This window comes from Pseudofrankia coriaricola, assembly GCF_032027725.1.
Lineage (GTDB): Bacteria > Actinomycetota > Actinomycetes > Frankiales > Frankiaceae > Pseudofrankia.
Genome location: NZ_JASNFO010000109.1, coordinates 1 through 45,622 on the forward strand (window position 1 = coordinate 1; position 45,622 = coordinate 45,622).

The window sequence follows — 45,622 nt, forward strand, 5'->3', positions numbered from 1 at the left end:
CGAGGTCGAGCATCTCGACGAACCGGGCGAGGTTCGCGCGGAACTGGCCGGACGGCACCCGGTAGAGATGGCGGACCAGCTCGAAGCTGTCACGCAGCGGCAGGTCCCACCACAGCGTCGAACGCTGCCCGAACACGACGCCGATCCGGCGGGCGAGCGCGATCCGCTGGCGGGCCGGGTCAAGCCCGGCGACCCGCAGCCGGCCCGCGCTCGGCGTCAGCACCCCGATCAGCATCTTGATCGTCGTGCTCTTCCCGGCGCCGTTCGGGCCCAGGTAACCGATGATCTCCCCGGCCCGCACGGTGAATGACACGTCGCGCACGGCATGGACGTCCACCCGCTCGCGCCGCAGCCGCCGCTCGCCGCGGCGACGCTGCACGAACGTCTTCGTCGCCCCGGCCACCTCGATCACCAAGTCGTCCTGGTCGGTCACCGTCAGCTCCCCGTGCTTCGATAGCGGTGGACGCCGGCGCGCCGGGCCAGCGTCGCGAGGGCGGCGGTGACGAGCGCGACCAGCGGCGAGGCGAACCGGAAGGCGAGCGGCAGACGGTCGCGGCGGGCCGCGCCCGGCTGGCGAAGAACACCGCCACCCGCCCCAGCTCGCGGGCCAGCCACCAGCGCAGGAAGCCGAACGGCCGGGCCAGGTCGACGACGATGTCGCCCCTCTCCACCCGCCACGGCACGTCGATCACTCCGCCGAACACGGCGAACGTCGTCACCAGGGCCTGCCCCAGGACGACGAACGGCCTCACCACTTCAGACCGGGACAGTGGGCGCCGGCGAGGGTGGCGAACTCCCGTGGCTCCTGCGGCCCGCCGTCGGCTCGGAGGGTGCCGGTGTAGCTGACCTGGCGAGCCGTTCCGGCACGCGGCACATGGCCGGCGTCCGCGATGTAGGTGGTCTCCGTGCCCCGGTAGACCGGCGCCTCATCGGGCGGCGTGGTCAGGTGGGCGCCCCACTGGGTGACCTGCGCGACGCCGCCGACGGTGCGGCAGGTGATCCCAGCAGATGAGATGATCGCTCCGTCCAGGGCGACCTCCCGCAAGTCGCCGACGGACGGGCGCATCGTTGCGTCCCGGAACTCGAACGGCGACGCCGTCTGGCTGTGGGCCCCTCCGCCCACCACGACGAACACCTCGACGCGGCCGTCCCCGTCGACGTCGCTCAGCCCGAGCCAGCGGACGTCGATGCTGACGGCGTCGGCCGTCACGTCGTGGCGCTGCCCGGTCGACGCGAGCACCGCGTGCACGCCGAGCGTGCTGTGCAGGTTGGAGGGGGGCGAACCGACGGTCGGCTCCCGGAACGTCAGCCCGACCTGGTCGGCGCGGCCGTCGCCGTCCACGTCGCCCGACCGGACGCCGAGACACTTCCCGGCCGCGGCGGGGCAGGGGTCCGCCGGCCGGGCCACCGTGATCGGGATGCTCACCCGGTCGGTGCCGGTCGCGGCGCGCACGGCGCCCTCCAGGCCGGCCGCGACGGTGGCGACGCCCGCGGTGGCGACCGTCATCGCAGCGGCGACGACGGGACTGGCCTCGACCAGCCTGCCGCAGGCGAGCATCGCGCGGCCGATCGCCGCTATTCCGTTCACCGACGGCGAGGTGCCCGTCCCGACGTCGCGGGCGGCCTCCTCCAGACATCCCACCGCGTCCGCGCGCTCCAGCAACCCCAGGTCGAGGCCGAACAGGTCGGCGACGAAGTCGGCGGCGAACGCGAAGTTCAGGGCCAGCTGAGTGCCGACGTCGGCCTGCAGCTCCAAGTGCCCGGGCAGCGCGACCGCGGGGAACCGGTAGGTCAGCGAACCGCCCGGGACGAGCAGGCCCTCGGCGTACGGCCTGTTCGTCACCAGGTTCTGGTAGCCGGCGAGGATAAGGGCCTTCGTGACGTCGAGCTCGGCGACGGGGTCGAGCGTCGCCTGGGGCTCGGCGCGCACCCGCCAGGGCAGCGGGCTGTTGCTGGCCAGGCGCACGCCAGTGTCGGTGACCGTCGCGGCGCGCGGCGTGCCGCCGTCGTCGCGGTGGTGCCTGCCGCCGCAGGCCGTCAGACCGCCGCCGACCGCCAGCAGGACCGCGGCCACGGCCACAGTCCGGGCCCTGCTCCCGGCCAGCCGGTTCTCGATCGCCACGCAGCGCCCCCGTGCCGCTCGCAACCTCCCCGTGCCGGCACGGCGCCGACCGGGTCTCCCGGCCGTGCCAGGGCATGCTCGGGAGCGCTCCCCGAGCGGGCGTCCGGCCGTGATCAGTCAGCATTGTCAGACGGACCGCCCGGATACCGGCGGTCCCGGGGCGAACACCCGCCCGCGTGTCGTACCGCGCCCGGGAGATCTACGGCCCGCACCCGGACAAACCAGCCGGCTTTGCCTCCGGGGCAGACGTGCGAACCTGGCCTGTGCGCCGTGGTCACCGACCCGTCGCGGGCCTCAAGACGGCGGTTCGCGGAGGTTGGCCGGTCCAGGGGGCGGTGGATGCGTCGCGACTACTCGCGGATGACGTCGTCGAGGGTGGTGGCGGTGACGGCGCGGCGGAGCCAGATGCCGAGCTGGTCGAGGTCGGTGCAGGCGCGGATGCGTTCGCGGGCGTCGTCGGGCACGTGCACACGGCGGATCTCCAGGATGGTCAGAAGGGCTTCAACCTTGCCCTCGGCCTTGCCTCTGGCCTGGAGGTCACGGAAGATCTTGCTGCGGTACTCGCGGTCGACCATTGTGGCCATATAGTCCTCCCAGAGTGACCTGAGCGCCTCGGGCAGCCCGGCCAGGACGATCTCATGATACTTCTCGCCCATCTCGGGGCTGAGCGTCTGCATGCCTTCAGCCAGCGCAGGGAAGGCCTGCCGCGCCTTCGTGCGGTGCCAGAGCATGGAGAGCAGGGCGACCGCGGGGTCGGTCCTGGCCTGGCCCGGATCGACGACGAGGGGCACGTCGTCGGGGGTGAAGATGAACGGGCGCAGCCGCAGGCTGACGCCCTCGGTCTCGAACAGCCGCCGGTAGCGCCGGGCGACCGCGGGACGCGGACAGTACACCACCAGCGCGGCGCTGACCCGTTTCTCCTTCTCCAGGTGGCAGATGTACTCCTTCCACCGCCACCGCTTCCGTGCGTCCCAGGTGCGCTGGACCTCCAGAACGGCGGCCAGCAGTGGACGGTTGGCCGCGTCGCAGTACAGCGCCATCGCGTCGGCGTGGTAGGTGGCTGGAACCAGCTGGCGGACCTCCGTGGGCAGTTGTACGGCGTGGTGGAACCCGCGCACCTTGACGCCGTAATGCCGCTCCAGCAGCCAGACCGGAAGTTCCGGAAACTGCTCGAAGGCCTCGATGGTCGACTCGTGTTCCCCGCTCGGCATGCCGCCCACCTTAGGCGAATGTGGACGGAAATGACAAAACCGGGGAACGCTCGCCATATTCGGACGTCGTAACTTTGCCTTCGCGGCCGTATGGAGTGACATTGGCATGATGGTTCGCCTAAAGCCTTGAGAGCAGAAGTTTCGCCGGAACTCCTGCCTTACAGATTTGCGTGCCGGCCTGGAAGGCGATGACGGCGGCGACGGGAGTACCGGCAGCTTCGGTGGCGCGGATGACGGTGTCGAGTTCGGTCACCCGGCCCGGACCGCAGTCACAGCGGCGGTCCGGGTGAGGGACGCGGGTCTGGGGCGGGCATGCACCCTTCAAGCAAGCGGGTGGATGTCCACCCGCTCGCGCGGCAGCCGCCGCCCGTCGATCCGCCGGCGCTGCACGAACGTCTTGCGCACCCGGTCGACCTCGATGACGACGTCCGGGCTCATCCACCGATTCTCCCGCGCCGCCGAGCTACGTCTACTTCAGGTGAGTCAGGATGTGGCGGCGCGTACGGCGGTGGCCGCCAGGGTGGTGTACTCCATCGTGAAGCGTCCGCCGAGCGAGTCGATGGCGCCTCCGACCGCGTCCAGTATCTCGGCCAGCTGGTCGGGTTGAAGTTGAGTGAGGCCGCCGGTGGTGGGGAGCAGGTCCAGCCACTGGTCACGCGTGTAGGACTGCTCCCAGTCGAAACGCCACTGTTCCGGGTCGTTGAACTGTTCGGTCTCGCGGATCTTGTCAGCGATCCTGGCGTACATTGCCTGGTACATGTCGAGCGGACGTCGAGCCGGTTGATTGCTGAACGGCGAGTCTGGCACCACCCTCCGGTAGGCGGCGGCGAACGGCTCGGCCACCTCGGGGGGCGGCTCGAACACGTGCCCGAAGATCGCCAGCCGCCCGTCCGGACGCAGCACCTGGGCCGCCTTGACCGCGCCGGCAACCGGATCCACCCAGTGCCACGACTGGGCGGCGATTACCGTGTCGAACCTCCGGCCGGCCGCCTGCCAGGCTTCGAAGGTCACCACCTCGACCTGAAGGCCGCGAGCGCGAGCGAAATCGGCCATCCGCGCATCCGGCTCGACGCCGAGCACGGCGCAGCCGGCGGCCTGGAACTGGCGGGCCGCGATGCCGGTGCCACAGCCCACGTCGAGCACGTCAGGCCCGGGGCCGCCGGCGACGATCCGCGCCACCAACGCGTCGGGGTAACTGGGCCGGGCCCGGTCGTAGCGTTGCGCGTCCGTACCGAACGACTCGGCCATCGCCCGGGCCTGATGCGACTCCGCTGGGGGTGGTTCCGGTCGCTCTCGCGGTAGAGTGGGCATGCGCCCACCTTAGTGGGCATGCGCCCATCTGACAATTGGTGCCGTCTGGTTGACATCTCGAGAGGATCTGTGGGTTGCCGACTGGAATGCATTTGCGCGACGCGCGGCAGCAGCTGTTCGACGCTGCCGAACGCGTGCTGTTGCGGGACGGGCCAGGCGGGCTGACCAGCCGGGCCGTCACTGACGAGGCGGGCTGCGCCAAAGGCGTCCTGCATCGGCACTTCACCGACTTCGACGCCTTCCTAACCGACCTGGTACTCGACCGGGCCGCGCAGCTTGAGGCGCAGGCGAGTGCGCTGTGCGAGTCCGCCGGCAGCGGCACGGTAGCCGACAACCTCACCGCCGCGCTGACCGCTCTGTTCGGACCAGTTCCGGTGGCGATCATCCCGCTCATCACCTTCCGGGACGAGCTGCGCGCGCGGCTGCGGCAAGCCAGGCCCGGAGGCGGCACCGCGATCCTCGCCCAGGCCACCACCGCGGTCTCCGCTTACCTGTCCGAGGAGCGCGCCCTGGGCCGCATCGCGGCTGACGCCGACATCGACTCACTCACCCTCTCCCTGGTCGGTGGTGGGCATCTCCTGTTCTCAGACCGCGACCTCGGCCCGCCGACCACAGCAACCGTCAACAAGTTTGTGACAACCGTGCTCGCCGACGTAGCGCAACGGCGGCCACGCTAACCGTCGAGCACGCAGGGCAGGCACCACGACCCCCGCCACATCACCGGCAGCGCGCTGAGCACCGTCTGTCTGGAGATCGGTCGCCTGCGGGCAGACGGTCCGCGTCCGTCCACTCGGCAAGGTCTTCGAGGACGATGCGCAGGACGTCCCAGGCGTCCTGGAACGCGGTGCGTGCCCGGCTCAGCTTCGGGTCCTCGTCGAGGGTGCCAGCTACGATCATGCTGCGCCACCGGCCACATCGTTCCGACCCTCGCTGACCGAACACGACGTCGATCCGGCGGGCGAGCGCGATCCGCTGGCGGGCCGGGTCAAGCCCGGCGACCCGCAGCCGGCCCGCGCTCGGCGTGAGCACCCCGATCAGCATCTTGATCGTCGTGCTCTTCCCGGCGCCGTTCGGGCCCAGGTAACCGATGATCTCCCCGGCGCACGGTGAACGACACGTCCCGCACCGCGTGGACGTCCACCCGCTCGCGTCGCAGCCGCTGCCCGGCGATCCGCCGGCGCTGGACGAAGGTCTTCGTCGCCCCGGACACCTCGATGACGACGGGCGGCCGCGCGTGGCCACCGCCGCCGGCCTCGCCACCGCCAGCCCCGCCGGGGCCGGCCACCAGGTCGGTCATGGGTCAGCTCCCCGTGCTCCGGTAGCGCCGCACCCCGGCCCGCCAGGCTAGCGCGGCCAGGCCGGCCGAGACGGCCGCGACCAGCGGCGAGGCGAAACGCAGCGCCGTCGGCAGGCCGAGCGGGTCGGCCCGGGACAGGACGTGCAGCGCCGGCAGCCAGCTCACGAACCCGATGGGCAGCACGACAGTGAGCAGCACCGCCAGGTGGTGGCCGTAGACCGTCATCGGGTAACGGGCGGCAAGCGCCGAGCCCTGGGTGCTCGCCGCGACGGCGACCGTCGCGTCCGGGGCGACGAACAGCACCGCGGCCGTCGCGACGAAGGCGCTCGCGGCGAGCACCGCGCCGCACAGGACCATCGCCGGCACCAGCAGGACCCGGTCCGGCGTCCAGCGGACGTGCAGAGCGAGGCAGCTCACGACGACGATCACCGCCGGCTGGGCCGCCCGGGCGACGCGCTGCGGGGAGAACGCCATCGTCGCCGTCTGGACCAGCACGCTGACCGGGCGGATCAGCACGACGTCGAACCGGCCGTCGCGGATGTGCCAGCCCAGCCGGTCGACCGGGCCGACGAACGCCTCGGCGAGCGCGAACGCGAGCGCCGACGTGCCGTAGAGGAACGCCACCTCGGCCAGCGAGAACCCCTCGAGAGCGGGCAGGTGGGCGAAGACGATCCCGATCGCGGCGAGGTCGAGCACGGTCGCCGCGGCCTCGGTGAGCGAGCGCAGCGCGAGCGACGTCCGGTACTGCGCCGCCTCCCGGAACGCGACCCGCACGAGCAGCACGTAGGCCCGCGCCTCCGCCCGCAGCAGCCCGCGGGTCCTCCGGACCCTGCCAGCTCCCCAGGACCCGCCGACCCCCCAGACACCGCGGACCCCCCGGGCTCGGCGGACCCCGCCGGCCGGGCCTGCCTCTCTGGTGGCCACCGGTCAGCCGCCCTGCGTGACGACGCGGCGCAGCGCGAGGCGGGTGACCAGGCCGCTCGCGGCCAGCAGGACAAGCGCCCACGCCGCCTGGAACGCCAGCGCCTCGCCGATCCCCGTCCCGCCGGCCGGGCGCAGGTAGATGTCCATCGGGACCTGCACGATCGCGCCGAACGGCAGCACCCTCGCGACCTCGCCGAAGGCGCCGGGAAAGATGGTCAGCGGCAGCACCGCGCCGGAGAAGAACGTCATCGTCAGCGACGAGACCGCGAGCGTCCCGCGCGCGTCGGTGACCCAGAACGCGGTGAGCGCGACCAGGTAGCGGATCCCGAAGCTGACCAGCAGCGCGAGCGTCAGGCTCCCGGCGAACCCGGCCGCGGCGGCGCTCGACGCGGGCGGGGCGACCCCGAACAGCGCGAGCCCCACGGCCCCCGCCGGCACGGCGCGGCTGACCAGGAACACCGCCGCCCGTCCGATCTCCCGCGCGAGCCACCAGCGCAGGAACCCGAACGGCCTCGCCACGTCGATGACGATCCCGCCGTTCTCCACCCGCCACGGCACGTCGATCATGCCGCCGAACGCGGCGAACGTCGTCATCAGCGCCTGCCCGAGCACGACGAACGTGACCGCCCGCTGCGTGTCGTAGCCCGCGAGCCCCGGCCGGGCCTCCCACACCGCCAGCGCCAGGTACCCGCGCAGCACGGTCAGCGTCACGTTCGACAGCACGGACGCGGCGACCGTCGCCCGGTAGGCGACGTTCGCCCGCGCGCTCGCCGCCGCGACCGCCGCCCAGGTGCGCAGCTCGGCCAGGACGCCCGCCGGACGCGCCGCGGCGACGACGGTCACCAGCCGGCCACCTCCCCCGTCCCGGCCACGCCCGGCGTCGCATGGTCCCCGAGCCGGCGGCGCCGGAAGGTCGCGACATCGACCGTAGAACGCGGGCGAGGCCCGGTGTGGCGAAACCATCCAGGACCCGTGTCGTTCCTGTGGTCCCGTCGCCGCAGGTACCCGACGATGGGAGCGACGATGGGACCTATGAGCGTTCACGACTGGTCCGGGGCCGCGACTGGTGGCGACGCCGTCCCACCGCCAGGCCTGGGCGGCTCCGGGCTGGCTGGCTCCGGGCCCGCCGGCTCCGTCGGCCGGTCCGGCCCGCCCGTGCCGGCGGCCGGTGTCCGGGGCGCGGCGGGTGACACGGCGGCGGGGACCTGCCCGTTCACGGTCGAGCGGCCCGTCATGCGGCAGCGATGGGAGCGGCTGACGTTCCTGCACTGGCCCTACGAGGCGGACGCCGTCCAGCGCCTGCTGCCGGCGGGCCTGGAGGCCGAGACGTGCGACGGGACGGCCTGGGTGAGCCTGGTGCCGTTCTTCATGCAGGTGCGGACCGGCCGGCGCGACCTGGCCGCGCCCTGGGTCGGCTTCTTTCCGGAGACCAACGTGCGCACATATGCCCGTGACGAGCGGGGCCGCCCGGGGATCTGGTTCTTCTCGCTGGACGCGGCGCGGTCGGGCGCGGTCGCCGTCGCCCGGACCTCCTACCGGCTGCCGTACTTCTGGTCATCGATGCGGCTGGTCGAAGCGGCCGGCCCGGGCGTCGACGGCGGCACGACGACCTACACCTGCCGGCGGCGCTGGCCCGGCCCGCGCGGGGTCGCGAGCCGGGTGGTGGTCCGGCCGGGCGAACGCATCCCGGACGCCGAGCTGGACGCCCGCGACCATTTCCTGACGGCCCGGTTCCGCCTGTTCAGCCCGGTCCGCTCGGGCCCGCCGCGCACGGCCCGCGCCTGGCACCGTCCCTGGCCGCTGCACCGCGTCGAGCTGCTCGGCCTCGACGACGGGCTGGTGGCCGCCGCCGGCCTGCGGGCCCCGGCCGGCCCGCCGCTCGCGCACTACTCGCCGGGCGTCGACGTCCGCATCGGCCGCCCGGAGAGCTGAGCATCCGGCCGATCCGTTCCCGCCGGCCACGGGTGGGCCCGTGCGTTCCCGCCGGCAGCGCACGGTTACCGCCCGGAAAGGCCGCTGGCCGGCAACGGTGAGCCGGCGGCGGGGGTACGTGCTCCATGTGATGTGCTGTCGCCGCATACAGCGCACCTACCCAGCCGTTGCCCCGGCCCTGGACGCGTCCGGCGCGGTCAGATCACCGTCGATCGAGGAGAAAGCCGTGACGATGCCAAGCGACATGCGGGAGTTCAACCGGTCGGTCGTCACCGACTTCCGCGCGAACGGCGGAGAGCTCAGCGACGGGATGCTGAAGGGGTCGCGCGTGCTGCTGCTCACGACCGTCGGTGCGCGCGGCGGCAGCGAGCACACCACACCGCTCGCCTTCTTCACCGACGGCCCGGACCGGCTCGTGCTGTGGGCGTCGAACATGGCGGCGCCGAAGCACCCGGACTGGTACGCCAACCTGGCGGCGAACCCGTCGGTCACCGTCGAGCTGCCCGGATCGGACGGCATCGACCGCTACCAGGCGACGGCGAGCATCGCCAGCGGCGACGAGCGGGCCCGGCTGCTCACCGCGCTCGCCGACTTCAACGAGCGGATGGCAGCCCACCAGACGATGACCGAGCGCGAGATCCCGCTGGTCGTCGTCGAACGCGCCGACCAGTAGCGCCACACCCGCCAGTCGCACGCCGCCCCGCCGGCTGGTCCAACGGCCTCTGGTCAGGAGGCGACCGCGGTGACGTGCCCGCGGTACCGGTCATACCGGAGCAACCGTTACCTGGGGGCCGTCCGCCTTGCGGTGGCGTCCCACCTGGGCGAGACAATCGTCAGGCCGAGCGCACACGTCCTGGGCGGGAGGTCTCTCCTAACCCCTGCGGCGAGGGGGGATCGTGCTCGTGGAAGGCGGTACCGAACGGGCCGGCGGGCGGGCGGGCCTCCGTCCGGGCCGCCCGGGTCTCCGCCGAGGCGGCCCGCGCATGCTGGGGGGCGTCGCCGGGGCGGTGCTCGGCGCCGCCGCGGTGGGCTACGCGGGTCCCGCGGTCACGTCCTGGCCGGCCGTGCGGACGCGGCTGACGCCCGGGCTTGCCGGTCTCGGCCGTCAGGACCATGTGGCCCTGACGTTCGACGACGGACCGGACCCGGCTTCGACCCCCCGGTTCCTGGACGCGCTGGCCGCGGCGGGCACCCGGGCGACCTTCTTCCTGCTGGGCTCGATGCTTGCCCGTTCGCCGTCGCTGGGCCGGGAGCTGGTCACCGCCGGCCACGAGGTCGCCGTCCACGGCTGGCAGCACCGCTACACCCTCCTGCGCACCCCGTCGGCGCTCTACGACGACTTCGCGCGGACCAGGGACCTCATCGTCGATGTCACCGGGTGCCAGCCGGTGTTCTTCCGCCCGCCGTACGGGGTGCTCAGCACGGGGGCGCTCGCCGCGGCGAGGCGCCTGGGGCTGCGGCCGGTGCTGTGGACCGCCTGGGGACGGGACTGGCGGGGCGGGGCGACCCCGGAGTCGGTGCTGGCCACGGTCCGCGAGGGCCTGGCGGGCGGCGGCACCGTGCTGCTGCACGACTCCGACTGCACGTCGGTCCCCCAGGCGTGGCGCTCCGCGCTGGGCGCGCTGCCCGGCCTGCTCGACGAGTGCGCCGCACGCGGCCTGCGCGTCGGCCCGCTGGGTGAGCATTTCGGCCTGCGGCCCTGCCCTCCGTCCGTTCGGGTTCCCGGTCCGGACGGAGGGCGCCTCGCGTCGTAGCCAGCGGAGACGTTAAGCGGCGGCGCGCTCGAGGATGTGGACGCCGCAGGCGTTGCCGAGGCCGATCACGTGCGCTAGGCCGACCCTGGCGTCCGGGAGCTGGCGGTCGCCGGCCTCGCCGCGCAGGTGGGTGGCGACCTCCCAGACGTTGGCGATACCGGTGGCGGCGATCGGGTGGCCCTTCGACTCCAGGCCGCCGGAGACGTTGACCGGCGTCTTGCCGTCCCGCCAGGTGGCGCCGGAGTTGAAGAAGTCGACCGCGCCGCCCTCCGGGCACAGCATCAGGTTGTCGTAGTGGACCAGCTCGGCGGTGGCGAAGCAGTCGTGCAGCTCGACCAGGTCCAGGTCCTCCGGGCCGATGCCGGCCTTCTCGTAGGCCTGCGTCGCGGCCTGCCGGGTCAGTGTGTTCACGTTCGGCAGCACCTGGCAGGCCTCCTCCCACGGGTCAGTCGTGAGGACGGAGGCGGAGACCTTCACCGCGCGGCGCTGCTGTTCCAGGGAGAGCGTCTTCAGCTTGGCGTCGGAGACGAGGACGGCCGCCGCGGCTCCGTCGCAGTTCGCCGAGCACATCGGCCGGGTGTTCGGGTAGGCGATCATGACGTCGTTCATGATCTGGTCGAGCGTGAACCGCTTCGAGTAGGCGGCGAGCGGGTTCAGCGTCGAGTGGGCGTGGTTCTTCTCGGAGATCTTGGCGAACAGCTCGAAGCTCGTGCCGCCGTATTTGTGCCCGTACTCGAGCCCGATCTGGGCGAACACGCCGGGCATGGTCTCGGTGCCGATCCGGCCGTCGATCGGGCCGACCGCGCCGAACCGGCCGCTGGGCGTCCAGTTCTTCGAGTCATCGCCGCGGCTGCCGCCGGCGAGCAGGCCGGCGCCCGCGAGCTTCTCCACGCCGACGGCCAGGCCGAAGTCGGCGTCGCCGGCGCGGATCGCCATGTGGCAGACGCGCAGCGCGGTCGCGCCGGTCGCGCACGCGTTCGACACGTTGTAGACCGGGATGCCGGTCTGGCCGACCTGCTTCTGCAGCATCTGCCCGGAGGCCCGGCCCATGAGGCTGCCGAAGGCCAGGAGGCCCATCTCACGCATGGTGACCCCGGCGTCGGCGAGCGCGCCCATGGTCGCCTCGGCCGCGAGGTCGATGACGTCCTTGGTGGGGTGCTTGCCGAACTTCGTCATGGTGATGCCGAGGATCCAGACGTCGTCGCTTGCCATGTCCGCCGCTCCGCTTCTTCGTGGTGGATGGAAGGTCCGTGGGGCGGCGGTGCCGCCGTGGCCGCGGCCCGCGCGAGGCGTCTCGTCCCGGCCGCGGGGAGGTGGCCGGGCCGACTCGCGTGGGCGGCGGGCCGGGTCAGCGCTGGGGCTCGAAGCCGAAGTTGACGGCCTCGACGCCGCTGCCGTCGGCGCCGACCGGCTGCAGCGCCAGGCGCACCTTCATGCCGACGTGCACGGCCTCGGGAGTCGGGTCGATGTTGATCAGGTTGGCGCGGACGCTGGTCCCGGCGCAGTCGACGGTCGCCGAGACGAACGGCACCGGGATGCCGGGCGCGGCCAGCGAGACGATCGTGAAGGCGCGCACCTCGCCCTCGGTCGCGATGTCGACCTTGCGGAACCCAGTGGCGAAGCAGTTCGCGCAGGCGTTGCGCCGGTCGAAGAACCGTGCCCCGCAGGCGGTGCACTCGTTCGCGACCAGGTGGGGGCTGTCGCCGAGAACCAGGTATTCGACGAAGGGGATCGGCTGCGGCACGGTCGGCGCTCCTAGGCGGTACGGCCCCGATGGGGTGGGACAGCTGGCTGGCCCCGGCCGGGGCCAGCCGCGAGACGTCGGGCGGTCGGGCGGTCGGGCGGTGAGGCGGGCAGGTGGCCGGCCACGGCCGCGCCGTGCCGGTCACGCGCGGCGGTGCGGCCCCTTCGTCCGCGGCGGCGAGGGGGAAACCGGGTTCTAATCCCGGCATACCACCCGTTCGCCGCCACCAGCAACCGCTACGCCCGGGCTCTCGGCACCCGCGCCGCTGCCCCGCGCGCCCGCGATGGGCTTCGGCCCGGCCCTCGCCAGGCCCGCGACGCCTCGGGGACCCGGCTTCCTCGCCAACGTCACCTTAAAGTTCATATATCGAACCCAGCGACGAGACAAGCGAACCGGGGCGCGACCAGCGACGCCAGGCGAATACGACAACTCGTCCCACCCCACGCCATCCGCGGCCATCCGCCGGCACCGCTAACGATATATCTCGATGAATCTCACGGGCCGGACGGGCCTTTCGGTCGATCCGGCGCCTTAACGTCGAGCCATGCCGAACCAGCAGCAACCCGCCGCCTCATCCGCGCCGGCGCCACCCGGCGCCGCCGCCCCCGCCATCGACGAACGCACCACCATCACCACGACCACCAGCCCTGCGGGCCACACCATCACCCTCCTCATCGGCTGACCCAGCCTGCGGCGCGCTCCGCCTTTGTCCCGCCGGTCACGAAACGCCCGACCTCGCCGGCTGCCGAGCGGGATGGATCTGCCGCGCGAAGCTGGCGGCCTGACAGTGATGGCCAGGGCGGCGGGCACGGGACAGGTGGGCTGATGGCGGTCGGCTGGGGGCGCGGCTGGCGTGACGGCCAGGCCGGGCGCCGGCTGCCGTAGCCGGCGAACAGCCGCCGATGCCAGCTGCCGTCGCCGCGCACCTGGGGGTCGCGGCGCTACTGCCGATCGCCGCCCGCCGGCTCGGTGCCCGGGTGTACCTGCTCGCCGCCGTCGTACCCGCCGCCGTCTTCTGCTGGCTGCTGGTCGCGCGGCTCGGCGGCGTGGCGGCCGGCGGCCGGCCCGAGACGGTTCTGCGCTGGGCGCCGGCGCTGCGCCTGGAGGTGACGTTCCGGCTGGACCCGCTGGCGCTGCTGATGGCGCTGCTCGTGACCGGTGTGGGCGCGCTCGTCCTGTGCTTCGCCCGCTGGTACCACGCGCACGACGCCGGCGGGTTCGGCCGGTCGGCGAGCGCGCTGCTCGCCTTCGCCGGATCGATGCTCGGCCTGGTGATCGCCGACGACCTGCTCACGCTGTATGTCTTCTGGGAGCTGACGACCGTCTTCTCGTTCGTCCTGATCGGTGGGGACGGGGTGGCGCCGGCCGCGCGGCGCTCGGCGGTGCAGGCGTTGCTGGTCACCACGCTCGGTGGGCTGGCGATGCTGTTCGGGTTCGTGCTGCTCGGCGAGACGGCCGGGACGTACCGGATCTCGGGGATCCTCGCCCACCCGCCGCCGGCCGGCGGCCTCGCGGCCGCGGCGGCGCCGTTGATCCTGCTCGGGGCGGCGACGAAGTCGGCGCAGGCGCCGTTCCACCCGTGGCTGCCGGCCGCGATGGTCGCACCGACGCCGGTGAGCGCCTACCTGCACGCGGCGGCGATGGTGAAGGCCGGCGTGTTCCTCGTCGCGACCCTCACGCCCGCGTTCGCCGCCGCCGGCGGGTACGCGCACGTCTGGACGGTTCCGGCGGCGGTGCTCGGCGCGGTGACCATGCTGATCGGCGGGCTGCGGGCGCTGGCGGCGACCGACCTGAAACAGCTGCTCGCGTTCGGGACCGTCAGCCAGCTCGGGATGCTCACCGCGCTCGTCGGCCTGGGCGGGCGGACCGCCGCGCTCGCCGGCGTGACGCTGATCCTCGCGCACGCGCTGTTCAAGGCCGCGCTGTTCATGGTCGTCGGGGTCGTCGACCACCGGGCCGGCGGGCGTGACCTGCGGACGCTGTCCGGCGTCGGCCGGCGCGCGCCGGTGCTGCTGACGGCGGCGGTGCTGGCGGGGGCGTCGATGGCGGCGCTCCCGCCGACGGTGGGCTTCCTCGGCAAGGAGGCGGCCCTCGAGGGCCTCTGGCACGGGCCGGGCGCCGGCCAGGCAGTGCTGCTCGCGGTCATGGTCGTCGGCGCCTCGCTCACGATGGGCTACACGATCCGCTTCCTGTGGGGGGCGTTCGCGACCAAGCCGGACGTCGCGCCGAGCGGCTGGCGGCCGGCGAGCCCGGCGTTCACCGGCCCCGTCGTCCTGCTCGCCGCCGCCGGGCTCGGCCTGGGCATCGCGGCGCCCGCCGTGGACGAGTTCGTCGCTGGTTACGCGGACACACTGCCCTCAGGCGGCGTCGCCGCCTACCACCTGGCGCTGTGGCACGGGGTCGGAGCGGCCCTGCTGCTGACCGCGATCGCCGTCGCGGCCGGCGTCGCCGTCGTCATCGCCGAGGCCCGGCTGACGGCCGCCCGGGCCAGGCCGGCGGGGGGCGAGCCGAGGCACCCGGGGCCGGAGCCGTCCGCGGCGCCGGAGCCGCCGGCGGCGGGCGCCTGGGCTCGGGTGAAGGGCCTGCTCGACGCGCAGCGGGGGTACGAGTGGACGGTCACGGGCGTGGGGCGGCTCGCGCTCGCGGTCACGGCGCGCACGCAGGTCGGGTCGCTCCCGATGTACCTGGCGACGATCATGATCGTCGCCCTGGTCGTGCCGGGGGCGGCGCTGGTGCGCGGCCTCGGGTGGCCGACGGGCCTCCCGCGCTGGGACTACCCCATCCAGCCGGCGCTGGCCGTGGTCGTGCTCGCCTCGGCCGCCACCGTGCTGCGCGCCCGCAGGCGGCTGACGACGGCGGTGCTCCTCGGCGGGGTCGGGTACGGGTGCGGCGCGCTGTTCCTCGTCGAGGGCGCGCCCGACCTGGCGCTCGCCCAGTTCCTCGTCGAGTCGCTGTCCCTGATCGCGTTCGTCTTCGTGCTGCGCCGCATGCCGGACCGGTTCTCCACCATGGGCCGGACCGGGGTGCCGCGCTGGCCACGGGTCCTGATCTCGGTGGCCGTCGGCCTGTTCGTCGGCGCGTTCGCGGTCACCGTCGCGGACGTCCATCCCGAGTGGGGCCTCGCGAGCCAGGAGTACGTTGCCCGGTCGCCGTCGCAGACCGGTGCGACGAACGTCGTCAACGCAATCATCATTGACTTCCGTGCTCTCGACACGCTGGGCGAGATCACGGTCCTGGCGGTCGCCGCGCTCGGCGTCACCGGCCTGCTGCTGGCCCGCGCCCCAGGTACCCGCCGCCCACGTGGGGGTGTCCGAGGAGCCGGCGGGCCGGACGGGCGCGGACAGGACAGGCGCGGACAGGACGACGCCGGCTCCGACGAACGCTGGCTGAACGGAGCCGGCGAGTTTGGCTGGGTCTACCCGCCAGGCGGCGGCCGCACGTCGACCCGGTCGGTACTCATGGAGGTGACCGCCCGGGCGGTGTTCCCGGTCGTGCTCGTCTTCTCGATCTATCTGCTGTTCGCCGGCCACTCCCGGACCGGAGGTGGATTCGCCGGCGGACTGGTCGCGGGCCTGGCCTTCGTGCTGCGCTACGTCGCCGGCAGCCGCGACCGGGTCGGCGCGGCGGTCCCGGTCCAGCCGTCCGTGGTGATCGGCGCGGGGCTCGCCGTCGCCACGTGCGCGGCGCTCGCGCCGGTGCCCTTCGGCGGCGCGGTGCTGCGAAGCTACGTCGCCGAGGCGCACCTGCCGGTACTCGGGCACGTGGAGCTGGCGACGAGCCTGTTCTTCGACGTCGGCGTCTACCTGGTGGTCGTCGGCGTCGTGCTCGAGCTGCTGCGCACCCTGGGCGTCGGGATCGAGAAGGAGAGCGGGGCCGGGCCCGGTCCGGCCTCCGGGGACCGGAGCGTCGGGTCCGACCGCGCGCCGCGGGCACATCCGGGCCGTTCGCCGGGATCGCCGCCCGACGCCGCGACGGGCCCGGGCCCCGGCCCGGGCGACGCGTGATGACGCCGGCGGTCGCGGCCATGGTCGCCAGCCGGGCCGTCGCGGCGGTTCCCGACATGGTCGCCGCGCCGGCGCGGCTGGCCGCCGTGGCGGCGGCCTCGGCGCCGCCCGCCGTGACGGCGCCGCCGGGCCACACCGTGCTGAACCTGACGTCCGTGGCCGTCGTCTCCGGTCTCTACGCGGCCGGGACCTTCCTGCTGCTGCAGCGCGGGCTGCTGCGCGTGCTCGTCGGCATCGTGCTGCTCGGCCACGCGACCAACCTGCTCCTGTTGCTGGTCGGCGGGAAGAGCGGACGTCCCGCGATGTCCGGCTCGGTGCCGCCGGACGAGATGTCCGACCCGCTGCCGCAGGCAATGGCGCTCACGTCGATCGTCATCACGTTCGCGCTCACGACGTTCCTGCTGGCGCTCGCCTACCGGGCCTGGACCCTGCTCGGCAACACCGAGGTCCGCGACGACGTCGAGGACCACCGGATCACCGCGCTGGAGGAGCGCCTGGAGGCCCAGTTCGCCTACCACTTCCCGCACCTGTCCCTGCCGCGCCCGCACGCGCCACGGCATCGCCAGCCCCACAACGACCGCCGCCGCCCGGCCGACCCGAGCGGCACCGGCCCGGACCTCGGCGCTTCGGACACCCCCGATCCGGACTCCCTCGATCCGGACGCGCGCGGCCCAGGCGCCCACCGCCCGGACGCCCACGGCCCGGACGGTCCCGGCGGGGAGCCGCCGGGCGGGGAGCCGGGATGACCGCGCCGGATGTGCTGGTCGTGCTGCCGGTGGTCGGGCCGCTGCTCGCCGCGGCCGGGACGCTGCTGCTGCGTTTCCACCTCCAGGCGCAGCGGGTGCTGGCGCTCGCCGTCGTCGCGGCGGTCGCGGCCGACGCGGCCGTGCTGCTCGCCGCCGCCGACACCGGCGGCCCGACGGTCGCGCACCTGGGCGACTGGCCGGCGCAGATCGGGCTCACCCTGGTCGCGGACCGGCTCGCCGCGCTGCTCCTGCTCACCTCGGCGGTGGTGACGCTGGCGGTACTCGGCTACGCCGTCGGCCAGGGCATCGTCGACGAGCGGGCCGACGGCAACAGCACGATCTTCAACGCCTGCTATCTGACGCTGGTCGCCGGCGTGGCGCTCGCCTACCTGACCGCCGACCTGTTCAACCTGTTCGTCGCGTTCGAGGTCATGCTGGTCTCGTCATATGTCCTGATCACGCTCGGGACTACCGCGGAGCGGGTCCAGGCGGGCATGACATACGTGATCGTCAGCCTGACCTCGTCGCTGCTGTTCCTGACCACGCTGGCGCTGGTGTACGCGTCGACGGGAACGGTCAGCTTCGTGGGGCTCGCGGCGACGATGCCGAGCCTGCCAGCGGCGTTGCGGGCGGCGCTCGGCCTGCTGGTGCTGGTCGTGTTCAGCATCAAGGCAGCCGTGGTCCCGCTGCACTTCTGGCTGCCGGACAGCTACCCCACCGCGCCGGCGCCGATCACCGCGGTCCTGGCCGCGCTGCTGACCAAGGTCGGCGTCTACGCGATCGTGCGCACCCACACCCTGGCCTTCCCACACCGCGGGACCTGGCCGCTGCTGCTGGCCGCCGCGGTCGCGACGCTGCTGGTCGGCGCACTCGGAGCCCTCGCCCAGGAGAACCTGAACCGGTCGCTGTCGTTCCTGCTGGTCAGCCACATCGGGTTCATGCTGTTCGGGCTGTCGCTGTTCACCGTGATCGGCCTGTCCGGCGTGATCCTCTACATGGTTCACCACATCGTGGTGCAGGCGACGCTGTTCCTGGCCAGCGGGCTGATCACCCGGTACGCCGGCACGTCGATGCCAAGGCGCACCGGCGGCCTGGCCACCGCCGTGCCAGTCGTCGCGGTGCTGTTCGCGATCCCAGCGCTGGGTCTGTCCGGCGTGCCGCCGCTGTCCGGCTTCATCGCCAAGCTCGCTCTCCTGCAGGCCGGCTCCCGGGCGGGCGCCGCGTCCGGCCCCGGAACCGGCGCGTTCCGGACCGGGGTGTATGTCGCCGTCGCCGCGATGCTCGTCACCAGCCTGCTGACGCTCTACGTGATGGCACGCGTCTGGGTGAGCGCGTTCTGGCGACGCCCCCGGCCTGCGCACCCCGACCCGGAGCCCGACGACCTCCTCGTCGTCGGCACCGAGACGGTCAGTCGCCCGATGATCGTCGCCACCGCCGGCCTGGTCGCCGTGGGCCTCGCGTTCCCGGTGCTCGCCGGGCCTCTGTCCGGCCTGACCACCCGCGCCGCCGCCGACCTGCTCGCCCCGTCGGTCTACGAGCACGCCGTCCTCGGCGGCGAGCCGGGCCGGGACCCCGTCCGCCACGGAACCGCCGGCGGGCGGGGCATCCTCCCCGCCCAGGACCTCCCCGTCGGGCGAGGCGCGGCCCGAGGAAACGGCCTCGCCATCGGGCAGGCAGCCGCCGACCGGCCCGGCTCGGCCCACGGAGACGCCGACGCGGACCGCGACGCGCACGGCGACGCGGGCGGCGGGCGGTGAGCGCGTGCCCGCCCGCGGCGACGCCCAACGGGCCGCGTCCGCGCCCGCCGTGGCGGCGGCCGGGCGCCGCGGTCGCGGCGGCCGCCCGCCGACCGGGGCAGGTCGCCTGGCTGTGGCTGGTCTGGATGTTGCTGTGGGGACGGCTGAGCGTGCTCGCCGCGCTCAGCGGGCTGCTCGTCGCCGTCGCCGTGCCGGCGGCGTTCCCGTCGCCGCCGCCCGAGGCCGCGCCCGGTCGCCCCCCCCCGCGGCCGGCGGCCCCCGGCTGGCTGGCCGTCCGGCTCCTGGCCGGCCTGCTGCCGGCGAGCATCACCGTCGCGGCGCAGGTGTTCCGGTACGGCCCGGCCATGCCATCCGTGATCGTCGCGGTCCCGCTGCGAACCCGATCCGAGGTCATCGCGGTCCTGGTGGCCGACGCGGTCTCCCTCGCCCCCGGCTCGGCGGTCATCCAGGTCGACCGTGAGAACGGCGTCTTCTACGTCCACGCCCTCGTCGCCCCGGGCCCGGGGGCCGTCGAGACCGTCCGCGCCCATGCCGACGCCCTGCAACGGCGGGTGATCCTCGCCCTGGGCCACGACCTCGTCCCGCCGCGGCCGCCCCCGGCCGGCGGGGCGGGCGCCACCGGGAGGCAGTGATGCAGGTCGTCTACACCATCACGCTGGCGATGGTCACCGCCGCGGGCCTGCTCACGCTGGTCAGGGTGGTGCGCGGCCCGTCGGAGCTGGACCGCGTCGTCGCCCTCGACGTCCTGGTCGTACTGATCGTCACCGCGGTCACGGTCGAGGTCGCGCGGCTCCAGGAGGGCTTCAACCTGGCGCTGCTCGGCTCGGTGGCTCTCCTCGGATTTCTCGGCGCGGCCACGGCCGCCCGCCTCGTCGAGCTGCGCGGCCCGCCGACACCACGCCCGCCCCGTTCCAGCCCACCAGCTTCCGACCCACCGCGGCCCAGTCCTCGATGGCCCAGCCGCCTGTGGTCCGGCCTGGGGCGGTCCGTGCGTCGGCGGCCGGGGCCGGGCCGGTGACCGGCATCGTCGCCGACGTCGCGACCAGCGTGCTGATGCTGGGCGGTGCCGCGTTCTGCCTGCTCGGCGCGTGGGGGCTGCTGCGTTTCCCGGACGTCCCGGCCCGGCTGCAGGCCGCGACCAAGCCGCAGACGATCGGCCTGCTCGCGATCCTCGCCGGCGCCGCGCTGCAGACCGACCTGCGGTATGCCTCCGGACTCATCCTCGTCGGCCTGTTCCAGCTGGTCACCGCCCCCGTCCTCGCCCAGCGGATCAGCCGAGTCGCCTACCGCACCGGCTACCTGCGCCGCGACCTGCTGCTCGCCGACGAGCTCGCGGACGGTCTCCCGGACGCCGCCGACACCGCCGACGATGACCCGGCCGACACTGGCGACGAGGAACCGCCCGGCTGACCGTCACGCGTTGGGGCGGTGATCCCGCGCAGCCACGTGAGCGCGTCCGCGGCGCCTCTATGCGGCTCCCGCGCCTCGCCTCCCCGCCTCCCCGCCTCCCCCGCCGGCAGCGTGCCCGGAGCCGAGAGGCGGACCGGGCGCGGCCGGCCGTTCGCTGGCTAGGATTGCGGCGGCTGCCAAAGCTCCTATAGGGCCAAAGGGTGTGCGAAAATGATCTTCCTTCGCACACCCGGCGGCCGTTGTCCCAAGGATCACTAGAGGGCCAAAGGGTGTGCGAAAATGATCTTCCTTCGCACACCCGGCGGCCGTTGTCCCCAGGATCACTAGAGGGCCAAAGGGTGTGCGAAAATGATCTTCCTTCGCACACCCGGCGGCCGTTGTCCCCAGGATCACTAAAGGAGGCACCGGTGAAGACGACTCTTGACTGCCCCTGCGGCACGCGGATCGTGGGCGAGAACGAGGACGACCTCGTCGAGAAGGCCCAGGCCCACCTGGCCGAGAAGCACCCCCACCTGGAATACGACCGCGACGCCATTCTCTTCATGGCTTTCTGACCGGGCGTGCCGAGCCTCCGGGCGCGGCTCGCCGAGTCGGTCGCGCTGCCGGTCATGGGCGGGGACCGCGCCTGGACGGCCGAGGCCATCCGGGCGCGCATCGCCGCCCAGGCGGCGGCCCCGACCGCCGTCGACGCGCCGCGCTGGCTCGGCCGTCTCACCCGGCACACCGTGGCCGACCGCGCCGGCTGGCCCGTCCACGAGCTCACCTCGAAGGGCCTCCCGGCCCAGGCGGCGGGCGGCGGGCCGGGCGCCGGCGTCACGGTGCTCTACCTGCACGGTGGCGGCTACGTGAACGAGATGCTGTGCTGGCACTGGTACCTGCTCGCGCGGCTCACCCGCGCCGTCCCGGCGCGCTTCGTGATCCCGATGTACCCGGTGGCGCCGCGCGGGGTCGCCGCCGACGTCGTCCCCGCCGTCACCGGCCTGCTGGCCGAGCTGGTGACCGAGGCTCGGGCCGACAAGGCCGGCGCGGCGCGGGTCGTGCTGATGGGCGACTCCGCCGGTGGCGGCCTCGCGCTCGCCGCCGCGCAGGTGGCCCGCGACCGCGGCGCGCCCCAGCCGGACCGGATCGCGCTCGTCTCGCCCTGGCTCGACGTGACGATGACCGACCCCGACCAGCCGGCGCTCGCCGCGAAGGACCGGATGCTCGGTATTCCCGGCCTCGCCGAGGCCGGCCGGTGCTGGGCCGCCGCCCTCGACCCGGCCGACCCGCTCGCCAGCCCGCTACGCGGCGTCCTGACCGGCCTCGCGCCGCTCACCGTCCTGTGCGGCACCCATGACGTGCTGCTTCCCGACAGCCGCCACCTCGCCGCCCGGGCGGCCGCCGCCGGCCTGGAGATCGACTACCACGAGGCCCCTGGCCTCCCGCACTGCTACCCCCTGTTCCCCATCCCCGAGGCCCGGGCCGCCCGCGCGGCCCTCGCGACCACCCTGCGAGGCCCGGGCCGCGACGACCGGTGACCGACCAGGCCAACTCGGCCGCGTCGACGATGGCCGACGACGGTCAGGCGGGGGCGATCGGGAGCTCGGCGTGGATCTCTCCACCCGCGGGGCCGGGGCCCGCGGTCAGGCTGCCGCCGACCTGCTCAGCGCGCTCCCGCATCGACTGGAGCCCGACGCCGGGCCGCCAGTTCGCGGCGGTCACGCGGCCGCCGTCGCGCACGGCCAGCACCAGCCGGTCGGCCCGCGCCTCGACCCTCAGCCAGACATCCGCCGAGCCGGAGTGCCGCGCCGCGTTGGTCACGGCCTCCAGGACGATCCGGTACGCGGCGACCTCGACGGCGGCCGGCAGCGGCGGCAGCTCCCCTGGTGCCTCGACCGCGACGGCCAGCGCGCGGCCGTCCGCGGCGCGCAGCCGGTTGCAGCCCTGCCGGATGGCCGCGACGAGGCCCAGCTCGTCGAGCGCGGGCGGGCGCAGCCCGTAGACGATCCGGCGGATCTCGGTGATCGCCGCGGCGGTGTCGGCCCGCAGGTCCGCGAGCACGGCCTGCGCCCGGTCCGGGTCGACGGGGACGAGGTTGCGCGCGGCGTCGGCGCTGTAGGCGACGCCGGTCATGATCGGGCCGAGTCCGTCGTGCAGGTCACGGCGCAGCCGGCGGCGTTCCTCCTCCAGCGCCTCGACCAGCTGGCCACGCGAGACCCGCAGCTGCTCGGCCAGGGCCGCGGCGCGCAGCGCCTGGGCCAGGGGCGGGGCCACCAGTCGCAGCACGCTGCGGGTCGCGGGCGGCAGCGCGTGGACCTGCGGCGGGAGGCCGACGACCAGCGCGCCGACCCGCTCGTCGCCGACGACGAGCGGCACGGTGGTCGTGGTCATCGCCTCCGGCGGGTGAGCGGCCCCGGACCGGTCCGCCGCCGGAGCCGCGGGCGCCGGCACAGGTGCCGGAACCGGGCTCGGCGGCGCGCCGGCGGTGGCGACCCGCTTGTCCTCGCTCCACAGCTCCACGTAGGGCAACGCCAGCCCGGCGCGCAGCGCCGGCAGCCAGGACGCGGGGTCACCACCCGCGTCGAACCGCTCGCCGAGGCCCGCCAGCGCCTGCACCGGGTCGGCCCGGCCGCCGAACAGCACACTGTCGACGAGGTCCTCGATCGCGCGCATCGCCGGCCGGAACAGCACCGCGATCAGGACGCACAGCACGGTGACGGCGCTGCGCCCCGGCGGGTGGCCGGCGACGAGCTCGAGGGCGGCGTACGTGCCCGCGGTGGTCGCGAACGCGCACTCCAGCGTCACCGTCCACGCCGACGACTTCCTGATCAGCCAGCGGATGTCCAGCAGATCCGGGTCGATGATCCCGATCGCGGCACAGACCGGTGGCGGCAGCGCCGCGAGCGCGAACGTGATCACGTAGAAGGCACGCGGCAGGTCGACCGCGAACGCCTCGCCGATGAACATCGCGTGCAGCACGAGGAGCGTCGTCTCGGTGCAGCTCCAGGCCAGCCACTGCAGCGCCCGACGTTGCTGCCCGGTCGCCGTCATGAACCGTGCCCAGCCGCCGGCCACCAGCAGTACGACGGCGACGGCGCCGAGTGGAATGGTGGTGCGCTCGTCCACCCGCGCCAGGGCGGCGGCCAGGGCGGCGGCGACGATCCCGAACCCGGCGCACCACCGCGTGATCCATCCCGGCAGCCGGCCGTCCGGGTACAGCGCCGCCGCGATCGGGGCGATGACGCCGACGGCGACGAGGTACAGCACCTCGGATACCTGGTCCGCACCGGACAGGCCCCAGCCCGCCAGCGTCTGCGCCGCGGCGCTGGCCAGGATGAGGCCCGCGAGCACGGTCATCGCCAGCCCGCAGCGGTTACGGGGATCCGGGCCGAACGCCAGGACCGCCCACGCTGTAGCCGCGCACGCCGTTCCGAAGATCAGCGCGCCCACCCCGCGCCAGCCCACGCCGCCGGGAGCCCACAGGCCGAGGACGGCCAGCACGACGAGCACGGCCGCCACCCCGACGGGGCCCTTCGGTAACACCCGCCGCGCGCTCGGCCAGACCCACGCCCCGGTCCGGCGCGGTGCGGCACCGGGAACGGTGCCGGTCGGCCCGGTACCCGCCACGACGGCGGGCGGCGGGCCGCCAGGACCCGGGAGCGGGGGCTGGGTGTCGGCGGGCGCGGCGTCCGGCGGAGCGGCATCCGGCGGAGCGGGTCCCGCCGGCGCGGTGTCCGCCGGCGCGGAACGGGCGGCGTCGGCACCGGCGGGCTCGGCGAGCGCCGGTTGGCCGGTCATGCTCGGGTCACCGGCCGAGGCCCGCTTCCCGAGCCCGCACGATCGCCTCCGCGCGGGTCGCGAGCCGCAGCTTGGCGAAGATCGCCGAGACGTGGTTGACCACCGTCTTCGTGGCCACGCCGAGCTCGGCGGCGATCACGCCGTTGCTGCGCCCGGCGGCGATCAGGTCGAGGATCTGGCGCTCCCGGGCGGTGAGCTCGGGGAACGGGTCCGGCGCCGGGCCGCGCGGCTCGGCGGCCTGGTCGAGCAGCCGGCGCGCGATTCCCGGGCCGAGCACGACGTGCCCGGCGGCGACCGAACGGATCGCGTGCAGGATGTCGTCCTGGGCCGCGCCCTTGAGCAGGTAGCCGCGAGCGCCGGCGCGCATCGCGGCGAACACGGTCTCGTCGTCGTCGAACATCGTCAGCATCAGCACCGCGCACTCCGGGAGCGCGGCCGCGAGCCCGCGGGTCGCCTCGACGCCGTCCATGTCCGGCATCCGCACGTCCATGACCACCACGTCGGGCCGGGTCAGCTGGGCCTCGCGGATCGCCTCCGCGCCCGTCGCCGCCTCGCCGGCCACCTCGATGCCGCCCACGGACGACAGCAGGGCGGCGATCCCGCGGCGGACCACGGCATGGTCGTCGGCGAGCAGCACCCGCAGCGGCGCGGCGGCAGAGGTCATGCCTGATGATGACGCCCGCGCGCTCCCGTTGTCCCTGGGAACCTTCCCACCCGCCTGGGAGCGTGCTCCCAGGCCGGCCGGGCGGATTCCGGGACCGGTGGGAGCGGACCGGGCTGACACTCGTGCCCGAGCGGTCGACCATGGACCGGTGCTGCCCGCCGAGACCGCGCCCCAGCCGAGAGGCGCGGCACTGTCGCGGCGCAACAGGACCGGTCTCGGCTTCGCGGCCGTGCTCGGCGCCGCCGAGCTCGCCGGCCCCGCGCTGCCCATCCCGAGTTTCTCCAGAAGCGGCCCGGTAGCGGCGACCCTCGCGTTCGGCATGCTGCTGGGTGCCATCACCGTGGTAAGCGTCGTCGTCCTGCTGACCACCAGGTCGCGGACCGCGCTGCGGGTCGTCGCGGCGAGCAGGCTGCTCTCGCTGCTCAGCGCGATCCCGGCGTTCTTCCGTGACGTCGTCCCCCCGGGGCTGGTCGTGGTCTCCTCGCTGTGGGTCCTGCTGAACCTGCTCGCGGTCGAGCTGATGGTGGAGCCACGCCGGGCGCCCGTCCGGCCCTGGCGCGGCTGACGGGCCGGCGATGACACCCGGTGGACCGTCTCGAGGAGGCCAGCCGCGGGCCGGCTCACGTCCCCCTTCCGAGGGAGCCTCGCCCGCGGGCGCCGGGCTCACCGGGAGGACCAGGGCCGGGCTGGTCCTCGCGGCCGTGCTCGGCGTCGGCGACCTGCTGGTCCTCGGCCTGCCAGGCTCGTCGGCGGACGGGGCCAAACCACCGACGAGCGTGCTGGTCTTCGGCGCGCTGATGGGCGTCGTGACACTCGCCTGCGTGGTCGTCGCGCGGGCATCGCGGTCGCCGGCCACCGCGCGGGTCGCCGCGGCCAGCCGGGCCCTGTCGGCGCTCGGTGCCCTTCCCGGCCTGTTCACGGCCGGTGTCCAGCCAATGCTGGTCGCGCTCGCGGCGGCCTGGGTCCTGCTGAACCTGTCGGCGGTCTGCCTGCTGATGGCGCCGCCGGGCCGGTCGCGTACCTCCTGAGCGACACCGGCCCCGTGCGCGCCGCGGCGGCCTTCCGCGGCGCCGGCATGGTCGGAGAGCGGGCCGGCGGTCGCCCGGAGTGTGGAGCCGGCCGCCGCTGGCGATGTCATTTAGGCGACGCCGCCGGCGCGGAACCGGCGGCAGCGGGCGTCCGTTGGGGCTGGTGCGGGCTCATCCTCGACCCTCTGCCCCCGGGTCGGCCGGGGTCCTCCCTCCCGGAGAGCGCGCTCGGCTCGCCGCCCGCGATTCCCCCCACCGCGACGGCGGGCCGAGCGCCCGGAGGGAGCCGGCGCCAGGGCGAGACACCCGAGACGCCGGCTGGTCAGGTGGTCAGGCCGATGAGGAGGCCACGGACACCAGCGGCGCCGCGCCCGGAGCGCCCGCGGGGGTGACCGGGGCGGACCAGTCGATGTGGTGGCGCATCGGCCAGGAGAACGACTCGGGGTTCATGAGCCTCATGGCGATGGGCATCATCAGGTCGCGCAGCACGCGGGCGACCGGGCCGGCCGCCTTGTCGCTGTTGGTGCGCTGGGCCATCTTGATGATCCGCTCCACGCGGTCACGGCGCATTCCCTCGTAGGTGGCGAACGCCTCCGGGTACGGCAGGTCTCGCAGGCAGCGGGCCAGCTGCACGGCGCTCTCGATCGCCAGCGACGCACCCTGGCCGGAGCTGGGAGATGTGGCGTGCGCGGCGTCGCCGATGAGGACCACCCGGCCGCGGTGCCAGGTCGGGACCGTGGGAATGTCCTCCATCCCGCCGACGGTGATGAACTCGGCCGGATCGGTCCGGTTGATGAGGTCGACGGTGCGCAGCCGGTCGTCGGCGAACGCCTCGCGCAGGACCCGCAGCCACTCGTCGGCGCCGACAGCGCGCGCCTCGGACGCCGTCATCGACGTCGCCCGCGGCAGGTTCGCGAACCAGCCACCGGAGCCGTCCGCCGCCAGGACATAGCCGAAGAAGGCGCGCTTGCCGAAGACGAAGTGCATCTCGCTGCCGGTCGGGTCGATCCGGCCCGGGTCCACGGACCCGGCCGACAGCCGGGCGCCGAAACCGAGCAGGCCGACGTAGCGCGGTGACGGCGCCGCCGGGTCGATCAGCGAGCGGACGGCCGAGCGGATCCCGTCCGCGCCGATGAGAATGTCGGCGCTGGCGCGGCTCCCGTCGGCGAACACCGCCGTCACGCCGCCGGCGGTGTCCGCGTCTGGGTCCGCGTCGCGCTGCTCGATGGCCACCAGTCGCTTGCCGTACTCGACCCGCGCGCCGTGGTGGGCCGCCGCGTCGTGCAGCGCGCGGTACAGCTCCGGGCGCCAGACCAGCAACTGGCTCGGCAGGCCAGCCGGTGAGCCGAGCGACGCGAGCCGGCGGCCCTTGCCGTTGCGCATCACCATGGTGGTGATCGGCGTGCCGACGGGTTCGACGATCCCGCCGAGGCCGGCGGCGGCGAGCGCGTCGAGCCCGTTGGGCGCGATGCCCAACGTCCCGCCAACACCGTCCGCCGTGGTCTGGTACGCCTCGTACACGGTCGCCTCGATGCCGGCCTTCCCGAGGGCGACGGCCGCGACCGGGCCCGCGATCCCACCGCCGATGACGATGGCGCTCCGGATTCTGGACATGACAAGTTCCGCCTTTCAGGGCGCAGACGTTTCCGAAGAGAGGTGTTGCGTGGCCGCGGCGGAGGCCGTCACGGCTGTGGGACGGATGTCCCGGAACGCCCAGAGGGCGTGGACGGGCCAGCTCTCTCGCCCGACGGGCGCTTCGCGGGTAGTCAGTCGGACCGGCGTAGGAGCCGGTTACTCATCGCGATCGAACATCCGCTGCTGAGCGCGTTGTGCCGCTGGGCGGCCGAGCCTGGCGGCGGCCAGGCTCGGCCGCGCCGTCCGCCGCCGCGCCGTCGGCGAGCAGGCGGCAGCAGTACCGCGAACGCGGGACTACCTCTGGCTGGACGCGTCCGCGGACGGCACGGGCGGCTCGGGTGCCTTGCCCGCGGCCAGGGCGTCGTGGAACTGGGCCCAGGCGGGAGCCCAGCCGGTTTCCGGGTCGGTGATGCGAGCGACCAGGCGTTCGACGAAGTCCGCCTCAGTGGCCGCCTGAGCGAGGCGGTACTCCTCCTCGATCAGGAACAGCTCCAGCACGCCGGCGGCCAGCGCGTCGTCGACCATCTTCTGGATCTCGGCCCGCCGTTCGGCGAGACGATCCAGCCGCGCCCGAAGCAGGCTCACCGCGTCGTCCGGGTGCAACGCGCCGATCAGCGACAGCGCGGAGACGAAGCTCGGGTACTCGTGCTCGGGCTCCGCTACGAGCTCGCGCAGCCAGTCCCGCAGCTCGGCGCGGCCGGCGTCGGTGAGGCCGTAGACGGTGCGCTCAGGGCGCTGGCCCGCGCGCGTCGTCTCCACCTCGGTGATGAAGCCGGCCTTCGCGAGCTGCTGGACGACCATGTACAGCGAGCCGTGGTTGAACTTGATGCTGCGCGCGTCGCCGTTGTCCCGCAGCGTGCGGGAGAGCTCGTAGGGGTGCATCGGGGCCTGCGTCAGGTAGGCCAGGACGGCCAGCCCCAGCAGATTGCCGACCTTGCGCCGCGCCACCCGGTTCTCCTCCCGCCACTTCCGCCACCTCCATCCTGCCCTGTCCACCGGCGCGCCCTCGGCTGTTCGACTCCGACTATCCAGTATTGACTAGTCGAGGTCAACTATTTGAGAGAGCTGCCGGATGCGACCAGGCAGACGTGGCTGGAGTCGAGGTGGTTGACGTGCACCCGCCGGGCCGCGTCACCCGGGCGCGCCGAGGCCGCGCCTCGGGACCGTCCGCGCGGGGTCAGCCGGCCGCTTCGGCGAGGCGGCGGGCGTGGGCGCGGTGGTGGAGCCGGACCAGGTCCTCGACCTCGGACCGAAGGGCGAGGAAGGCGGAGTCGCGGCGGGTCGCGAGGTCGCGGCCGTCCGGGAGCCGCACGGGTATGTCCGCGACGACCCTGCCCGGGTCGCTGGCCAGGACGACGACCCGCTGGCCGAGGAAGACGGCCTCCTCGACGTCGTGGGTGACCATGAGGACGGTCGTGCCGGTGTCGGCCCAGACGCGGCGCAGGAAAAGCTGCATGTCCTCCTTGGTCTGCACGTCGAGCGCGCCGAACGGCTCGTCGAGCAGCACGACCCGCGGCTCGCAGGCGAGCGCCCGCGCGATGGCGACCCGCTGGCGCTGGCCGCCGGACAGCTGCCCGGGCAGCCGGTCGGCGTAGGGCTCCAGGCCGACCTCCCGCAGGAGCCAGGCGACACGGCGGCTCCGGTCGGCGCGGGAGAGCGGCAGCAACTCCAGGCCGAACGCGACGTTGGCCGCCGCCGTGCGCCAGGGGAACAGCGCGCCGGTCTGGCAGACGAGGCCACGCTCCGGGCCGGGGCCCACAACCGGCCCGCCGTCCAGGGTGACCTCGCCGGCGGTCGGGCGCAGCAGGCCGGCGACCAGGCGCAGCAGCGTCGACTTGCCCGAGCCGCTGGCGCCGACGATGCAGACGAACTCGCCGGGCTCGACGACCAAGTCGATGTCGGCGAGCGTCGGGACCGACGCCTCGCCCGGCGCGCCGCCCCTCCCGCGGCGGGGGCGGCCGCGCCTGCCCGCGCGGAAGTCCATGCCGACGCCGCGCAGCCGCAGCGCGCCGCCCGCCGCGCCGGGGCCGGCCGCGGGCTCGGGCGGCCCCGCGGACTTGCGCATCCCGACGGGTTCGGTCGCCCCGGCGGGGCCGAACTGGATGAAGGGCCCGGGCTGGGTCGTGGGTCCCGCGAAGCCGCCGCCCGCTGGCTGGGATGTGTCGCTCACGGCGCCCACCTTCCGACCTGGTCACGCAGGACGCGCAGCAGGATGTCGATCACGAGGCCGATCACGCCGATGACGACGAGCACCGCGAAGATCTTGTCGGTCTGCAGGAAGCGCTGGGCTCGGGTGATCCGGTAGCCGAGGCCCGAGGTGGCCGCGACGAGCTCGGCGACGACGACGAAGTTCCAGGCGGCGGCGGCGTTCACCCGCATCGCGTCGATCATTCCGGGCAGCGCGTACGGCAGGATGACCTTGCGGGCGATCTCGTGCTGGCGCGCCCCGAGCGTCGCCGACACCTCCAGCAGGTCGCGCGGGATCCGGCGGACGACGTCCGCCGTCATCAGCGTGTTGAAGAAGACGACGCCGATCACCAGCAGCGCGATCTTCGATGACTCACCCAGCCCCAGCCAGATGATCAGCAGGGGGATGAAGGCGCTCGCCGGCATGTAACGCAACAGGCCGATGACCGGCTCCAGCAGCGCCTGCGCCCAGCTCATCGACCCCATCGCGAACCCCAGCGGCACCGAGATCGCCACCGCGATGAGGAACCCGAGGCCGACCCTGCGCACGCTCGAGGCCGTGTCGGAGAACAGCTCGCCTGAGCGGGCCATGTCTGCCCCGGCCCTCGCCACCGCCGCGGGCGATGGCAGGAACGTGTCGTCGACGGCGCCCGAGGCGGACAGCACCACCCACACCACCAGCGGCACGGCGACCGACAGCGCCCGCAGCGCCCACCGCGTCGACGGCGACACGTCGTCACCCAGCTTGGGCAGCCGGCTCGGCCGCGCCGGGCGCCGCCGCGGCGGCGGGCCCCAGTCCCGCCCGCCCGCCGCGGGCCGGGCTGGACCTTCGGCGGGGGCTGTGGCGGGCGCCGGCGCCATCGCCGGCGGCGCCTCGGCGCCGCTCACGAGGCTCGCCCCGGACGGCGGTTCACGTAGCTCACGTCGGACCTGACTTTCTCCCTGGTCGGCTGCCGCCATCCGCCCGCGGGGACAGCACTCGGTCGGGCGCCGAGCGTCGTCCCCGCGGGCTTCCGGCGGTCCCTGACGGGCCTTGAGTGCCCTAGAGGGCCAAAGCGTGCGAAAATGATCTTCCTTCGCACACCGGCGGCCGTTGTCCCCAGGATCACTAAAGGGCTTGAGAGGCCTTGCGGGCCTACTTCACGGCCTTGATGAAGGTGTCGTCGAGCACGCCGTCGAGCGACGGGGCCTCGTCGACCAGCTTGGTGCTGACCAGGAAGTCGGAGATCTTCTTGGCCTGGAAGTCGAGGTTCGCGTCCGTCGAGCCCGGGGTGAACGCCGCGATGTTCTGGTCCAAGGTGAAGATCGTGGTGCCCTTGTCGTACGACTCGTAGTCCGCGACGGAGACGCCCGCGCGCTTGGCCATGATCGCGTAGGCCTCGGTCTTGTTCGCCTTGATCCAGTCGATCGTCTGGAACCAGGTGTTGACGAGGCCCTGCACGCCCTGCGGGTTCTCGGACACCAGTTTCTTCGAGACCACGAGATGGTCGGGAATGGCGCCGGGGAAGTCCGCCGAGGTCGCGATCGCCTTGCTGCCGGCGAGGCCGAGCGCGGTCGTGGTGAACGGCGCGAACACGCCGACCGCGTCGACCTGGCCGGCGACGAACGCCGCGGCGGCGGCATCGGTCAGCAGCGGGCTGAAGGTGATGTCCTTCTCCGTGAGGCCCGCCTTCGCCAGCGCGAGCAGCAGCAGATAGTGGTCGACGGTGCCCTGCTCGGCCGCGACCGTCTTGCCCTTCAGGTCGGCGACGCTGTTGATCCCGGGCTTGGCGATGATCTGGTCGTTTCCGGTGGAGTTGTCGTTCGTGAGGACAATGGTCTCCTCGGCGCCGCCGGCGACCGAGGCGAGCGTGTCGTTGAGTGTCTGGCTGTTCGCGTCGACGTTGCCGGTCGCGAGCGCGTTCAGGCTGTCGGTGTAGCTGTCGAAGTACTTCAGGTCGACCTTGACGCCGTTCTTCTCGAAGAAGCCTTTCTCCTGGGCGACCTGCCAGGGGAACCAGCCGGGCCAGGCGCTGAACGCGAGGGTGATCGGCTTGGCCGAGGAACCGCCGGACGGGGTGTCGGAGCTTTCGTCGGAGCCGCCGCAGGCCGCGGCGACCAGCGCCACCGAAAGAGCCGCCGCGCCGACGCCGAGCGCCCGTCGGCGGCGGGCCCGGCCAGCGGAGAAGGCGGAGATCCCGGAAACGGGCGGAACAGCGGAGCTGGCAGAGTCGGCGGAGGCGGCCAGGCGGCCGGAAGCGGAATGGCTGCGCCTACCCTGACCCAGCAGGCCGCGCAGGACGGTGCGAAACACGGACCGGTGTCCTTTCGAAGCAAGCGGACGTGCGGATACGGATCTGTTGTCGGACCGCGCCGCACGGAGCCGCGCGGCGGTGTCGAGGTCGCGTGCGATCGGAGGTCCGGAGCGGGGTCAGGCGGCCGGGCGGCGCTTGGGCAGGTGGCCGGCGCGCACCAGGCAGCCGAGGGTGTCGCAGATGACGCGGGCCGAGATCAGCGCGGTGATCTCGGCGTTGTCGTAGGGCGGCGAGCACTCGACGACCTCGATGCCGGCGAGCGGCTTCGCGTCCGCGATGAGCTGGATGAACTTCAGGACCTCGCGGGGCAGGAAGCCACCGGGCTCGGGCCAGCCGGTGCCGGGCACGAACGCGGCGTCGAGGCAGTCGACGTCGAACGACAGCCAGACCGCGTCGGTGCCGTCCCACGCCACCTCGAGCGCCCGTTCGGCCGCGGCCTCGATGCCCATCTCCACGCAGTCGGTGACCGTCATGATCGTGGTGCCGCGTTCCCGGCCGACCTTCACGCCGGGCCGGGGCGCCTGCCAGCCGCCGATGCCGATCTGCACCAGGTTCTTCGCCGGCACGTTCGGCAGGTCGGTGGCGTGGAACCAGGGGGTGGTGTGCATCCGCTCGTCGAGGTCGGTCTCCTGGGTGTCGACGTGGCGGTCGAAGTGGATGATGCCTAGCTTGCCGCCGTCCAGGTTCTCGGCGACGCCCTTGGTCGTCGGGTAGCCGATGGAGTGGTCGCCGCCGAGGACGACCGGGAAGGCGCCGGAGGCGTAGACGTGCGAGACGGCCTTCGTGATCTGGTCGAAGGTCTTCTCGATGTTGGCCGGAATGGTGAACACGTCGCCGACGTCGGCGATCGTGATGGACTCGCGCAGGTCGACGCCGAGCTCGAAGCTGTACGGGCCGTAGAGCGCGGAGATCTTCCGGATGCCCTGCGGGCCGAACCGGGTGCCCGGTCGGTAGGTCGTGCCGCCGTCGAACGGCGCGCCGAGCACGACGACGTCGTACTCGCCACACCTGCGCACGTCCTCGACGTACGGCGCCTTCAGGAACGTGTTGATGCCCGCGAAGTGCGGCAGCTCTCCCCGGGAGAACGTCGGGATGCGCCGGTCGACGATCGAGTCGGCGCCAGGCAGGCCGAACTCCAGCCCGCGCGCGATCTCCTCGTCCCATTTCGTCGTCGGCAGCGCCTCCTCGGCGGCGACGGCGTAACGGGCCTCGGGGCCGTAGTTCTCGTGCAACGCGTCGGTGGAAAAGCCCTCCGGGAGGTGGCGGTGCGGATGGCCGTGCCCATGGGAGTGGGACTGTGGATGACCCACGGAGCTCCTTATGGCGGAGCCCGGCTGGAGGCAGCCAGGCCTGGCTGGCCTCCCGGGCTTTTGTCCCGCCGTGGAACGGAGCGACCGCGTCGGCGTACCTTCGTCCGCCCGGACGCCGACCGGTCGCCCCGCCTCGCCTCTCGGTCCAGGCCCGCTCCCGCGACGGAACCCTAGGCGCGCCTCACCTGTGGTGGTGAGTCGAGATCAGCAAAGCCCTCCGGTGTCACCGAATCCGAACACCACTGTTGCGACTACGTGAACATCCCGGCCGCGCGCGGCCTCACGGCGGCCGCGCTGCCCCCTAGGCGTAGGGCGGGCGCAGGTCGAAGATGGTGCGGCGGACCTCGTCGATGGTCTGGTCGAGGTCGGAGATCGCGGCGGACAGCCGGCCGACGCCCGGCTCGGCGACAAGGCGGGTCAGCGACTGCAGCCGCAGGCCCACCGAGAACAACCGCTGGATGACGAGGTCGTGCAGCTCGCAGGCGATCCGGTCACGGTCCTCGAAGACCGCGAGGCGAGCACGGTCCTCCTGCATCTGCGCGAGCTCGACGGCGGCGGCGATGATGTTGGCCACCGACTGGACGAAGTGCGCCTCGTCCTTGGTGAACCACCGGCGGGTGCCACTGTGCGCGGCCAGCACGCCGAATGCCCGGCTGCCGACACCAATCGGCGCGCCGACGCTGGCCACCGCGCCGTCGCCCTGCAGCCAGCGCTCCGTCGCGATGTCGGAGTGGCCGGACAGGTCGTCGATGACGAGCGGCTGGCGGGACGAGAGCACCGTCCAGACGAACGAGCCGGGCGCGGCGGAGACCAGCCCGGCGTTCCAGGAGCCGCCGTGGCGGCCGTAGCAGGCGCGCACATGCGCCTGGACATCACCCGTCGGCCGCGCGCCGCCGCCTCCGACGTCGGCGATCCTGGCGACGCCCACGGCACCGCCGGGGCCGCCAGGGCCATCGGAGGCGGCCGCGGCGTCGTCGTGGGCTTCGCCGAACCCGGCGCGGCTGGCCCGGCCACCGGCCGGGGTGGCGAACTCGATGCACTCGACGAGGTCGCAGCGCTCGACGGCGAGCGTGGAGGCGACCAGCTCGACAGCCTCGATCAGCAGGGCGGGCACGTCGAGCGTGGTCAGCGCACGCTGGCCGAGGTAGGCCAGCGCCGCCTGCTGGCGCTCGGCGCGGCGCAGGTCGGTGATGTCGGAGAACACGACGGCGACCTGGGTATCACCGTCGTCGTGCATCGGGATCACGGTGGCGCGCAGCGAGCGCACCGGGCCCAGGGAGGCCCCCTGGAGCTCCCCCGCGGCGGGCCGCCCGGCGGCGGCGTCCTGGGTGGCGGCCGCGCGGGCCGGCAGCACGTCGAGGTCGCCGATCTGGGCCTGCCGGGTGCGGCGGGCCGTGGCGACAAGGCCCCACTCGCCGCCGAGCGCCGGGCCGCCGAGCGCCGCCGGACGCAGTTGCAGGGACAGCACGTCGACCGTGTCGCCGGACCGGGTCTGGGTGCCGACCAGCCGGTCGACCACGCGGGACGCGCGGCGCACCGTCAGGCCGGGGTCGTAGATCACAACGCCGACCGGTAGATCGTCGATCTTGCCACCGGTAGGCACGAGCTCCAGCAGCGCGCTCTGCTCGCCGGCCATCTCCGCGCCGAAGCGGGCGTCGGTGACGTCGATGATCGTGCCCATGTTGCCGACGACCTCGCCGGCGTCATCGCGCAGCACCCTCGCGCGGATCTGCACCCGGCGGTAGGTCCCGTCGGCGATGCGGTAGCGGGTCTCGTGATGGCAGTGGTCCGCTCCACCGACGACCACCGCCATGAACAGGGCGATGGTGTGCTCGATCTCCTCGGGGTGGACATAGGAGATGAACCGGTTTCCGAGGCTCTCGGCGATGCTGAACCCGGTCAGCCGGGTCCAGGCCGGGTTCAGGTAGGTCCAGCACCCTTCGGCGTCAGTACGGAACACGACCTCGGCGAGGGTGTCGAGCAGGTTCAGGGCGTCGAGCCCGGCCGCCATCGACGTGCGGGCGGCCGGCATGGTCGGGCCGTCCAGGACCGGGTGCCTCGCCGTCGGCGCGGGCGGCCCGGCCGCGGCCGACGGCCTCGGTGGGGGGACCGGCGTCACCGACGCGCCCGGGGCGGCGGGCTCCCGCCCGCGGGCGGGAGCCGGCGGGTATGGCCCGGCCTCTGGCCGTATCTGGGCGGGCGCGGGGGTTGGCTGGCCCGGCCGCGCCGTTCCGGTGCCGGCCAGGCCCGAGGTCGCCTCGGGCGGCGCCGGGGGGCGGATCGGCGAGAGGTGCCTGAGCGGCGCGGGCGTCGTCGAGCCGAACCCGCCGGGCACGACACCCATGCGGCCAGCGCCACCGGGCCGGGCGTCATCGCCGCGCCGGTTGTCCAGGCCCAGCTGGTCGCCGACGTGGCCGGGCTGATAGCCGCGGTCGTACTCGCCACCGCCGGGCCGGGCGCCCTCGGCCTGGCCACGGTAGGGGTCCGCGTCGCCGCCGGGCGGGTCCGCGCCAGGCTGGCCGCTGCCCGGGAGGCCGCCGCCCGCGTCCGCCATGGTGGCCTGCCAAGCGCCGAAACCGACGGCGGCGTTCGGTCCAGTAGCGTCGAGGCCGGCGTCCGGAGCGTGGCCCGCGCCCTCGCCGTAGCCGCGGCTGTCCGAGGACGCGCTTTCGGCGCCCGCGTGGTGGTCGGTTCTCGCGCCGTGGTCGTCATTCATGGGCCGGCACCGAGCCGCGCGCACCCTGCCCGGCGGGTGTCTCCACAGCCGCGCCGACCGTGTCGTCCGGCCAGCCCACGGCCTCGTCCGCCCGTTCGGCCTCGGCGCGCGCCACATCCGTCATGCCCACGCCATCCCCAGACTCCCCCTGGCCCCCGGCAAGGTCTCGGTCAGCACCCAGCGGCTCGTCCCCAGCCAGACGCCCACCCGACAGTGCGCGTCTCGATACCGTTCGACACCGTACGCGCTGACCCCGTTCCCGTCACGACGCGGGTGTGGATCCGTGCGGCACCACACCCGTTTCACACCTTAGGGCCGACGCGGCGGGACTTACTCCCGGACTGGCGCGGGCGACGCGCCACCGGAGGCCCCACGGCCGCCGCCGGCTAGCCCAAAAGGGCATGGTACAACCCGGACGATCCTCTCTGTCAGCCGATTTCGCACCCACCTCCCCTCGACAGAACGGTAAGTACCGGACACGCATTCTCTATACAGATTGTTCTTTCTTCCGACACCCACGGACGACCCTTGGACACATTGATGTCACGGACCTGGTGGACATCACCTAGCCAGGTCCGGGGGCAGCCACCCTGCCCCACAACAATGCGTCGAAGAATCGGCGGCGTGATCCGCGAGTGGTCGCGGCCGAGACGCATTCTGGTGAAGGGTTCTCGGCCCTAGGGTGACGCCATGCCGTTCTCGACCAGGCGCGAGCGCCACATTCCAAAACACCGGGCGCCCGCGCGCCGGCCTGGCGCGCGAGCGTCAGCGGCCCTCGCTCTCGGAGTCACCATGGCCGCGACGGCGGCCCTCGGCGGCGGCCCCGCGCGGGCGGACACACCCGTGGAGCTCACCGGTGTCCCCGCGTACCGGCCGTCGCTGTCGGCGTGGTACACCCCGGGCCAGATCGACCACTGCCTGGGCGGAAACCCCGACTGCGTCCCCGTCACGGTCGCGCGGATGGACGCGATACTCAGCCAGCTCGCGGCGAGCTGCGACCACCGGGCGCCGTTCACACTCGCCTACCTGCGCACGACCCAGCAATACCAACAAGCCACCGTCACGCCCGGATTCTTCCAGGACCCGGCGTTCGTCAACGTCGAGGACGTGTTCTTCGCTTCCTATTTCTTCAGCGCTTACGACGACTGGAACGCGGGCAACACGCCCGCCGTGCCGCGGGCCTGGCAGGTGGCATTCTCGGCGGCGCGGAACGGGAGCGTCTCCGGGCTCGGCGACATCCTGCTCGGCATGAACGGCCACATCAACCGGGACCTGCCCTACGTGTTGGCCGGGCTTGGCCTGGTCGCGCCGGACGGGACGAGCCGCCACGAGGACCACGAGCGCGTCAACATCTTCCTCAACCAGGTCGCCGAGTCGATGCTCGACGAGGCCGCCGCGCGGTTCGACCCGACCATCAACGACCTGAAAAGCCCTTACGGCATTACCTACGCGGTGTTCATGCAGATCATCGCCGGCTGGCGGGAGGCCGCCTGGATCAATGCTTGGCGGCTGGTCAGCGCGTCGACTCCGGGGCAGCGCGCCCTGGTCGAGGCGTCCATCGAGCAGACGGCGGCCGTCATCGCCGTCACTCTGCGCACAGCGTTCCTCTACCTGCCGCCACAGACCGCCTTCCGCGACAGCTACTGCGCCAGCCATCACGGCTGAGGTGAGTTGTTGGGCACACGCCCGTCCGGCGGGGCCGGGAGCGGGAGATGATCGCTGGTGGTGACGGATACGCCGTGTACGGCCCGATCTGGAGGTCGCCGGGTGGGCGTGAAGGTGGGAGGAGAGCCGCGGTGAGGGCAGCGGCCCGGGAGTACCCGGAGACCAGGTTGCGGGTCGGGCCGATGGACCGGGGCGACGGCATGCGGGTGCCGATGGCGGTCGGGCCGTGGATGACGGCCCCCGGCGGCGAGCAGACCGTCGCCGCGCTCGGGGTCATCATCGACGACGCCATCGGCATCGAGGTCCACAACCAGCGGCCGGCGGGCACCCACTCGGTCACCACGGAGCTGTCGGTGGACGTCGTGTTCCCGCCGCCGTGGCCGGGCCCGGAGCTCGTGGCCACGTCGCGGCTGGCCGGCGCCGGGCCGGCGGACGGGGTGTCGCGCGGCGAGGTCCGCGACGGCGACGGGCGGGTGGTGGCGATCGCGAGCGGCCGCAGCCGGTTCGTCCCCGCGACCGGGATCCACGCCGGCGTCGCCGAGGTGGAGCGTGAGCCACCGGAGCGGATCGAGCCGGCGGACCACCGCACCATCCTCCAGGTGCTCGACATCGCGGACCTGGGGCGCTCGCTGATCCTGGGCTTCGGCGGCGACGCCGACCCGGGCCTGCGCCGGCCGCCGTCGGTCGGCGGCCCGAGTGCCGAGGCCTTCGTCCCCGCCCCGCGCCCGACCGCCGACGACTGGCCCGCGCAGGTCGCCGCGGCCGTCGCCCACAACGGGAAGGCCGCGGGTGCCGTCCTGGCCGGCGGCCCGGCGCCGTCCGCGACGCCCGCCCCGCCGACGACCGCCCAGCTGATCGTGCCGCCGCTGGAGGCGTTCGGGAACGGGAGCGGGACGATGCACGGCGGCCTGTTGTTCGCCGGCACGGACCTGGCCGCGGCGGGGCTCGCCGGCGCGCTGGGCCCGCGGGCCGCGGCGGACTACACGACCTCGCTGCGGATCAACCTGCTGCGCCCGGCCCTGCTCAGCGAGCCGGTGATCTTCACCGCCAGCGTCGTCAACCGCGGCCGCTCGGTGAGCGTCTACCGGGTCGTCTCCCACGGCTCCGCCGGCCGCCCCTACACCGTCGCCACCGTCACTCGCTCCAGCAGGCCCTGAGCAAGGCCGCCACGGCTCCCGTCAGCTGAGCGGGGCGATCTCGAGGTGCTTGACGCCGCCGGTGACGGCCAGCTCATAGCGGTCCTTCCCGAGGGCACCGGGCTGCGACCAGGTCCCCTGAGGGCCCAGGCGCCTGCCGTCGACGACGACCTGGCTCGCGCCGCCGCGCAGCCGCAGGTCGACGGGCACACCAGCCGGCCGCTCGACGCGCAGCGCCTTGACCCCACCGGTGATCGAGATGCGGGCCGACGGCCGGGGAGAGCCCAGGCGCAGCCGTAGGTTGTTCGCGCCGCCGGTCAGCGAGGCCGAGACGAGGGCGAGCCCGGCGGCGTCGACGACGAGGTGGTCGGCGCCGCCGCCGATGTCGATGGTCCAGGGGACGCGTGGGCTGAGCGTGAGCGTCGACGCCCGCCCGCCGGCCCGCCACAGCGACCGGTTCCGGCCGAACTGGATGCGCACCTCCGTCTCGTCCGGGCGGACCAGGACCTTGCTCGTCGGCCCGCCGCCGGGGAAGGTGCCCTGGTAGAGGCTGTCGCCGGGGAGGTCGTCCCCGCCACCGACGATCACCAGATGGCTGACCCCGCCGGTCAGGCGCAGCCGCGCCCGGGAGGCCACGCCGAGCGGCGCCCCCTGGGTGACAGGCGAGGCCGTGGTGCCCGGGCCGTCGCGCAGGGACTGCGTCTGGTCGCGCAGCATCTCGGTGGTCGCGGCCAGGAAGCGGGCGATGGTGCGCTGGTCGGCGGGGCTGAACGTGGACTGGATCGTCGCGGCGGCGTCGGTCATGGGCCCGAGGAGCACGTCGAGCGCGGCGACCCGTTCGGCGACCGCCGTCACGATGACCCGTCGCCGGTCGCCAGGGTCGGGCGCGCGGGTAAGGAAGCCGCGCCGTTCCAGGCCGTCGAGCACCTTGGTGATCGCGCCGGTCGTGAGCCGGGTGGCCGCCGAGAGCTGCCCGGCCAGGCGCGGGCTGGACCGCAGGATCGTGAGCACGGCGAGCTCGGTCGGCGTGAGGCGGGCGCGCACGCCGGCCGCCGCCTGGAACAGCTGCGCCGCCGACACCAGCTCGCGCAGCAGTGCGTCCAGGTCGCCGTCGCCGTCGACGGCACCGTCGACGGCACGGTCCCGCGCGCGGCCGGCGGTCACCGCCGGCCCCGAAAAAACCTTGACACCTTGGCCGTCACTCTCTCAGTATCGCATTGTCTTACTCGCTCAGACAAGTTCTCACGCAGAGGAAACCGTCACCAGCCCCACGGTTCCGTTGGCACGGTCCGGCCGCCTCGCCCCGCTCGTCACGGCCCCGAACCTGTCGGTGGTGGCGGTCACGATGGCGTCGAGATCCTGGAGGGCGGCTGGGTCCCCACCCCGACGAACGGACGTCACATGATCGCCACCCATGCGCTGCGCCGGGAGTTCCGCCGGTCGAAGCGCGCCGAACCCGTCGTCGCCGTCGACGGGATCGACCTGAAGGTCGACCCTGGCGAGGTCTTCGGGCTGCTCGGTCCGAACGGCGCCGGCAAGTCGACCACGATGCGCATGCTCACGACCCTGCTGCCGCCGACCTCCGGTACCGCGATCGTCGCCGGCCACGACGTGGCGCGTGAACGGGCCGCGGTGCGGCGGCGGATCGGGTTCGTCGCCCAGGGCGGCGGCACCGACTCGGCCGAGACCGCGCGCGCCGAGCTCGTCATGCAGGGACGCGTGTTCGGCCTGTCGAAGGCCGACGCGCTCGCCCGGGCGGACGAGCTGCTGGGCCGGTTCAGCCTGACCGACGCGGCCGAGCGGCGCCTCGGCACCTGGTCGGGCGGCATGCGCCGCCGGCTCGACATCGCCATCGGGCTCGTCAACTCCCCCGAGCTGCTGCTGCTCGACGAGCCGACCACCGGGCTGGACCCGGCGAGCCGCGCCGAGGTGTGGGCCGAGATCCGCGCGGTCCGGGACGCGGGCACGACGATCCTGATCACCACCCACTACCTGGAGGAGGCCGACGAGCTCTGCGACCGGGTGGCGATCATCCACAAGGGCAAGGTCGCGCGGACCGGCCGCCCGGACGAGCTGAAGAGCCAGGTCGCCGGGGACGGCATCGTCGTCACCCTCCCCGCGGGCAGGCCCGAGGCGGTCGCCCCGGTGGTCCGCGAGCAGCCGTGGTGCCGCGGCGTAGACGAGGTCGACGCGAAGACGCTGCGCGTCTACGTCGACGACGGCTCCCGCGCCGTCACCGACCTGCTGCGCCTGCTCGACAGCCTGTCGACCCCGGTCATCACGCTGACGCTGACCCGCCCGAGCCTCGACGACGTCTTCCTCACCGCCACCGGCCACCCGCTGGCCACCGCCGGCATTTAGTCGCCGCCCTCGCCCCCGAAAGGGAAGCCGTCCATGCGCTTCTTCTCCGACGTCCAGCTCACCTATGCCCGCGCATGCCGCGCGGTGCTGCGGGAGCCGAGCTGGATCATCATCGGGCTCGCCCAGCCCCTGTTCTACCTCTACCTGTTCGGCCCGATGCTCGACAACAGCGGGGTCACCCGCGGCTGGCCGGCGGGAACCAGCAGCTGGGACGTGTTCATCCCCGGCCTGCTGGTGCAGCTCGTCCTCTTCAACTGCGCGTTCAACGGGTTCGCGCTGCTGTCCGAGATGCGCCAGGGCGTGCTGGAACGGCTCTCGGTGACGCCGATCAGCCGGCTCGCGCTGCTGCTCGGCCGCGCCGGCCGGGATGCGACGCTCGTCATCATCCAGGGCGGGATCCTCGTCGGCCTCGCCATCCCACTCGGGCTGCACATCCACGCCGGAATGATCATCGCCGCCCTGGTGCTGCTGGCGCTCGGCGTCGGCCTGTCCTGCCTCGGCTACGGCCTCGCGCTCATCCTGCGCAGCGAGGACGCCCTCGCCCCGGTGGTCCAGGGCGTGTCGCTGCCGGTACTGCTGCTGTCCGGGGTGCTCCTGCCGCTCACGCTCGCGCCGGGCTGGCTGGACGACACCGCCGAGGCCAACCCGCTGCGGCACACAGTCGATGCCGTCCGCGCCCTGATGCTCGGCTCCGGCAGCGCCTGGCTCGGCATCGTCGTCACCCTCGCCCTCAGCGTCCTGCTCGTGGTCTTCGGCACCCGCCGCTTCAGCAACACCGAGGACATGCGCATCACCTGACCCCGCGGCGGCTGGCACCGGCGCCCGCCACCGCGCCCGCGCCGAGCGTCGGCTGGGCGACAGTCCGGCCCGGAGGCAGGGCGGGGGCGAGCGACGATGGGCGGGTGGACATCTTGGCGCGTGCGCGGGTCACCCGGCGGCCCCGGCTCACGCGGGTGAGGCTCGCGGGGGCGAGGCTGGTGGCTGTCGGGCTGGTGGTAGCCGGGCTGGTGGGAATCGCGGGGTGCGGTGGCGGCTCACCGGCGGCCGTCGGTACCGGCGGGGGCTCGGTGCCCGCGCAGCTGCGGTTCGACGCCGCGACGGTCGATGGAGGGCGGCTCTCGGGGGCGTCGCTCGCCGGGCGGCCGGCGGTGCTGTGGTTCTGGGCGCCGTGGTGCCCGATCTGCCGGGGCGAGGCGCCGGAGATCGCCAGGGCGCAGAAGAAGTTCGGCGACAAGGTCCAGTTCGTCGGCATCGCCGGGCTCGGGACCGTCGCGGAGATGCGGAAGTTCGTCGCCGACACGGGGCTCGGCACATTCCCACACGCGGTCGACGACCACGGCGCGCTGTGGGCCTCGTTCGGCGTCGACGAGCAGCCCGCGCTGTCGTTCATCACCGCCGACGGACAGGTCAAGACTCTTCAGGGCCTGCTGTCGGAGGCCGAGCTGAACATGTACACGGAGCGGCTGGTGACGAGCTGACCGACGCCAGCCGACGACCGTCCGCCAGGCTGACGGGCACGAGCTGATGGCCGGGACGCCGTACGCGCTCGCGTTGACGGCCGGCATGGTCGCCGCGGTGAACCCCTGCGGCTTCGCGCTGCTGCCCGGCTATGTCTCGCTGGTCGTCGTCGACCACACCCGGCCGGCCCGCCTCGGGGCGCTGCGGCGGGCCGCCGGGATGACGATGGCGATGACCGGCGGGTTCGTCCTGGTGTTCGGCCTGTTCGGACTGGTAGTGACGCCGCTGGCGCTGTCGGTCGGACGGTGGCTGCCGTGGGTGACCATCGTCGTCGGGATCGGGCTGGTCGCGCTCGGCGTCGCCATGGCCGCCGGGCGCGAGACGTGGGTGCGGCTACCGAAGCCGCGTTCGGCGCGGGTCGACGGGACCGTCTGGTCGACCGCGCTGTACGGGGTGTCGTACGCGCTGGCCTCGCTGTCCTGCACCGTAGGGCCGTTTCTCGCCGTGACGACGTCGACCTTCTCGTCGGCGAGCCTGGCCGCGGGCGTGGCCGTTTTCGTCGTGTACGCCGCCGGGATGGGCCTGGTCGTCGGCGTCGTCACCGTCGCCGCCGCGCTCGCCCGCGACAGCGTCACCCGCCGGCTGCGCCGCGCTCAGGCCTACGCCGGCCGGGCCGGCGGCGCGCTGCTCGTCGCCGCCGGCTGCTACGTCATCTACTACGGCGTCTACGAGCTGCGGGTGTTCGGCGGCGCCGACGCCGCCGACCCCGTGGTCCGCGCCGCGACCCGCCTGCAGGGCACGCTCGCCGACTGGGTCCGCGCAGCGGGCGCAACCGCCCTGCTCGCCATCCTGATCGCCCTGCTCGCGCTTGCCGTCGGGCTGGCCGTCGCGGCGCGGCGACCATGGGCCCGCGACCGCCGCTCCGGGCCTCCGCCGGCCACCTGAGCCTGGATGCTCCGATCCGATTGTCAGGCCGTTTCGGCGGATCTGTAACGACAGTCGACCGGCGGTAGTCGTCGGTGGGCGGACTGGTCGCCCGCCGACGGTTCGGCGGTGTCGTGGGTGGCGGCGACGAGGCAGTCGATGTTCGAGTGGAATCGGCGTCCTCGACCCCAATATTGCCTGCCTCGTCGCCGCTTCCCGCAGGCAGATGCCGACGCCGCGGGGAGTCCCAGATCGCGTTCGTGTCGTTCACACCGTCTGACATGACACCACCCGGCCACCTAACGTCTAGACCGAACTTACTTGATCTAGGACGCACTGCGGGCTCGTGACTTGCGGGTTCGCGGCAGCCATTGATCGTCTTACTGACTACCAACGGTCTTGGAGATAGGCGCGCCGATTAGCTGGAAGACCTTTCTCTGGGTTTCGGTGGCGTTCGTGAGTAAGCTGAAGGCTGCCGCCGCCGCTGATGCGGATCTCGTCGCGGGTCAGGGTGGCCAGGTGCGCGAGGAGGCCCTGGAAGCTGTAAAGAGGCGTTCCGTCGGGCTGTTCCTTGCGTGTGGATTTCCGGTTGGCGGCCTCGGAACGGAGAGCGGGCGCGACCGGGTCGGTGCGGCCTGGCGGCTCCTCGTCCGTGAAGGTGAGGGGGGCGAGCCGTTTCCTCAGGTGCCAGGTGATGTAGGCAGCGAGGGAGCAGATCAAGAGATGTGCGCGGACCCGGTTTTCCAGGTAGTGGTAGATCGGTCGCACCTGAAGGTCGGTCGTCTTGATCGTACGGAAGACTCGTTCGACCTGGGAGAGGTTCTTGTACGCGGTGACGATCTCGTCTCCGCGCATTCCGCTCGCGTGTTTCTCCTCGGCGCGGACGACGTAGATGCCGTCGAGCGCCGCCTCGGCGGCGATGCTCTCCTCCCGCCGGGCGATGGTGACATCGGCGTCCGTGATCGTGATCTCGAGGTGCTTCGCCATCTTCCGCCTGTGGACAATCTTCCCGATCTTCATGCCGATGTCCGCGGCGCCGACGATCCGGCCTTCCGTGACGGCGGCGACGACTGGGGCGAGCGCCTTTTCGGTGGCATCGAGCAGTTCGTCACGCTTGCGGGCACGCTCGGCTGCCAGGAAAGGGTTCCGGCAGGCGATCAGCCGCTCTCCGGGAAATTTCGGGTGGCGGATCTCGGCGAGGTTGGTCTCGTCGAACAGGGTCGGCTGCAGCGGGCCGTCCACGGCCGCGAGCTGGGCGATCTGGGGCGCGCGCAGGGCGGTGATCCATCCCAGGTCGTCGGACTCGCGGAGCGCCCTGATACGCGCCGACGTGATCATCCCTCGATCGCCGACCATGATCACACTCTTCAGGTGGAACGTTTTCTGGACGGCGTGCACGGCTTCGATGAACGCGGACGGGTCGCCGGTGTTACCGGGGAAGACGCGTATCGCGACAGGCCGGCCGTCGGCGTCCGTGAGGACTCCGTACTCGATCTGCTCGAGCCCGCGACGGCCGTCACGGGAATAGCCATGGGACGCCAGCGGGCAGCAGTGCCCTTCCATCCAGGACGACGACAGGTCGAAAAGAACCTGGCCGCCGTCGACGAGATGCCGGCCCACGAGTTGCCTTTCGATGTCGTCCTGCCGGTGTAGCAGCCAGTCCATGGCGGCATAGATCTCGTCGGTCGACGCCGTGTCTATCCCCAGGTCCGCGCCGAGCGTGTTGTCGGACCACCAGGATCTGGTGGCGAGCTTCGAACCGGGCTGGATAATCCGGGCGACAATCAGCGCTAGGGCGATATCCCGCTGTCGCCCAGCCGGCCCCAGCAGTGCCGGCAGGCCGAGCTGCCGGGCGACCGTCATGACCGCGGCGACATTGCCGTGCTGAAGAGACCGAGCGATCTCGACATCTTTCTCGACATCGACCAGCGTCCGGCCCGCGAGCGCTTTCCTGAGCACGTCGATGGCCGCCGGCGGAAGGTGCGAGACGTTCGCAATGGTCTCGTTCTTGACCTTTCCGTCTTCCCGGAAGGTACGCCGCACCAGATGCGACACGTACTCCCGCGGCTCGCCGGCCGCGTTCGTCTGCCGACTGACAATCCGGTCCACGTGCATAGCACCCGTTTGCCTCGCCACGAGTCGATGATCCCATCCAGCAAGATCCCGATCAAGCAACCTACTGACTACACTTCGGACAACACAGGCCAAAGTGCCAGGCTGTGCGCGTAGCGATCTTCGAGCACTCGCAAGTTCGG

The 45,622-nt window shown here is 73.4% G+C and carries 45 protein-coding genes; 21 read left to right on the forward strand and 24 right to left on the reverse strand.

The features are described 5' to 3' along the window. The 6 genes from QOZ89_RS40775 to QOZ89_RS40800 all read right to left on the reverse strand — a co-directional run. A partial coding sequence (locus QOZ89_RS40775) for an ATP-binding cassette domain-containing protein (RefSeq protein WP_312629496.1) occupies positions 1 to 433 on the reverse strand: 433 nt, incomplete at its 3' end. A 2-nt stretch (positions 434 to 435) separates the two neighbouring features. Beyond that, complete coding sequence (locus QOZ89_RS40780) at positions 436 to 615, reverse strand: hypothetical protein (RefSeq protein WP_071050302.1); 180 nt, start codon at positions 613 to 615, stop codon at positions 436 to 438. Positions 616 to 748: 133 nt separating this feature from the next. Then, positions 749 to 2,122, reverse strand: a complete 1,374-nt coding sequence (locus QOZ89_RS40785) for a hypothetical protein (RefSeq protein ID WP_071050301.1) — start codon at positions 2,120 to 2,122, stop codon at positions 749 to 751. A 350-nt stretch (positions 2,123 to 2,472) separates the two neighbouring features. Further along, entirely contained in the window at positions 2,473 to 3,333 is an 861-nt protein-coding gene (locus QOZ89_RS40790; RefSeq protein ID WP_071050300.1) for a hypothetical protein, read from the reverse strand. 118 nt (positions 3,334 to 3,451) lie between these two features. After that, positions 3,452 to 3,586 carry a hypothetical protein gene (locus tag QOZ89_RS40795; RefSeq protein ID WP_274536565.1) on the reverse strand — a complete coding sequence of 45 codons (135 nt, stop codon included), beginning with the start codon at positions 3,584 to 3,586 and terminating at the stop codon, positions 3,452 to 3,454. A 230-nt stretch (positions 3,587 to 3,816) separates the two neighbouring features. Next, positions 3,817 to 4,644: a class I SAM-dependent methyltransferase gene (locus QOZ89_RS40800; RefSeq protein ID WP_071050299.1), complete on the reverse strand. Its 828-nt coding sequence runs from the start codon at positions 4,642 to 4,644 to the stop codon at positions 3,817 to 3,819. A gap of 74 nt (positions 4,645 to 4,718) precedes the next feature. On the opposite strand from QOZ89_RS40800, the gene QOZ89_RS40805 reads away from it, so the two are divergent. After that, entirely contained in the window at positions 4,719 to 5,321 is a 603-nt protein-coding gene (locus tag QOZ89_RS40805; RefSeq protein ID WP_071050298.1) for a TetR/AcrR family transcriptional regulator, read from the forward strand. Positions 5,322 to 5,361: 40 nt separating this feature from the next. Here the strand turns inward: QOZ89_RS40805 and QOZ89_RS48480 are convergent, their stop codons facing one another. The 4 genes from QOZ89_RS48480 to QOZ89_RS40825 are packed head-to-tail and all read right to left on the reverse strand — an operon-like array spanning position 5,362 to position 7,708. Then, entirely contained in the window at positions 5,362 to 5,685 is a 324-nt protein-coding gene (locus QOZ89_RS48480; RefSeq protein ID WP_071050297.1) for a hypothetical protein, read from the reverse strand. Next, a complete protein-coding gene (locus QOZ89_RS40815) occupies positions 5,630 to 5,941 on the reverse strand; it encodes a hypothetical protein (RefSeq protein WP_312629501.1) in 312 nt (103 codons plus the stop codon). Before QOZ89_RS40815 ends, QOZ89_RS48480 begins: the two co-directional genes overlap by 56 nt. 3 nt (positions 5,942 to 5,944) lie before the next feature. Then, the gene (locus QOZ89_RS40820; protein ID WP_312629503.1) at positions 5,945 to 6,865 is read right to left on the reverse strand and encodes an ABC transporter permease; all 921 of its coding nucleotides are present in this window, start codon (positions 6,863 to 6,865) and stop codon (positions 5,945 to 5,947) included. Between the two features lie 3 nt (positions 6,866 to 6,868). Continuing rightward, the gene (locus QOZ89_RS40825) at positions 6,869 to 7,708 is read right to left on the reverse strand and encodes an ABC transporter permease (RefSeq protein WP_083419023.1); all 840 of its coding nucleotides are present in this window, start codon (positions 7,706 to 7,708) and stop codon (positions 6,869 to 6,871) included. A 189-nt stretch (positions 7,709 to 7,897) separates the two neighbouring features. Here QOZ89_RS40825 and QOZ89_RS40830 point away from each other — a divergent pair, with 189 nt between their 5' ends. From QOZ89_RS40830 to QOZ89_RS40840, 3 genes are all read left to right on the forward strand, one after another. After that, positions 7,898 to 8,797, forward strand: coding sequence for a DUF2071 domain-containing protein (locus QOZ89_RS40830; protein ID WP_312629506.1), 900 nt, complete (start codon positions 7,898 to 7,900; stop codon positions 8,795 to 8,797). Between the two features lie 232 nt (positions 8,798 to 9,029). Continuing rightward, positions 9,030 to 9,470 (forward strand): nitroreductase/quinone reductase family protein, encoded by a 441-nt coding sequence (locus QOZ89_RS40835; RefSeq protein WP_312629538.1) that lies wholly within the window; start codon positions 9,030 to 9,032, stop codon positions 9,468 to 9,470. Positions 9,471 to 9,780: 310 nt separating this feature from the next. Further along, the gene (locus tag QOZ89_RS40840; protein WP_071050303.1) at positions 9,781 to 10,551 is read left to right on the forward strand and encodes a polysaccharide deacetylase family protein; all 771 of its coding nucleotides are present in this window, start codon (positions 9,781 to 9,783) and stop codon (positions 10,549 to 10,551) included. Between the two features lie 12 nt (positions 10,552 to 10,563). Here QOZ89_RS40840 and QOZ89_RS40845 read toward each other — a convergent pair whose 3' ends face one another. Both QOZ89_RS40845 and QOZ89_RS40850 read right to left on the reverse strand, forming a co-directional pair. Further along, positions 10,564 to 11,763 (reverse strand): thiolase family protein, encoded by a 1,200-nt coding sequence (locus tag QOZ89_RS40845; protein WP_071050295.1) that lies wholly within the window; start codon positions 11,761 to 11,763, stop codon positions 10,564 to 10,566. A gap of 136 nt (positions 11,764 to 11,899) precedes the next feature. Continuing rightward, positions 11,900 to 12,295 carry a Zn-ribbon domain-containing OB-fold protein gene (locus QOZ89_RS40850; RefSeq protein WP_071050294.1) on the reverse strand — a complete coding sequence of 132 codons (396 nt, stop codon included), beginning with the start codon at positions 12,293 to 12,295 and terminating at the stop codon, positions 11,900 to 11,902. A 544-nt stretch (positions 12,296 to 12,839) separates the two neighbouring features. Between QOZ89_RS40850 and QOZ89_RS40855 the strand changes: the two genes are divergently transcribed. From QOZ89_RS40855 to QOZ89_RS40895, 9 genes are all read left to right on the forward strand, one after another. Continuing rightward, positions 12,840 to 12,977: a hypothetical protein gene (locus QOZ89_RS40855; protein WP_157910550.1), complete on the forward strand. Its 138-nt coding sequence runs from the start codon at positions 12,840 to 12,842 to the stop codon at positions 12,975 to 12,977. A 220-nt stretch (positions 12,978 to 13,197) separates the two neighbouring features. After that, positions 13,198 to 16,299, forward strand: coding sequence for a hydrogen gas-evolving membrane-bound hydrogenase subunit E (gene mbhE, locus QOZ89_RS40860; protein WP_071050293.1), 3,102 nt, complete (start codon positions 13,198 to 13,200; stop codon positions 16,297 to 16,299). After that, positions 16,299 to 17,045 (forward strand): sodium:proton antiporter, encoded by a 747-nt coding sequence (locus tag QOZ89_RS40865; RefSeq protein WP_241841910.1) that lies wholly within the window; start codon positions 16,299 to 16,301, stop codon positions 17,043 to 17,045. Before mbhE ends, QOZ89_RS40865 begins: the two co-directional genes overlap by 1 nt. After that, positions 17,042 to 18,802 carry a Na+/H+ antiporter subunit D gene (locus QOZ89_RS40870; RefSeq protein ID WP_312629513.1) on the forward strand — a complete coding sequence of 587 codons (1,761 nt, stop codon included), beginning with the start codon at positions 17,042 to 17,044 and terminating at the stop codon, positions 18,800 to 18,802. The genes QOZ89_RS40865 and QOZ89_RS40870 overlap by 4 nt, the downstream gene beginning before the upstream one ends. Beyond that, entirely contained in the window at positions 18,799 to 19,434 is a 636-nt protein-coding gene (locus QOZ89_RS40875; RefSeq protein ID WP_312629515.1) for a Na+/H+ antiporter subunit E, read from the forward strand. Before QOZ89_RS40870 ends, QOZ89_RS40875 begins: the two co-directional genes overlap by 4 nt. Continuing rightward, complete coding sequence (locus tag QOZ89_RS40880; RefSeq protein WP_071050291.1) at positions 19,434 to 19,820, forward strand: MrpF/PhaF family protein; 387 nt, start codon at positions 19,434 to 19,436, stop codon at positions 19,818 to 19,820. The genes QOZ89_RS40875 and QOZ89_RS40880 overlap by 1 nt, the downstream gene beginning before the upstream one ends. After that, the gene (gene mnhG / locus QOZ89_RS40885) at positions 19,817 to 20,212 is read left to right on the forward strand and encodes a monovalent cation/H(+) antiporter subunit G (protein WP_198543348.1); all 396 of its coding nucleotides are present in this window, start codon (positions 19,817 to 19,819) and stop codon (positions 20,210 to 20,212) included. Before QOZ89_RS40880 ends, mnhG begins: the two co-directional genes overlap by 4 nt. Before the next feature lie 407 nt (positions 20,213 to 20,619). Beyond that, positions 20,620 to 20,766 carry a DUF1059 domain-containing protein gene (locus tag QOZ89_RS40890; protein WP_071050268.1) on the forward strand — a complete coding sequence of 49 codons (147 nt, stop codon included), beginning with the start codon at positions 20,620 to 20,622 and terminating at the stop codon, positions 20,764 to 20,766. A 6-nt stretch (positions 20,767 to 20,772) separates the two neighbouring features. Beyond that, positions 20,773 to 21,729 (forward strand): alpha/beta hydrolase fold domain-containing protein, encoded by a 957-nt coding sequence (locus QOZ89_RS40895; RefSeq protein ID WP_071050267.1) that lies wholly within the window; start codon positions 20,773 to 20,775, stop codon positions 21,727 to 21,729. 43 nt (positions 21,730 to 21,772) lie between these two features. On the opposite strand, the gene QOZ89_RS40900 is transcribed toward QOZ89_RS40895, so the two are convergent. Next, entirely contained in the window at positions 21,773 to 23,989 is a 2,217-nt protein-coding gene (locus QOZ89_RS40900) for a sensor histidine kinase (RefSeq protein ID WP_071050266.1), read from the reverse strand. A gap of 7 nt (positions 23,990 to 23,996) precedes the next feature. Then, complete coding sequence (locus tag QOZ89_RS40905) at positions 23,997 to 24,653, reverse strand: response regulator (protein ID WP_071050265.1); 657 nt, start codon at positions 24,651 to 24,653, stop codon at positions 23,997 to 23,999. Between QOZ89_RS40905 and QOZ89_RS40910 the strand changes: the two genes are divergently transcribed. Together QOZ89_RS40910 and QOZ89_RS40915 are read left to right on the forward strand one after the other, a co-directional pair. Beyond that, positions 24,652 to 25,218 (forward strand): hypothetical protein, encoded by a 567-nt coding sequence (locus QOZ89_RS40910; RefSeq protein ID WP_131804082.1) that lies wholly within the window; start codon positions 24,652 to 24,654, stop codon positions 25,216 to 25,218. The genes QOZ89_RS40905 and QOZ89_RS40910 overlap by 2 nt on opposite strands. A gap of 10 nt (positions 25,219 to 25,228) precedes the next feature. Continuing rightward, positions 25,229 to 25,681, forward strand: coding sequence for a hypothetical protein (locus tag QOZ89_RS40915; protein WP_131804081.1), 453 nt, complete (start codon positions 25,229 to 25,231; stop codon positions 25,679 to 25,681). A 330-nt stretch (positions 25,682 to 26,011) separates the two neighbouring features. On the opposite strand, the gene QOZ89_RS40920 is transcribed toward QOZ89_RS40915, so the two are convergent. The 8 genes from QOZ89_RS40920 to QOZ89_RS40955 form a co-directional block, all read right to left on the reverse strand. Beyond that, positions 26,012 to 27,295, reverse strand: a complete 1,284-nt coding sequence (locus QOZ89_RS40920; protein ID WP_071050262.1) for an FAD-dependent oxidoreductase — start codon at positions 27,293 to 27,295, stop codon at positions 26,012 to 26,014. A gap of 315 nt (positions 27,296 to 27,610) precedes the next feature. Then, on the reverse strand, positions 27,611 to 28,264 hold the full coding sequence (locus tag QOZ89_RS40925) for a PadR family transcriptional regulator (protein WP_071050261.1): 654 nt from the start codon (positions 28,262 to 28,264) through the stop codon (positions 27,611 to 27,613). A gap of 229 nt (positions 28,265 to 28,493) precedes the next feature. Further along, positions 28,494 to 29,486 (reverse strand): ATP-binding cassette domain-containing protein, encoded by a 993-nt coding sequence (locus QOZ89_RS40930; RefSeq protein ID WP_312629523.1) that lies wholly within the window; start codon positions 29,484 to 29,486, stop codon positions 28,494 to 28,496. Then, positions 29,483 to 30,391, reverse strand: coding sequence for an ABC transporter permease (locus QOZ89_RS40935; protein WP_083419014.1), 909 nt, complete (start codon positions 30,389 to 30,391; stop codon positions 29,483 to 29,485). The genes QOZ89_RS40930 and QOZ89_RS40935 overlap by 4 nt, the downstream gene beginning before the upstream one ends. 247 nt (positions 30,392 to 30,638) lie before the next feature. After that, a complete protein-coding gene (locus QOZ89_RS40940; protein ID WP_116271616.1) occupies positions 30,639 to 31,796 on the reverse strand; it encodes an ABC transporter substrate-binding protein in 1,158 nt (385 codons plus the stop codon). 117 nt (positions 31,797 to 31,913) lie between these two features. Beyond that, positions 31,914 to 33,107, reverse strand: a complete 1,194-nt coding sequence (locus QOZ89_RS40945) for an agmatinase family protein (protein WP_116271615.1) — start codon at positions 33,105 to 33,107, stop codon at positions 31,914 to 31,916. Between the two features lie 301 nt (positions 33,108 to 33,408). Beyond that, on the reverse strand, positions 33,409 to 35,823 hold the full coding sequence (locus QOZ89_RS40950) for a sensor histidine kinase (RefSeq protein ID WP_312629529.1): 2,415 nt from the start codon (positions 35,821 to 35,823) through the stop codon (positions 33,409 to 33,411). Beyond that, the gene (locus QOZ89_RS40955; RefSeq protein ID WP_274536563.1) at positions 35,816 to 35,947 is read right to left on the reverse strand and encodes a hypothetical protein; all 132 of its coding nucleotides are present in this window, start codon (positions 35,945 to 35,947) and stop codon (positions 35,816 to 35,818) included. Before QOZ89_RS40955 ends, QOZ89_RS40950 begins: the two co-directional genes overlap by 8 nt. Before the next feature lie 668 nt (positions 35,948 to 36,615). On the opposite strand from QOZ89_RS40955, the gene QOZ89_RS40960 reads away from it, so the two are divergent. Beyond that, a complete protein-coding gene (locus QOZ89_RS40960; RefSeq protein ID WP_071050260.1) occupies positions 36,616 to 37,488 on the forward strand; it encodes a DUF5995 family protein in 873 nt (290 codons plus the stop codon). A 131-nt stretch (positions 37,489 to 37,619) separates the two neighbouring features. Further along, positions 37,620 to 38,645 (forward strand): PaaI family thioesterase, encoded by a 1,026-nt coding sequence (locus QOZ89_RS40965; RefSeq protein WP_083419012.1) that lies wholly within the window; start codon positions 37,620 to 37,622, stop codon positions 38,643 to 38,645. A 21-nt stretch (positions 38,646 to 38,666) separates the two neighbouring features. Here the strand turns inward: QOZ89_RS40965 and QOZ89_RS40970 are convergent, their stop codons facing one another. Then, the gene (locus QOZ89_RS40970; RefSeq protein ID WP_071050259.1) at positions 38,667 to 39,788 is read right to left on the reverse strand and encodes a MarR family winged helix-turn-helix transcriptional regulator; all 1,122 of its coding nucleotides are present in this window, start codon (positions 39,786 to 39,788) and stop codon (positions 38,667 to 38,669) included. Positions 39,789 to 40,025: 237 nt separating this feature from the next. Between QOZ89_RS40970 and QOZ89_RS40975 the strand changes: the two genes are divergently transcribed. From QOZ89_RS40975 to QOZ89_RS40990, 4 genes are all read left to right on the forward strand, one after another. Then, positions 40,026 to 40,985: an ATP-binding cassette domain-containing protein gene (locus QOZ89_RS40975; RefSeq protein WP_071050258.1), complete on the forward strand. Its 960-nt coding sequence runs from the start codon at positions 40,026 to 40,028 to the stop codon at positions 40,983 to 40,985. Positions 40,986 to 41,018: 33 nt separating this feature from the next. Next, the gene (locus QOZ89_RS40980; RefSeq protein ID WP_071050257.1) at positions 41,019 to 41,783 is read left to right on the forward strand and encodes an ABC transporter permease; all 765 of its coding nucleotides are present in this window, start codon (positions 41,019 to 41,021) and stop codon (positions 41,781 to 41,783) included. 104 nt (positions 41,784 to 41,887) lie between these two features. After that, complete coding sequence (locus QOZ89_RS40985; protein WP_198543342.1) at positions 41,888 to 42,463, forward strand: redoxin domain-containing protein; 576 nt, start codon at positions 41,888 to 41,890, stop codon at positions 42,461 to 42,463. A gap of 46 nt (positions 42,464 to 42,509) precedes the next feature. Then, positions 42,510 to 43,388: a cytochrome c biogenesis CcdA family protein gene (locus tag QOZ89_RS40990; RefSeq protein WP_071050256.1), complete on the forward strand. Its 879-nt coding sequence runs from the start codon at positions 42,510 to 42,512 to the stop codon at positions 43,386 to 43,388. A 366-nt stretch (positions 43,389 to 43,754) separates the two neighbouring features. Here QOZ89_RS40990 and QOZ89_RS40995 read toward each other — a convergent pair whose 3' ends face one another. Then, positions 43,755 to 45,476 carry an IS1634 family transposase gene (locus tag QOZ89_RS40995; RefSeq protein ID WP_312629536.1) on the reverse strand — a complete coding sequence of 574 codons (1,722 nt, stop codon included), beginning with the start codon at positions 45,474 to 45,476 and terminating at the stop codon, positions 43,755 to 43,757. Between the last annotated feature and the right edge of the window lie 146 nt (positions 45,477 to 45,622).

Bases quoted from the DNA above. Each gene is read 5' to 3' on its own strand.
- QOZ89_RS40920 (WP_071050262.1), bottom strand. From the start codon at position 27,295: ATGTCCAGAATCCGGAGCGCCATCGTCATCGGCGGTGGGATCGCGGGC.
- QOZ89_RS48480 (WP_071050297.1), bottom strand. From the start codon at position 5,685: ATGCTGATCGGGGTGCTCACGCCGAGCGCGGGCCGGCTGCGGGTCGCC.
- mbhE (WP_071050293.1), top strand. From the start codon at position 13,198: ATGCCAGCTGCCGTCGCCGCGCACCTGGGGGTCGCGGCGCTACTGCCG.
- QOZ89_RS40900 (WP_071050266.1), bottom strand. From the start codon at position 23,989: ATGACCGGCCAACCGGCGCTCGCCGAGCCCGCCGGTGCCGACGCCGCC.
- QOZ89_RS40865 (WP_241841910.1), top strand. From the start codon at position 16,299: ATGACGCCGGCGGTCGCGGCCATGGTCGCCAGCCGGGCCGTCGCGGCG.
- QOZ89_RS40855 (WP_157910550.1), top strand. From the start codon at position 12,840: ATGCCGAACCAGCAGCAACCCGCCGCCTCATCCGCGCCGGCGCCACCC.
- QOZ89_RS40880 (WP_071050291.1), top strand. From the start codon at position 19,434: ATGCAGGTCGTCTACACCATCACGCTGGCGATGGTCACCGCCGCGGGC.
- QOZ89_RS40845 (WP_071050295.1), bottom strand. From the start codon at position 11,763: ATGGCAAGCGACGACGTCTGGATCCTCGGCATCACCATGACGAAGTTC.
- QOZ89_RS40910 (WP_131804082.1), top strand. From the start codon at position 24,652: ATGCCTGATGATGACGCCCGCGCGCTCCCGTTGTCCCTGGGAACCTTC.
- QOZ89_RS40840 (WP_071050303.1), top strand. From the start codon at position 9,781: ATGCTGGGGGGCGTCGCCGGGGCGGTGCTCGGCGCCGCCGCGGTGGGC.
- QOZ89_RS40960 (WP_071050260.1), top strand. From the start codon at position 36,616: ATGGCCGCGACGGCGGCCCTCGGCGGCGGCCCCGCGCGGGCGGACACA.
- QOZ89_RS40950 (WP_312629529.1), bottom strand. From the start codon at position 35,823: ATGAATGACGACCACGGCGCGAGAACCGACCACCACGCGGGCGCCGAA.
- QOZ89_RS40990 (WP_071050256.1), top strand. From the start codon at position 42,510: ATGGCCGGGACGCCGTACGCGCTCGCGTTGACGGCCGGCATGGTCGCC.
- QOZ89_RS40815 (WP_312629501.1), bottom strand. From the start codon at position 5,941: ATGACCGACCTGGTGGCCGGCCCCGGCGGGGCTGGCGGTGGCGAGGCC.
- QOZ89_RS40830 (WP_312629506.1), top strand. From the start codon at position 7,898: ATGAGCGTTCACGACTGGTCCGGGGCCGCGACTGGTGGCGACGCCGTC.
- QOZ89_RS40975 (WP_071050258.1), top strand. From the start codon at position 40,026: ATGATCGCCACCCATGCGCTGCGCCGGGAGTTCCGCCGGTCGAAGCGC.
- QOZ89_RS40915 (WP_131804081.1), top strand. From the start codon at position 25,229: ATGACACCCGGTGGACCGTCTCGAGGAGGCCAGCCGCGGGCCGGCTCA.
- QOZ89_RS40790 (WP_071050300.1), bottom strand. From the start codon at position 3,333: ATGCCGAGCGGGGAACACGAGTCGACCATCGAGGCCTTCGAGCAGTTT.
- QOZ89_RS40870 (WP_312629513.1), top strand. From the start codon at position 17,042: ATGACCGCGCCGGATGTGCTGGTCGTGCTGCCGGTGGTCGGGCCGCTG.
- QOZ89_RS40955 (WP_274536563.1), bottom strand. From the start codon at position 35,947: ATGACGGATGTGGCGCGCGCCGAGGCCGAACGGGCGGACGAGGCCGTG.
- QOZ89_RS40905 (WP_071050265.1), bottom strand. From the start codon at position 24,653: ATGACCTCTGCCGCCGCGCCGCTGCGGGTGCTGCTCGCCGACGACCAT.
- QOZ89_RS40800 (WP_071050299.1), bottom strand. From the start codon at position 4,644: ATGCCCACTCTACCGCGAGAGCGACCGGAACCACCCCCAGCGGAGTCG.
- QOZ89_RS40835 (WP_312629538.1), top strand. From the start codon at position 9,030: ATGCCAAGCGACATGCGGGAGTTCAACCGGTCGGTCGTCACCGACTTC.
- QOZ89_RS40980 (WP_071050257.1), top strand. From the start codon at position 41,019: ATGCGCTTCTTCTCCGACGTCCAGCTCACCTATGCCCGCGCATGCCGC.